Consider the following 41619-nt stretch of genomic DNA (forward strand, 5'->3'; position numbering starts at 1 on the left):
CAAGAGGGCGGCATGGTAGCCCGTCTGGTCGACGGCGTAACGCTTATGCCGGGCAATATGGCGCTTGGCGCGACTGGACAATCCGAAGCGGCGGAAGAGACGGCCCGTATTTGCGGCGAAGAGCTCAGACTGCTCGGTATTACGATGAACTATGCGCCATGCATCGACGTAAACAACAATCCGGACAATCCGGTTATTAACGTTAGATCGTACAGCGACCGTTCCGATGTGGTCTCCAGACTCGGCGTTGCAGCGGTGCAAGGCTATCAATCCGCAGGCGTAGCCGCTACGGTGAAGCACTTCCCTGGCCATGGCGATACGTCTGTCGACTCGCACCATGCACTTCCAGTGCTGCCGCATAGCCGCGAGCGTCTGGATGCTATTGAGCTGTTGCCATTCAAGGCTGCAATTGAAGCGGGTACGGACTGCATCATGACTGCACATGTATGCTTGCCGGCACTTGAGCCGAGCGGCGTACCTTCTACGCTATCGGAGAACGTACTGACAGGCTTGCTCCGCAAGGAATTGGGCTATGATGGCGTAGTCGTAACCGACTGCCTGGAGATGAGCGCGATCGATGAGTTCTACGGACCGGCTCAAGGTTCAGTGAAGGCGATTAAAGCTGGCGCTGACATGGTGCTTGTCTCCCATAGAATCGAGAAGCAAGTTGCTGCACTAGAAGCGGTAGCAGCAGCAGTCGAGAGCGGTGAGCTTTCCATCGAGCGCATCGACGAAGCGGTTGGCCGCGTGCTGAAGCTGAAAGAGAAGCGCCAACTGGAGCAGCCGATCGAGGCTTGGGATAATGTGAAAGATTCAATCGGCACAGCTTCGAACAAGGCAGTCGCTTCCAAGTGGAGTGAAGCTTCTGTAACGCTGATTAAGAACGAGGGCGGATCGCTTCCGCTGAAGCGCGATGTTCAGACGTTGGTGCTGTGGCCAGACATTGTACCGGTATCGGTAGCCGACGAGATGTTGTCTGGCGATGGTACGCTTGGCGACTTCCTGAATCACTATGGCGCGAGTGTTGTGGAGCGCAAGATGAACAGCGAGGACGCTCTGCAAGGTCTGGATGGATTCGAACAGATCGTTGTCGTCACCTATGACGCTTCCAAGCATCCACTTGAGAAGGAAGTTGCCCGTGAAGCGGTCAAATTGGCCGGCGACCGTGTCGTTGCGGTATCGGTGCGCAACCCGCTAGATTTGTTGCTTTATCCGGAAGTGAAGAGCTATCTTGCGGTATACGAGTGTAGACCTCTTGCGCTGTCCTCCGCAGCGAAAGTATTGCTCGGAGACTTGAAACCGGCTGGCACTTTGCCGCTGGAAATTTCACCAGCTTATCCGTTCGGATGGAGCGCTCAGCTATAATCCATACATTTTAATAAGAAAGGACGGTATCCGGGAGTTGACCCTGGTACCGTCCTCAGAGTGTCGATAAAGTCATATGGACTTTTCGACACTTTATTTTTATGTAATAGAACTCCGCTTGCAAAGGAAAATCGATTTAAACCGCTCTGGGAACGAAGTGCTGAGAATTAATCTTTAATAACGAAGCTCTGATAACGAAACGTATAACAAACTTTTATTTCTCTCATTTGATAAAAAAATAGCTACTCACCAGACTTAAGGCGTTGAAACCGACATAGAGTGTCCTCAGAGCGCGCATCAAGGAGATTAAGGCGTTGAAACCGACTTAGAGAGTCCTCAGAGCGTGTATCAAGGAGATTAAGGCGTTGAAACCGACTTAGAGTGTCCTCAGAGCGTGTATCAAGGAGATTAAGGCGTTGAAACCGACTTAGAGTGTCCTCAGAGAGCGCATCAAGGAGATTAAGGCGTTGAAACCGACTTAGAGTGTCCTCAGAGCGCGTATCAAGGAGATTAAGGCGTTGAAACCGACTTAGAGAGTCCTCAGAGCGCGTAACAAGGAGATTAAGGCGTTGAAACCGATTAAAAAAGACACAACCAACCTCATAAAGATAGCACCATCTCAATCGACGCCAGTGACAGTTGCCTTCGACTAATCCACTTCCAGGTTATGTAAGGCCGCTGCTGGTATTCTCATGTTATTGTGTGTTGTGACTTTCTCAATAGGCTGAGGACGGTATCTGGGAGTTAATCCCGGTACCGTCCTTTTTGCTTTTGGTCGATTGCCGCCCGAAATTATGGTTACTTTTGTAAGGAGTCGAGGTGGTAATCATTGGAATCCTATGTTGTTCGGTTGTTTGATCATCCATAGCCGAAGACAAACGGAGTAAGTAAATGTTCTGGAGAAAAAACGTTCTCCAGGTCAAGTGGAGAAGAGGTTGGAAGTGTTCTGTCCTTCCATAGCCGAAGACAAACGGAGTAAGTAAATGTTCTGGAGAAGCGATAGCGTTCGCCTTTGTTTCCGGATTCCAGCCTAAATACAATCGTTCAGGGAATCTGGAAACAACAGCGATCGGAAGAATATTTACTTGCGTAGTTTGCGTCTTTAGCCATGGTCTATTTACTGCTCCATATAGCGAGCAACAGCTACCTCACAAAGTGATCATAGGTCAAATCATGCAGCATATACGCCAGGAAAAAGATGACACATGGATTCTCGTAGTGATGCTGGATATGGATAAGCTGCTGATAATATTTGTCGCCATAATGGGGATTATTGCGCATTTCCAGATTACTTTTGATCAACGCGTCAATCTTGTCTGCGATATCCACCAGCTCACCCTCATAGGTGTCATCCTTCGCATCGACGAGAAAGTCTGTCAGCTCCCCATGAAGGAATGACGGGAGCTGCCCCACCATCTCCCTTGCAACTTCCCGTTCATATTGCTCGAAAGCTTGCCGAATGGCGGGTGAAGATTTCTTGATCGGGGAAGCGACATCGCCGCTGACGCCCTCTACGACATCATGAAGAAGAGATTTGCCGAGCAGCCGATAGAGATCGATATCCCTGCGACCGAATCGCTCCGCTTCCAGCAATCCGTTGAAGAGCGACATCGCCGCTACCCGGAACGAATGAGTGGCATCATTATCGGGCACCAGATTGAAGCTGCCGCCCCAACGCTCAATAAGGTCAAGATTCAGAATATGATGCAGAAATTGCCGGATGCCTTCATCCTGCTCGGATTGCTCCAGCAGCCAAGGAATGGAACGGCATGGGGAGCGAAGCAGCTTCTCTCTCAGCTCCTCGTACTTCTCTTTGAACAGTGTGCTGGAATCACGCTCATACTCCCGCTTGCAGAAGAGCATGGCATCGAACGAGTCAATGTCGCGTACGAGCTGCCCGATGTAAGTATGATCCTCGGCATCTACGATGTAGTCATAGAAGTGGGGCTGAAGCGACTTGGACAGCCGGGACACGATATCCTTGCTCACTTCCGCCTCCAGCGTTTGAATGTGCTTGGCGACATGTCTGTCCTTCTTAGTGACGTATTTGATGGAGCCGGTCACCGTCTCGTTCAGATCATGAAGCAGCGCTCTTGCCACCAGTTGGAGCTTATTTACGGGATTGCTGAATAGCTGCTCCTCAGCTATGCCGACTACTATGGCGATGGAAGCGCAGCGGAAGCTGTGGCTGGCTGCATTGTCTTTGTAGCGAGGTGAAAACTCTTTCCATCGTGATACATATTGCATGCCTATTATGGCGCTTACGAATCGACTATTGTTCATGGCGCACCCCTCGCTTATCTTCGTTTGAAGTGTATGAACCTACGCTGTCTATGCTATTATAAAGCTTAAACATATAGAGAGACTAGAGAGAAGAACGAGGGATGGACGTTGCGAGAGATGGGACTTGCGTTTAACCGTTATTTTGAAAAGTGGATGTTTCTTATTATTCCGGGTTCACTTGTGCTTGGATTTTTATTTGCCGATATGCTGAGTCCGATGGTTCGGGCTGTGCCTTATTTATTTGCATTCGTTACGCTGACAATGGCGCTTGGCTGCGGCCTGGGCGAGCTTGGCGGCGTGCTGAAAAAGCCAGGAATTATGGGACTGACACTAGTTCTTGCACATGTAGTCTCGCCCTTGGCAGCCTATCTGGGCGGATCGGCCCTGTTTGGCCCTGAGTCGCCTTATGTGGTCGGACTTGTATTGTTCACCATTATTCCGCTTGGCGTCTCGACCGTGTTATGGGTAAGTATGTCTGGCGGCAGCGTGCCGTTGGTGCTTGCACTTGTTGTACTGGATTCGCTGCTCAGTCCGCTTGTTGTGCCTGCTGCGATTCATTTCTTCTTCGGAACTTCGACGCAGATAGATGTTGGTCCCCTAATGCTGGACTTAGTCGTCTTGATCGTAGTGCCGACGATTATCGGCGTTGCTTTGAATGAGTGGTCCAAAGGAAGAATTCAGCAGCAAACGAAACCTTATACGGCGCCAATCTCAAAGCTATGCTTTGTAGGTGTCGTCTCATTGAATGCGGCAGCGATCTCGCCGTATGTCGATCAGTTGAAGCAGGATATGCTGGTGCTGGTGCCGACTGTTATCGCATTAGTTGGGTTATGCTATGCTGTTGGCTTCATAGGCACGGCGTTCCTTCGCAACAGCAAGCTGCAAATTACCGTCTCGTATGCGACGGGAATGCGCAATATTTCGCTTGGCATTGTGCTGGCACTTGGTTATTTCAGCCCGCTCGCTGCGGTTCCCGTCGTTTTGTCCATTCTTGTGCAACAGCCTCTTGCGACGGTCCACCATTATGTTTTACAAAAACTTAATAAAGATAAGACTGGCATAAGCGATCGTGCGCATGTAGGATAAACGATGGATAGAGCAATGTAAAGGAGCATAACGGGATGAACAGCTTTCGTACGAGATTAACGTTTATCATGATATCGATGATTGCTATATCCGTCTTCGCGGCGGGCATGCTCATGATGAAGACGTTTAAAGAGAATCATATTAATGCGCTTGAAGATAATATGGTTCGGCAAATGAAGGTCATCGCAGCGAAGATGGACTGGCATAAGGGCGATGATCTGGGAGCTATGACATCGTATTATACAAAAGAAGCGAAGGAACTGAAGACGTATACGGATGCAAGGGTCACATTCATCCGCAGTGACGGCGTTGTCGTCGGCGATTCGGATTATGATGCCACGAAGATGGACAACCATCTGGATCGCGAAGAGGTGCAGAACGCTTTTAAGAAGGGAATAGGCCGTGCAGTCCGTCCCAGCGAAACGATGCGTCAGAATATGATTTATGTCGCCATTCCTGTTGAAATCAATAAAGGCCAGGAACCCTACGTTCTGCGGCTGGCTATGAGCTTGCAGGAAGTCGATCAAAGCATTGGAAGATTGACGATGGTGCTTATCGGCGGTCTGCTTATCTTGTTCGTCGTCGCGGCATTGATCAGCTATCGGATCGCGCAGAGCCTTACAGGACCGCTGGAACAAATCACCAAAGTAGCGAAGCGGATTAAAAATATGGATTACCGAGCGCGGGTGAAGGTCAGGAAGCAGGATGAGATTGGCGAGCTTGGCACAGCCATTAACGCGATGGCAGACAGCTTGCAAGTGCAGATGACTCGTATCAAGCAGAATGAAAGCCAATTGGAGAGCGTCCTGGCGAATATGATTAACGGGGTCGTCATGATCGATTCGAAGGGTCAAATTCTGCTCATGAACCGCAGGGCAGAGGAAGTGCTCGGCTTCTCCGCCAGGGAGCTGGTGGGCAGACACTTTACAGAAGCGAAGCAACAGTACGAATTGGCACAGATTATCCAGGAGGCGCTGGATACGCGCAGACATCTGCGTGAGGAGATCACCTTTTACTTCCCGGAGGAGAGACTGCTGGAGCTCAATCTGGTTCCGATCAGCCAGAGCGGTCCAGGCGAATTCGGCGGCGTCCTGCTCGTCCTGCAGGACGTATCGGCGATTCGCAGGCTGGAGCGGATGAGAAGCGAGTTTGTCGCTAACGTGTCTCATGAGCTGAAGACGCCAATTGCGGCGGTGAAGGGCTTTGCGGAGACGCTGCTAGGCGGCGCGGTGAAGGATGAGGAGACGGCGAAGTCCTTCCTGCAAATCATATTCGACGAGAGCGAGCGGCTTAACCGATTGATCGGGGACATCCTAGAGCTGTCGAAGATTGAATCACGACGTGTTCCGCTTTATTTCTCTCCGGTTGAGATGGAGAGTTTCGTCAGCAATACGTTCACCCTGCTGGAGCCGGAAGCGCGGCGCAAGCAAATTCAACTGAGCCATAGTATTGAAACAGGTCTATATGTCGAAGCGGACGAGGATCGCCTTCGTCAAATCATGATGAACCTGCTCTCCAATGGCATCAACTACACACCGGAAGGCGGGCGAGTGAGCGTCTCCGTACATGCGTCGGACCAGGATCATATTCGTATTCAAATTACGGATACCGGAATCGGCATTCCGAAGAAGGATTTGCCGCGGATATTCGAGCGCTTCTACCGTGTCGACAAAGCGAGGTCGCGCAGCTCAGGCGGCACCGGTCTTGGCTTGTCCATCGTGAAGCATCTTGTCGAGCTGCACAAAGGAACATTATCCGTAACAAGCACAGTTGGCGTAGGGACTACGTTCACGATAGAATTGCCAGTGATTCAATAAAAAGGTTTACCTATTCTTCATGAAACCATGGTAAACTAAGGATGATTCATCTTGAAGCGAGGAAGACGGGCTCGGCGCCCGATTCCCAAGGTTGGAGGTCAATATGTCGCATAAAGTGCTAGTAATTGAAGACGAACCGACGCTCGCAAGGCTGTTGTCGTACAACTTGACGCAAGAGGGGTACGAGACGACCGTTATTGACCATGGCGGCGAGGGCTTGCAGACGGCGCTGCAGCGGAGCTTCGATCTTATTATTCTTGATATTATGCTGCCAGGCTTGAATGGATTCGAAGTGCTTAACCGACTTCGCCAGAATGGTGTACGCACGCCTGTTATTATTCTGACCGCTCGGAATGCGGAAGAAGAGGTCGTACAGGGGTTGAAGCATGGGGCAGATGACTATATTACGAAGCCGTTCGGTGTAGCGGAGCTGCTTGCGCGCGTATCGGCCGTATTGAGACGTACGCAGCAGGATGACGCACCGCTGGTAGCGACGAACGAGAAAGTGATTACGGTTGGCGAATTGTCGATCTATCCGGAGAAGTACGAGGTCGTCGTAGGCGGTGAGCCGATACCGCTAAGACCCAAGGAATTCGAAGTGCTGCTTTATCTGGTGCAGCGCCCGGGGATGGTCATTACCCGTGACGACTTGATGAATGTCGTCTGGGGCTTTGATTACATCGGCGGACAGCGCACGGTTGACGTTCATGTCAGCTCACTGCGCAAGAAGCTGGAGCTCGGACAACAGTCTGTGCAGATCGAATCGATACGTGGCGTAGGCTATAAGCTGGTTATGCCGAAAAAGCTCGCAACCCCTAAAGGATAGGGATGCGAGCTTTTTTTGTGCGGAGACGACAGGGGGTTTAAGGCCGCTGCCAGGCGAGCATCTTCCGCTGGAATTGCTTCGGCGAGCAATCGTTGTATTTCTTGAACATCTTATAGAAATGCGCCATGTTCGGCATGCCGATCTTCTCTCCGACTTCGGAGATGCTGAGATCCTTGGTCAGCAATATGCGCTCTGCCCATTTCACTTTGCGATAATTGACGTATTCGGTGAAGGAGAGGCCGATCGTTTTTTTGAAATATTTCACGAAATAGTAATAGCTCATGTTCGCGATTTTGCACACTTCCTCGACCTGTATCCGATCGTTAAGATGGTTCTCCACATAATCAAGCACAGGTTTCAACCGAATCTTCTCAAAATTATCTTGCTCGACCAACATTTTGCGTGTATCGCCTCTTAGCAGCAACAGAAGGATCTGCTTGATCAGGATGCTGACGGCAAGCTCATATCCCGTGTCCTTGCGAGACACTTCCTTTAGAATGCCTTCCACACAAGCGGCCGTCTGCGTCTTGATCTCTTCATTTTCCCGAAAAATATAATTGGCTTTGCTGAGCGGAGTATGTGTCTCCGAGAAATATCTCATGTATGGAATGGAGCTATGATCAAAAAACTGCTCCAGATCGAATTGGAGTACAATGTAATCCAGCACTTTGCTGCTGCGGTCGCGGTGAAGCTCGGAGTCGCCAATAATGATCACTTCTCCGGGACCCAGATGGTAGCTGTCCTCTTCTAAGTAGACGTCGAGATGGCCCTCCATAATGAGCAGTAGTTCGAGCTGCTTATGGTAATGCCAATTCGTAAAGCCCCCTTCATCTCTCAATGTACGGAAAGTGCGAATCGACAGCAGCGGATTCTCGTATACGACTTTTTCGTTGATTGCCTCCATCTAATCGGGTACCCCCTAACGTTCTGATCTGCGAATAATTTGATTAATCACTTCAGAGAATACAAGTCCGATCGCAATTGCGCCGGATATCATAAAGGCCTTCACCGCTAGCTGCACAGCCGTATCGTATTGATCCTCGACGACATTGCGCATGGCGTCATAAGCGAGTCCGCCGGGAACGAGCGGAATAATGCCGGATACGCTGAAGAGAATGATCGGCGTCTTATTCAGCTTCGAGAACCACTGGCTGAGTACGGTCACAAGAAAAGCGGCAATTAGCGTAGCGGGTATCGCATCCAGATTCAGCTCGATTCCGACGATATAGACGATCCACCCGGCCATGCCCACAGCCCCGCAATGCGGCAGTAATCGCCTTGGCACATTGAATACAAAACCGAATGCAGCCGAAGCGATAAAGCTTGTTATGATTTGGGCAACGATGTACATGAGCTCCTAGCTCCCTTGAGAAATTCTAGATTAATTAAAGGTTAAGACGGTAGCAATTCCGGCTCCAATCGCAAACGCCGTCAGGAACGCTTCTGCGCCTTCGATAAGCCGGATACGAGGTGGCCCGCCATCAGATCGCGGACGGCATTCGTAATATGCAAACCCGGAACGAGCGGCATAACCGAGCCAATGATGATCTTGTCCAAATCTGCTCCCAGTCCGAAATGGACGACGAGGGAAGCCGATGCGCCGATCATGATTGCAGTCAAGAACTCGGCGAAAAATTTAATCGGAACGAAATGATGAATGATCAGAAAAAATAAGTACCCTAGCCCCCCAATTAGCGCTACAGGCAGGAAGTCATACCAACTGCCTTGGAACATAATCAGGAAGCAGCCGCTCGCAATCGATGCAGCAATGACTTTGTATACGTTCCGATAGGCATGCGGTGTCCGGTCAAGATCCTCAAGCAGGCGGAAGGCCTCTTCGACAGGCAGGTTGCCGCCGCTGATGCGTCTGGAGATATCGTTCACCATCGATACTTTCAGCAGGTTGTTGTTCCGCTCCGAGATGCGATAGAGCCTTGTCACATTCGAAGCGCCGTCAACGGCGAAGATAAGTCCTGTAGGCGTCACAAAGCTATGCGAGCTTTCGACGCCGTAGGCTGCGGCGATCCGCACCATCGTATCTTCCACACGATATGTCTCTCCGCCGTTCTGCAGGATGATTTTTCCGGCAAGCAGGCAGGTTTGGGTGATGAGATTGATTTGGGACTGGGATAGTCCCGCGTTTAAGCTATCGTTCTCGATAGGAATCGGATGATCCGACATGATTATCAGTCCTCTAATTGGTGTTCATGTTCGCCGAAGCGATCACTTGGAGGTCCGTGCATGGAATTCCGCACGGATGCGAGCGAGCAGCTCAGGGTTGGCCGCTACGTCGTATGCGGTACCTGCAAGCATTTTCGCTCCGAAAATCATTCCGTCCAGCGCCCGTTCGGTCATCGCTGCATCACGGAACGCCTCGGTATGAAGCATGTATCGCTCATCCACTACTTTCACGTAGGGATGAATAGCCGGACAGCGGACCGAGACGTTGCCCAGATCCAAAGAACCGTTGTCCTTGCCGGATTCGATCTCTTCCGGCCTAATGCCAGCTTCCATCAAATTGGCGTTGAACTGGCTTGATAAGGTCTCATTCGTGAGCAGCTCGTCATAAGAGAACTCATAGTTGCTTACCTTAAGCGTAGCGCCTGTCGCCAGTGCTGCGCCTTCTGCAATTCGCAGAACCTTGGCCCTCAGTTCGTTCGTATACGAGCGGGTCGCGGAGCGTACATAGAACTTGGCAGAGGCGTAGTCTGGAATAATATTAGGCGCCTTGCCTCCATTGTCGATAATGCCGTGGATCCGTGCATCACTTCGGGTCTGCTGGCGAATTGCATTGACATTGTGGAACAGCGACAGGACCGCATCCAGCGCATTGACGCCTTCATGCGGGCTGGCTGCGGCATGTGCCGCAACGCCTGTATATTCGAATTGAATCGCATCCAGTGCCAGCGATTCGCCAGAACGCTCGTATGAATGGTACGGATGGGCCATCAAGGCGATATCGCAGTCGTCGAACAGTCCGGCTTCCGCCATAGGTACTTTGGCGCCTTTGGTCTCTTCTGCCGGCGTGCCGTATACGCGAATTTTCCCGCCTAGCTCCATAATGACGGACTTCAGGCCAACTGCTGCAATCATACTCATGGAACAAATGAGATGATGTCCGCAGGCATGCCCAATTTCCGGCAAGGCGTCGTATTCGCACAGGAAGGCAATGGTCGGTCCTTCTTTGCCAGAGTCGTATTCTCCGATAAAGGCGGTTGGAATGCCAAGCGTTCCACGCTCGACTTTAAAGCCTTGCCGCTCCAGCTCTTCGCTTAATAAGCCGGAAGCGAATACTTCCTCATGCCCAAGCTCTGGTCTATTACCAATCGCTCGGGATATAGCGCGGAACGTATCCGCGTGCTGCTCTATCGTTTCCATTACGGTTTGTTTGGTTGTCATTCTGTATTCCTCCAATTGTAGCGTCTTTCCTTGAAGCTTTTTCCTCGATACCTAGTTTATCATACTGCCTGCGGATTCGATATGTTGCAGTTATTTCGGAAAAGTTAGACATTTAACATTGCGTTAACATCTCGCTAAAACCGGGATGATGCTAAGGTCCTATAGTGTAGTCAGAGAAGATAGGATAAGGAGAGTGCATCCATGACCATCGAATTACTGGAGAAACGTGCCCAGCAGGCCGGCGTCAAAACGGACGAGCCCAAGAAACCATCTGCCCCTATCGATAAATCGGATGATCTAACGTTCAATCAAGGCGGATGCAACGCAGTAACACCTGTATCAGAGGTTGCCCAAACGGCAATGCCTGCCGTCCTGTTGGAGTCCTTCCTTCAGGATGCGCCGGTTGTGGACGAGGAGCATACATGCAGAGGGGTCATGTCCATCTTCAAGGAGCATGCAGCTTCGGAGTGTGTCGTGATATGTGACAAGGCTGGGAACGTCAAAGGACTGATGATGAGGAATCATTTCTTTCTGAAGCTGGGCAGTCGGTACAGTGCGGATTTGTTTTACGAAAAATCGATTGTTGTCCTGATGGATTCCGCTCCGCTTATGGTGGAGTTGAACAGTGCGCCGCAGCATATTATTGATCGGGCGTTAAGCCGGGATGAGCGGGTGTTGTATGATTGCGTCATCCTATCGAGAAACGGTCGTTTCGCCGGCATTGTAACGGTCAGTCGTTTATTGGCATTATCCAGAACATTGCAGGAGCAGTCGATACAAAGTCAGCTGCGGACAATCGAATCGGTTGATCAGCGGATGAAGGACATTCAGTCAGCAATCCAAAGTGTGAGGCAATCGACGACGCAGGGGGAATCGTTGTCAGCGGATATGGTGGACTTGACGTTAAGCGGCAAAACAGCACTGGATGGCGTAACCCATACATTCGGAAGCATGGTAGCTACATCGCGGTTGCAGGAGAAGAAGATGTCGGAGCTGCAGGCGGAGGCAGGCTCGATTAGCAAAGTTTCAGGATGGATAAAGGAATTGGCAGATCAGAGCAATCTCCTGGCGCTTAATGCATCGATTGAAGCGGCAAGAGCCGGCGAGCATGGCCGGGGATTTGCGGTTGTAGCTGGAGAAGTCATGAATCTGGCGAGTCAGACCAAAAAATCAGCACTTGAAATTACGAAGCTGACCAAAACGATCCTGGATGCGATCGGTCATACAGCAGACTTGGCCGAGGCGGGACGGAATGAGACGGTTGCAAGCGAGCTGCAAGTGAAAGAAGCGGAAGACGCATTCGGCTCCTTGTTCCAGGTTGCGGCGACGAATCGGGATAGCGCGAAGAAGATTGAATACTTGACCGATCAGGCCTACCAACAAGCGGCACAAGCCTCGGAAGAGCTTGATCAACTGCGCAAGTCTACATTTAACACTACGTTTACATAAAAGAAACATGCGATTTACATTGCGAAAGTATGATAGAAAGCGAACTAGAATCGCTTTATACGCTTAATGGCTGTTTATGATAAAGCTTGCTTGCACCTCAGAATGCAAGCTGCATTCGCAAATGCTCCCGGCATCGTGCGAATGGACCTGAAGGGGGATTAGGGCTTGAAAACATTAATCAACATCAATCGTCTCAACTTATACTATACCCAGTTCCATGCACTCAAAGACGTCTCGCTTACGATTCCCGAAAAGGCGATTACGGCCTTTATCGGACCGTCCGGCTGCGGAAAGTCGACACTGCTTCGTACGCTGAACCGGATGAACGATATGATTCCGGGCACGCGAATTGAAGGTGAGCTGCTCATCAATGGAGAGGACATCTATTCTTCCGAGGTGGAAGTGGAGACGTTGAGAAGAAAGATCGGCATGGTGTTTCAGCAGCCTAATCCGTTTCCGAAATCGATCTATGACAACGTCGCTTACGGCCCGCGACTTCACGGAACAACTAACAAAAGGGAACTTGATGAGATTGTAGAGTCAAGCTTGAAATCAGCCGTATTATGGAACGAGGTCAAGGACAACTTGAAGCGGTCCGCGCTCGGTCTATCGGGCGGACAACAACAGCGCTTATGTATTGCGCGTGCGATTGCGGTCAATCCGGATATACTTCTCATGGATGAAGCGACTTCTGCGCTGGACCCGATCTCGACACTGAAGATCGAGGAGCTGGCGCAAGAGCTCAAAGATAAATATACGATCGTGATGGTGACGCACAATATGCACCAGGCAGCAAGGGTATCGCATCAGACCGTGTTTTTCTTGAATGGCGAGGTCGTGGAATATGCGGAGACCGAGAAGCTGTTCTCCAACCCGACAGACCAACGTACGGAAGACTACATTACGGGACGGTTCGGCTAAGCGAAAGACCATCACTGGGAGATAGGGGAGGCATGCACGATTATGATGACGATGAGAAAAGAGTTTGATCAGGGACTGGAGAAGCTTCATCAACTAATTATTGAGATGGGAAGCTTCGTAGAGAGTGCTCTTGCCGATTCAATGAGTGCGCTGAAAACGATTGATGTGGCGCGCGCGAAGGAGATTATTGCGAACGATCCGACCCTGAATCAAATGGAAGAACAAATAACGGAAATCGGCTCCAAGCTTATCGCCACCCAGCAGCCGGTAGCCAAAGACCTGCGCCGGATTCTTGCCGCATTCAGAATTGCAAGCGATCTGGAGCGAATGGGCGATTTGGCCGTCGATGTTGCTAAAGTCGTGCTACGTCTGGAAGGACAAGAGCTGATCAAACCATTGATCGATTTGCCTCGTATGGCCGAGATCGTGCAGTTAATGACTTATGAATCCATTCAGTCTTTCATTCAAGAGAATGTGGACCTGGCCTACAAGATGTCTAAGGACGATGATCAGGTTGATGCCTTGTATGGACAAATTACTCGCGAACTGTACTCGCTCATGATGGAAAATCCGCGCAATATTACGCAGTCCTCGCTGCTCAGCTTTGTCGGTCGTTATCTGGAGCGATTCGGAGATCATGCGACGAACATTGGCGAAAGCGTCGTTTACCTGGTGACAGGATCACGCCCGGATTTGAACGTATAATAAAGACAAGAACTAAGGAGCCTTCCATCCCATTGTATACGTGGGATGGAAGGCTTATTTTTATCCCACGTATATTTCGATGGTTAGTAAATAGTAATGAAGATCTGAAATTATGATAAAGCTTCCTGAAGAGCATGTGGAATAAAAAAGTTGTCGTTACTGGAATGCTGCCGAGAAATGCGAGGCATACGTGTGCACACCTGCTTGGAATGTCACTTTGTACGTTCCGTGCGGCAGGTTATGCAGCACGGCATGGGTGCCGTACATTTGATGATACAAAATAGTTCCATTAGATTCCTGAATGGTCAGCGCCCAGGATGCAGGTACAGCGGCTTCCGGGAAAGGATAACTTGCGGTTCCTTCCGCGCTGACGACAAGCGTGCCGGAACCAGTCACGAGTTCATAAAAGCCATAAGCCGGAGGCGGCAATGGAATACGAGCAGCAGAAGCGCTGAGAGCAGGGAGCAGCGCCATTAATATCGCGGACAAGACCATAACCGATATCGCTTTTTTTCTTAACATAGCAGCACATCCTTTCCTTGAATAGAAAGTTTGGGATTCATGGAAACCGCTTACAAAGACTCGGAGAACTTATTGATAGCTAAGGTGAAAAGAGAACTATCCTAAAAACATAAATGAAGACGATTCGATGTTATTGGAACACTGCCGAGAAATAGGAGCAGTACGTATGAACGTTGCCTGCCTGGAAGCTGATTTTGTATGTTCCGTATGGAAGGTTGTTCAGAACGGCGTAAGAGCCTTGACTTTGGCTATAAAGCACATCTCCGTTAGGGGCTTGAATGATTAACGTCCACCAAGCCGGTACACCGCCAACCTCCGGATTCGGATGGCTTGCCTCTCCTGCCACGCCGACTACGAGCGTGCCGGAACCGGTAACCAGTTCATAGAAACCATAGGCAGGAGGCGTCAGCGGGTAACGCGTGCCCGCATTGACTTGCAGCACAGGGAGCAGCGCCATCAATATAGTAGTAAAGATCATGACGGTGATTGCTTTTTTCCTCAACAACATAATACAACTCCTTTGCTTAATAGATGTAAATTTGCGACATGCAAGCCTCTCTATGCACAACCTCCCCCTTTTCAGAGAATAAATCGCTCACATAGGACCATTTTAAGTAAATTAGAACAAATTGTAAATATAGTATATGTAATCAATAAATGTTTCTAATTTCTATCGAAGATAGATTGCGTAAGTGTCATGCAAAATGATCTCGATTATGATGCTGGTTGAGGTGACAGCAAACGCATGATGGCAACGATCAGTTCCTGATCCCAGTAGTGCCTGGACCAGCTCGCAATCAATTTCCATGCTGGGACATCGCCCCATAACGGTAATACGGCGAAACGGCCGTCGCGGGGGATAAGACATTCGGGCAACAGAGTGAGCGTATCGGCATCGGCAAGATGATTGAGGACAAGCTCGACGGAGCCATAGGAAACACCGGTATGGAAATAGTGGTTTTCGCTTTGACTCCATTTTGCAATGCATTGCTGTACCGAGACGTCTCCCAGTTCGACCGTTTCTGCCGCATCGCTCAGCATGTCCGAAGACAAGGCACCGCCTTCTGCCGACGCCAGTAAAGGATGAACGCTCGCACCAACGAGCTTCAAGGCTCCACTGTTTATCACTTGGTGGTGATAATTTCCGCTTTCGCCGTGGATACGGTCTTCCCCGCATAAAACAAGATCCACAGTTCCTTGCTCCAGCTTATCGAACAGCTCCTCGCGCTCATGGACGACTACGGAAATGTTGGCGAGTCCGCGCAGCGACTGAAGCTGTCGCAAAGCCGAGGAATAAGTCATATACGCAGCGGCGCTATTGCTGCAGCCAATGACAAAGCGTTTGCGCTTGCTATCATGCATGTCGGACAGGCGCGTCATGGCTTCATCGTACAAAGCTGTAATTTGAAGTGCGTAATTCAGCAGCATCTTGCCGCTTGGAGTCAACAGCACTTTGCCAGTACGCGATTCGAATAGCTTGACGCCCCATTCCTCCTCCATTTTCTTCATATGAAAGCTGATGGTGGGCTGCTTGAGCTCCAGCGCATTCGCCACAGCAGTGATCTGTTTGTAGCGATCTATGTAGACAATTAACTTCATTTTTAACAAACTCATAAGCCGCCTCCAAAATCATAGGTATTATCAATATTATAAGCGAAATTATAGATTCATTCTATAATATTTAATTGTTAATTTTACAAACAGAAAACATTAGGATAATGCCATCGCTCTACAATAAGTCTTGTAAACAAAACCAAACAGGTAGTGAGAGGGGAAACTAGGAAATGAAGAAGACGGTCACGTTGATTATGGCAATTGTATTAACGTTCACACTGGCAGCATGCGGAAAAAACACTAACAATGGAGGGAATGCAAGCACGCCTCCAGCGACAAATAGCGCATCTACAGAGCCAACTACAGAGCCTACTCCTGAACCAAAGAAATTGGAAGGTTCGATTCTAGCTACAGGTTCTTCGGCACTTCAGCCTTTGGTTGACCAAGCATCGAAAGCATTCATGGATGCAAACAGCGGCGTAACGATTCAAGTACAAGGCGGCGGCAGCGGTACTGGCCTGACGCAAGTTTCCGAAGGACAATCGGACATCGGCAACTCCGACGTTTACGCTGAAGAGAAGCTTGACGCTGACAAAGCTGGCGAGCTGGTTGACCATCAAGTAGCTGTTGTAGCTATGGCGGCTGTTGTAAACCCTAAAGTGAACGTGGATACACTGACAAAACAACAATTGATTGATATCTTCACTGGCAAAGTGACGAACTGGAAAGATCTTGGCGGCGACGATCAAAAAATCGTCATCATTAACCGTCCATCCAGCTCCGGTACTCGCGCTACTTTTGAAAAATATGCACTTGGCACGAAAACAGACGATCTGCAAGGTTCCATCCAAGAGGATTCCTCCGGTACAGTTCGTAAAATTATCGGCGAAACACCAGGCGCTATCGGATATCTTGCCCTGTCTTACCTTGATGATTCCGTTAAGACGCTTGCTTACGACGGCGTAGCGGCTAACGAAGAGAACGTAGCAAACGGCACGTATCCGGTATGGGCTTACGAGCACATGTACACGAAAGGCGAGCCTAACGAAGTGGCTAAAGCTTTCCTGGACTACATGATGACTGACGAAGTTCAAGACGGCGCAGTGGTAGAGCTTGGCTACATTCCTGCGAAAAAAATGCAAATTACTCGCGATATTGAAGGCAATATCACAAAAAAATAAGATAGCTTCCCATTCCTAAGCACGAAAGAGGCGGACAACCGATCTGCCTCTTTCAAGCTCTGTAGAGGAGATTCATATGGCCCAAACTACCGATAAAAAAATATCAGCCAACAATCATTTTGCAGAAGAATGGGTCGGCCGCATCTATTCGACTCTATGCGTATTGGTGCTCGTAACGACGATTGTCGCGATGGTTTATTTTGTAGCATCCAGAGGTCTCAGCACCTTTTTTAAAAATGATGTAAACGTGCTCGACCTGCTTACTGGGCTAAAGTGGAGTCCGGAGGGTCAACCGCCTCTCTTTGGCGCCTTGCCGTTCATATTCGGCTCATTCAGTACATCGATGCTTGCCGCGCTGATCGCAGCGCCGCTCAGCTTCTGTGCAGCCGTATTCATGATTGAAATTACACCTAGATTCGGGCGCAAATATTTGCAGCCCGTCATTGAATTGCTTGCGGGCATTCCTTCCGTCGTATATGGATTTATCGGACTTAGCGTAATCGTACCTTTCTTCAGGGACGTCTTCCCGGGCCAGGGTGTCGGCATTGCCGCAGGTGCTCTTGTCTTATCGATTATGATCTTACCAACGATGACTACAGTTGCTACGGATGCCCTTGCGTCACTGCCTTCCGGACTCAAGGAAGGATCATATGCGCTTGGCGCTACCCGTTGGCAAACGATATATCGGGTTGTACTGCCGACGACGCTGCCTTCACTGATGACCGGTGTTGTGCTTGGTCTCGCCAGAGCGTTCGGAGAGGCGCTGGCTGTCCAGATGGTTATCGGCAACGCACCGTTCGTTCCGCGCGGCTTGTTCGAATCCGCTTCGACACTGACAAGCGCCATTACGCTCAGCATGGGTAATACCGTCAGCGGTTCGGCCCATAACAATGCTCTTTGGTCCTTGGCGCTCATCTTGATGGTCATGACCTTTATCTTCGTCTTTATCGTACGCTGGCTGGAAAAGAGGTCGAAATTATGATGAAACCCAAAACAGTAGACAAGATCGCGACAGCTGTCATTATCGGTGTAGCGGGTTTAATCGTGCTTGTACTGGCCGGCTTGCTGGGCTTTATTCTAGTGCGCGGCCTTGGGCACTTGAGTTTTGACTTTCTTACTTCGCCGCCAGAGTCGATCCGTGCGGGCGGAGGCATCGGTCCCCAGTTGTTCAACTCGCTGTTCCTTCTCGTTCTGACGATGATTATTACGGTTCCGCTTGGCATTGGCGCAGGCATCTACATGAGTGAATACGCCAAGGCGAACAAGATTACAGACTTCATTAGACTTGTGGTGGAAGTATTGTCTTCCTTCCCTTCGATCGTCGTTGGTTTGTTCGGACTATTATTGCTCGTCAATTATTTTGGACTTGGCTTCTCGCTATTCGCTGGCGCCCTGGCGCTTACGATCTTCAATCTTCCTCTCATGGTACGTATTACCGAGCAAGGACTGAAGAGCGTACCGCGTGAGCAGAAGGAGGCGGCCCTGGCGCTTGGCTTGACCAAGTGGAAAACCATTACGTCCATTATGCTGCCAATCGCACTGCCGATTATCGTATCGGGAACGATCCTTGCAGCTGGACGCGTATTCGGCGAAGCGGCTGCGCTGCTTTTCACGGCAGGTATGAGCTCTCCGAGACTCAACTTCTCGGACTGGAACCCGCTTAGCCCGGTTTCTCCGCTCAACCCGTTCCGTCCTGCTGAGACGCTCGCCGTTCATATTTGGAAGATTAATTCCGAAGGACTTGCTCCCGATGCAGCGGAGATTGCTGCAGGGGCATCCGCCGTGCTTGTTATTACCGTGCTTCTGTTCAACCTTCTGGCAAGGTGGCTTGGCAGATTCATGCACCGCAAGTTTACCGCTATGAAATAGGAGGCATCTAGCATATGGCTGAAAAAGGGATATCCGTCAAGGATTTGAGCGTTTATTACGGCGACAACAAAGCCGTCAAAAATGTCACGATAGACTTTAACAATAAAGACGTCACGGCTCTGATCGGACCGTCCGGCTGCGGGAAGTCGACCTTCCTGCGCACGCTGAACCGGATGAACGATCTCATCCCGAATGCGCGGATGACGGGGGAGATATGGATTGGCAATGAGGACATCAATCATCCGAAGACGGATGTCGTCCTGCTTCGCCGCCGGATCGGTATGGTATGGCAGCGTCCCAATCCGTTCCACAAATCGATCTACGAGAATATCGCTTTCGGTCCGCGTTATCACGGATTGAAAAAGAAGCGAGAGCTGGATGAACTCGTGGAGCAGTCGCTTCGCAAGGCGGCTCTGTGGGAAGAGACGAAGGACAGATTGCATACCTCTGCGCTCAAGCTGTCGGGCGGACAGCAGCAGCGTCTGTGCATCGCGCGCTCCATCGCAGTCAAACCGGACATTATTCTGATGGATGAGCCGGCATCGGCGCTCGATCCAGTATCGACCTCTAAGGTTGAGGAACTAATCTCCGAGCTCAAACAGGATTTTTGCATCGTCATCGTCACGCATAACATGCATCAAGCGGCACGCGTATCCTCCAAGACTGCCTTCTTCCTCTCAGGCGAGCTGGTGGAGTACGACAATACGGAGACGATGTTCACTAATCCTTTGAAAAAGGAAACGAGCGATTACATCTCAGGAAGATTCGGATAAGCAAGAACGGTATTGGGCCATTCCTTCAGACAATTTCCAGTCGGCGACGCGCCATCTGGGGATTGTTTTTTTATTCGGTGATCGTGCTGCCTATTAAAGAGGGATTAGGAAAAAAGTCTCGGTTTTTTTGTCATTTTACGCGCCACTAACAATTACATAGATCAATGTTCACATTATTCCATTATGTTATTAGGTAAAGGGTCATTAGGATTCAACAAACTGGCATCGAGGGGATTCGCATGGGCGAGATCGGCTTGGGATTGCTGCATCAAGGATTGATACAGTCCATTCGTAATCAATGGACCACCGGCTTCGGCGTTGCTGTCCTTTATATGGAGGTTAGGCCTGATTTCGAGGCTGCACATCCTACTGTAGAAATCTGGGAAAAGGAGGAGAAGGCAATCTTCTGGAAGCAGCGGCTGGACCATGAGTATTACTTCATGTTGCAGATTCGTAACGACAAGGAGGGATACCGGGAAAGCGCTGAGCAATCGATGGCACGGCTTCGTGAGCAATTAATAGTGGTGGAAACGGCTGCGACTGAGGAGGCTGGCTCTGGGCTACAACGAGGCTGCAGTTTCCGGCTTGGCGTCTCTCTTGCGAGACCAGATTCCAATACGAGTACAGAGACGGTTGTCTACCGAGCTATTCAAACGGCGATAGAGCGTTCTGCATCGGCCGTCAGTCCTATAGAGAGAATACCGGTTGCGACAGCAGAAATCTCCTACGCAAGGGAACCAATAGATAAGGTTTACCCCAGTACGAACGGAGCACAATTGATCGGATCGCTTGCTTCCTCTATCGCCGCCATACCTTCCTACGCTCCTGTATCCGACGCTTCTTATGTGTTCGATACCGATGCGCATGTGCCAGGCATTGTGGTCGTGAGAGAGGGGGAGCCAGTTGGGCTTCTCATGCGAGAGAAGCTGCATCAGATGCTGGCAGGTCAATATGGTCTGCCCCTTTACTGGAACAGGTCTGTCGAGAGGATCATGGACAATAAGCCGCTCATCGTGGATGAGAGCATGCCGGTGGAGCGAGTGTCTCAACTGGCTATGGAAAGAAGTGACTTTCGGCTTTATGACGTGGTTATCATTACGAAGGAAGGCCAGCTGTCTGGTGCCGCTTCTGTGAGGGCTATTCTGGAATGTATGACGATGCTCCGGACAGAGGAAGCGAGGTCAGCTAATCCGTTGACGGGCTTGCCGGGCAACAGCGGCATTCAGACCGAGCTCGGAAACAGAATTAAGCTGGAAAAGCCTTTTGCGATGGTATATGCAGATATGGATTTCTTCAAATGGTTTAATGATTGCTTCGGCTTTGGTCTTGGGGACGAGCTTATTCGTTACTTGGCCCACTTGCTTCGGGTTGTTTTCCGTAAGAATGGAGAGTCAGATGTGTTCGTTGGGCATATCGGCGGAGACGACTTTATTGCGATGATGGATCCGGAAGATGTGGAAGAGGCTTGCAGGGAGCTGATCCATCAATTCGATGTTGGCGTTCGTGACTTCTATGGCGGTGAAGAAGTGACGTCGGTGGTAGATAGAAGCGGCAATACCATACAGCAAGAAGGAGTGTCGCTATCGCTGTCCGTACTGGTATGGGATGGACGATTGTCTGCTAATCCCGGGCATTTCTCACGTCAAGCCGCAAAGCTCAAGAAGAGGGCAAAAGCAGTTAAAGGCAGTATGTATATGGTGGAGCGCCTAATGGAATAGCAGCATAGAGAGGATACGAATGGACTGTGAACATACATAATGTGGCAGGAGCTAAAAGCAGTCAAGCCTATCGAGGTAATCATGAGTACGCAGGCGTAGTCTATCTATCGTGGGAACGTCTTGGTGAGGGAACAGATCGCGGTTCGGATCTGAGCGTACGGGAACAGTGGAGGAAGTTGGCGGAGCAAGAGCTGCCTGCTGCCTTTCGCGACATGGCGCAGAAGCTGGAGTGGTGCTGGAGAAATGATGATTTATTTCTGAGAGTGAAGCTTCATGGCATGGAGCGGGTGTGGTGGGAGAGCCTGCTTGAGCAGACCGCTTTCTCCACCGTACGAAAAATGGAACTGGCGATGGGAATTCAGCAGGACAAAGGACATCTGTATGTCGGAACAGCCGTACTTGAATGTCAAACCTATAACGATACGGATACGTTATGGTACGAGGCAACTAAAAAAGCGGTCCTGCATGGACAATTCGATGGCGATATGAAACGAAATGCCAGCCGCAAGGCACTTCAGCACATATTGGCAGAGCGATTAATATACCCCGTGTATCAGCCTATTGTAGCTCTGGGAGAGGAGCCGGTCGTATTCGGCTACGAGGCGCTGACGCGACTGCGTGACAGCAGCGAGTTCCATGGACCGGTGGAGCTGTTCCGATTCGCTGGCGAGGCGGGAAGAATGTATTCACTGGATCGGATGGCGCGGGAGGAAGCTATTGGGGGATGCGTGAAACTTGAACCGAATCAGAAGTTGTTCATTAATGTGATGGCTCAAATTATGGAGGATCCTTCCTTCTCTCCCGGTCAGACGCTGAGCTTCCTGGAGGCCCATCATCTGAAGCCGAACCAGATCGTGTTCGAAATTACGGAACGAAGCTCTATCGAAGACTATCCGGCTGTAAAAAAGGCGTTGCAGCATTATCGCAAGCAAGGTTATCAAATCGCCATTGACGATGTCGGAGCGGGATATTCTTCCCTTCAATCCATTGTGGAGCTGCGTCCCGATTACTTGAAAATCGATCGATCCATTATCCATCGCATTCATCGGGATGACGTGAAGGCACATATTCTACATACGCTGCAAGAGGTAGGCGCCAAGCTTGGCGTGCCGCTCATCGCAGAAGGAATTGAACGGCAGGAAGAGCTGGATGTTTTGACTCGAATGGGCGTTCAATACGCCCAAGGCTATTACCTTGGCAGACCGGGTCCGTTCCCGGCCTAAAATAAGGGCTTTTCCCTGCTTGTCGGTGCGACGATGCTTGGGAAGAGCTTGTTTTGTGGTATGATAGGAACTAGGATATTTTAGCTTTGTTGAAACGGGGTGCTTCTTCTTTTTATGGATAAATGGATGTTAATTGATGGTAATAGTATTGCGTACCGGGCGTTTTTTGCGATGCCGCCGCTGACGAATTCGGCAGGGCAGCACACGAATGCAATTTTCGGCTTCACAACGATGCTGCTAAAGCTGCTGGAGGAGCATAAGCCGACGCATGTGCTGGTTGCATTCGATGCGGGCAAGGTGACATTCCGCCACGAAGGCTACAGTGAATACAAGGGCGGACGGCAGAAGACGCCTCCTGAGTTGTCAGAACAATTCCCGGTGTTGAAGGATTTGATCACTTCATTCGGGATTGCTCAATTCGAGCTGAACGGCTATGAGGCCGATGATATTATCGGCACGCTGACGAAGCAAGCTGATGAGCGGGGCGTAAAAACAGTTGTCGTAACAGGCGACAAAGATATGCTGCAGCTGTCTTCGGATGGCGTAACCGTCGCAGTGACGCGCAAAGGCGTGAGCGAGGTTGAGCTGTATACGCCGGAGTCGATTCAGGAAAAGTATGGCCTGGTGCCGCTTCAAATTATTGATCTGAAAGGGCTTATGGGCGATACGTCCGACAATATTCCCGGTGTACCGGGCGTAGGTGAGAAGACGGCGCTTAAGCTCCTTCATGAATATGCATCTGTGGAGAATGTACTGGGTAATCTCGACAAGCTGAAGGGCAAGCTGAAGGAGAATCTGGAGAACCACCAGGACGACGCTATCATGAGCAAGAAGCTGGCGACGATCTATCGCGAGGTGCCGCTGGAGCGGGATGCGGAAGAGCTGCGCTGGAGCGGCTACGACAATGCGAAGCTGGGGGAAACGTTCCGCAAGCTGGAGTTCAAGTCCCTGCTGGAGAAGCTGCAGCTTAGCTCCGACAGCGGCGCAACGGAGTCCGAAGCGAAAGCGGCCTTGGCAGAGCTGAACATTACGGTCGTAGCAGACGGAGATTCCGCCGAGCTGGAACGGTTGACGAAAGCGCTTCTGGCGACGGACAAGCATGGTCTCTACATCGAAGCGATCGGTGAGAACCCGCATCATGCGGAGCTGCTTGGCCTGTCTGTAGCGACAGAGGACGAAGTGTTCGTCCTGTCGATAGAGACGCTGAAGAGCTCGGACGCGGAGGGCTTCCGTGAATGGCTGTCTGACGAAGGCAAACCGAAGTATGGATTCGATACGCATAAGGCGGAGCTGGCGCTGCGCTGGAGCGGCCTTGCGCTTGGCGGCGCGGCATTCGATGTCCAACTCGCTGCTTACTTGCTTGATCCGACAGAAGGCTCATTGTCTCTAAGCGCGATCCATGATCGTCAGGGACTTAGCGGCGTGCCGTCCGACGAATCTGTGTACGGCAAAGGCGCCAAATTCAAGGTGCCGGATGTGGAGACGCTTCATCGCCATCTAGCGTTGAAGGCGGATGCGGTCAGAAGGCTACTGCCGATTATGACCGAAGAGCTGAAGAACAGAAGCATGAGCAACCTCTACTTTGACTTGGAGCATCCACTCTCCCGGGTGCTTGCAGGTATGGAGCATCAAGGCATCAAAGTGGAGAAGAATGTGCTGGAGGATCTGGGCAAGGATCTGGAGTCGCAGCTGTCCCGAATTATGAGCGAAATCTATACGCTGGCGGGCACGGAATTCAATATTAATTCGCCGAAGCAACTGGGCGAGGTATTGTTCGACAAGCTTGGGCTGCCTGCCAAGAAGAAGACGAAGACGGGTTATTCCACCGATGCGGAAGTGCTGGAGGAGCTGGCTCCTTACCATGACATTATTCCGCTCATCCTTCACTTCCGTCAGCTGTCGAAGCTGCAATCCACTTATGTGGAAGGACTGCTGAAGGAGGTACGCGAGGGAACGGGCAAAGTGCACACGTACTATCGCCAGACGATCGCAGCGACCGGACGGTTGAGCAGCCAATTCCCTAACCTGCAGAACATCCCTATCAGGCTGGAGGAAGGCCGTCAAATCCGCAAAGCGTTTGTGCCGTCCGAGCCGGGCTGGACGATTCTCGCAGCCGACTACTCGCAGATCGAGCTGCGAGTGCTGGCGCATATATCCGGCGACGAGAACTTGAAGGAAGCGTTCATCCATGACATGGACATTCATACGAAAACCGCGATGGATGTATTCGGCGTAACTGCTGAGCAAGTGGACAGCAATATGCGACGCTCTGCCAAGGCCGTCAACTTCGGCATCGTCTATGGCATCAGTGATTTCGGCTTGTCTCAGAACCTTGGTATTACGCGCAAGGATGCAGCCCAGTTTATTGAGCAGTATTTCAACGTATTCAAGGGTGTGCGCGGCTATATGGACAATATCGTAGCTCAGGCGAAGCGCGACGGCTATGTGACGACGTTGCTGGACCGTCGCCGGTACTTGCCGGAGATTAAGGCATCCAACTTCAATCTTCGCTCCTTTGCGGAGCGTACGGCGATGAATACGCCAATTCAAGGTACTGCGGCTGATATAATCAAGCTGGCGATGGTGCAGATGGATGAAGCGCTGCGCGAGCGCGGCCTCAAGAGCCGAATGCTGCTGCAAGTACATGATGAATTGGTATTCGAGGTCCCGCCGGATGAGCTGGAGTTGATGAAGACATTGCTGCCTGAAGTGATGTCGGGCGCGCTGAAGCTGGACGTGCCGTTGAAAGCGGACGTTAGCTTCGGAGATAATTGGTACGAAGCAAAGTAGGCCTGATATAAGGCATATAAGACATGAATGAAGTATAATGGTTGTTGAGGTGAGGAGACATGCCTGAACTGCCAGAGGTAGAGACGGTTAGACGAACATTAATGGAGCTTGTAGCGGGTAAACGGATTCATTCCGTCACTGTAAAGCTGCCACGCATTATACAACGGCCGGCGGAACCGCAGCAATTCGCGGATGCTCTAGTCGGTCATACGATTCAAACAGTGGAACGAAGAGGAAAGTTTCTTCGCATTGTACTTGACGGGCTAGTTCTCGTCTCGCATCTGAGGATGGAAGGGCGGTATGGCGTCTATCCCTCGGATGAACCGGTTGAGCTTCATACCCATGTGATATTCCACTTTGACGATGGCACCGATCTTCGTTATAAGGATGTCCGGCAATTCGGGACGATGCACATCTTCAACACGGGTGAGGAGCTTGAGCTGCCGCCGCTGAACAAGCTGGGGATCGAGCCGCTGAACGATGAGTTTACGGTAAATGTGCTGCGCATGAAGCTGGAGAAGCGAACGACCAAGATCAAGCCATTGCTGCTCAATCAGGAATTGATTGTCGGGCTCGGCAACATCTATGTAGATGAATCGCTGTTCCTGGCGCGCATCCATCCGGAGCGTTCGCCGGGCAGCTTAAGTCAAGCGGAATGGAAGAGACTTCATGAGGCTATTCGCTCGACTCTGACTCGAGCGGTAGAAGCCGGAGGCTCCTCCATTAAGTCTTATGTGAATGGACAAGGCGAGATGGGAATGTTCCAGCATCAATTCCTCGTCTATGGGAGAAAGAATGAGCCTTGTACAAGCTGCGGAAAGCCGCTTCATAAGTTTGTAGTAGGCGGAAGAGGCACACATATTTGTACGAAGTGCCAGCCGATGAAAGATACGAATAAAATCAAGCTATAATTCAATTTAACGCCTCCTCTGCACCGAGGCAAATCCCCCGCATATGATGATGTTACGAACGATAGGCGAATGCCCTGTCGACTGACTGGCTTCAAGAAACCAGTAGAAGTAACAGGCATCCGCTCTTGCGGGGAGGAGCTTTTACGTTGATTGCACATTTGATATCGCTGGTCGTGCTTGCTTTTGCCGTTAGCTTGGATGGATTTGGCGTCGGCGTGACCTATGGCCTCAGGAAGATCCGTATTCCGTTCCTGTCGGTGTTCATTATTGCATGTTGTTCCGGGCTTATCATTTGGCTGTCGATGCAAGCCGGAGGATGGATTAGCAAGTATATTTCGGAGTACGCAGCTTCGCTTATCGGCGCATCTATCCTAATCGCCATTGGCTGCTGGGCCTTGATTCAATTAGTGCGGAGCAAGACTCATCATGATCCTGATCCTTCTGAAGAGGGCGCCATGCTTCATAAAGAGCCAGCGAGCATTGCGACTGCGATGGAAACGGCCCAATTGCTCAAGCTGGAGCTGAAGCGTCTAGGTTTGGTTATTCAGATTTTACGTACGCCTCAAGCGGCTGACGTAGACCGATCCGGCACCATCTCATCGTCGGAAGCGGTCATGCTCGGCGTTGCCTTATCGCTGGATGCTTTCGGAGCGGGACTTGGCGCTGCGCTGCTAGGACTGCCGCATCTATTGACTCCGCTAGTCATTGCTGCAGCGGGAGCAATCTTCCTGGTAGCGGGCACACGCCTGGGGCTTCGATTTGCCGCTAAGAGAGGCATGCATGTGCTTTCGTATGTGCCGGGCATATTATTGATTATGATTGGAATTATGAAGCTGTTATAAATGGAGGTGGTCGCAATGATCATTGGTTTGACCGGCGGAATCGCCAGCGGCAAAAGCACGGTCGGGCGTATGCTCGTCGAGCTTGGCGCGCGTCTCGTAGACGCTGATGCCGTTGCGCGCGAGATCGTGCGGCCCGGAGAGCCGGCGCTGGAGGCGATCGCCTCTCTCTTCGGACAAGCAGTCTTGCAGCGGGATGGTATGCTGGACCGCGCCGCTCTGGGCAATATCGTATTCAAGGACCCGGACTCGCTCGCCAAGTTGGAAGCGATCACTCATCCAGCTGTGCGAAAGCGAATGTGGGAACAAATACATACGTATGCGGAAGCGGAACCTGAGGGACTGATCATTGGAGATGTGCCGCTTTTGTACGAGACGAAGCAAGTCGATCTGTATGAAGGCATATTAGTCGTCTATGTTCCTCCCGAACTGCAGGTTGAGCGGTTGATGAAGCGCAATGGCATGAATGAGGAAGAGGCGAGGCGGAGGGTCTCCTTGCAGCTGGATATCGAGGAGAAGCGAAGTCGAGCGGACTGGATCATTGACAACAGCGGGACGACCGAAGAGACGCAGGAGCAGGTGCTTTCGTTATGGAATCGTCTGGTCAGGACGTCAAGATGAAGAGAGTGCGGATGAAGAAACGGTATGCTCTAGTGTTGATACTAGCTCTGCTCGCCATTCTTTTTCTGAAGTCAGATTGGTTGGCCTCATGGATGTATCCGGTTTATTATAAGGAAGATATACGGGCAAGCGCATCGAGTTACGACCTGGAGCCTCATCTGATCGCAGCCATCATACGGGCGGAATCGAATTACGTCACGGGACGCGAATCGAAGAAGGGTGCTTTGGGATTAATGCAGATTATGCCGGACACAGCGCATTGGGTCGTGGAGAAGGCGGGATTCGCCAAGGTGGATGATGACATCTTGCGTCATCGGGCGGATGTGAGCATCGAGGTTGGAGCATGGTATTTGAATTCCTTGCATGTGCAATTTGATCAAAACGCTGTAGCCGCTGTAGCCGCATACAATGCCGGACCTGGCAATGTGCGCAAATGGCTGGAGGCCGGAAGATGGGACGGGAAGATGGATAGCGTAAGCGATATCCCGTTCGGCGAGACGCGGCACTATGTACAACGGGTCTTTTACTATTATAATAAGTACAAAGATTTGTATCCCCGTTTCTAGGACATATATGACCATTGAACGTTAAGGAAGCCTTGGAGAGCCTGTCACTTCTGGACAAGCTGCTCCAAGACTTTCGTTATTCATACAGATGAATCATTAGTTTGTGCCGGCTAGGGATTGTTCAGCAATTTGAACCAGGCGGCGGGTAATGGAACCCCCGATGGAGCCTGCGTCTCTCGTTGCCATGTTACCGTAGTAGCCGTCTTGTGGGATCGCGATGCCCAGCTCTTGTGCAACTTCATATTTCAGTTGGTCCAGAGCTGCAGTCGCTTGCGGTACTACCAATTGGTTACTGCTGCGGGATTGACTCATTGATGTTCACCTCCTTGCGGTTGGTAAATGTATTATGTGCGATATTCCGAAGATCATTACAGGAAACGTATGGGATTTCATGGATTGAGTTAGTTTGTAAGGATGTAATCTGAAGAAACAGTAAGTTGAAGGGAGGATTTCATTATGAAATGTCCGTATTGTGACTTTGCGGGAACCAAGGTATTGGACTCTCGTCCAGCCAATGAAAACAAGTCCATCCGTCGCCGTCGTGAGTGCGAGAAGTGCAACCGTCGCTTCACGACGTTCGAAATGATTGAAGAAACACCGCTGATCGTGATCAAAAAAGACGGCAGCCGCGAGGAGTTCAGCCGCGACAAAATCCTTCGCGGACTTATCCGCGCATGTGAGAAGCGTCCAGTGCCCGTGGAGCGACTGGAAGTCATCGTATCCGAGGTGGAGAAGGAGCTTCGCACCACAGCTCTGGCCGAGGTCGACAGCAGCGAGATCGGCGGCATCGTCATGAGCCAGCTCTACCCGGTTGACGAAGTGGCTTACGTCCGCTTCGCATCCGTCTACCGCCAATTCAAAGACATCGACATGTTCATGAAGGAGCTTAACAGCTTGCTGAACAAGCACCCGCTTAATGGCGGGGAGAAGGGTTAGGCAGCGGGATTTCTGCTTGGAATAGAGTGGAATGGATAAGGAAAGACAGTGAGTCAGGGGAGCCTTTGGCTCCTCTGTTTTTCTTTGTTGGGCTTGATGCGGAGACGGCCAGATAGCCGGTTAAAGTACGATTGACATCGCTTTCCTCACATGGTATGATCTATCTTGTCGCTAATTACGGGGCCTTAGCTCAGCTGGGAGAGCGCATCGCTGGCAGCGATGAGGTCAGGGGTTCGATCCCCCTAGGCTCCATACCGAAAAAGGCCGCTAAACACAAGAAATTCAGGGTGTTTGGCGGTTTTTTCTATGCCCGAAACGGGACTGGTTTTAGGTTGTGGTCACACGTTTGGTCACAGTGTAGATTTTTTTGGAGAAATATTGGGGTTTTCGAATTGCTGTGAAAAATTCAAAGCGCTGCATTATTCGATAAAAATTAAATCTACTTGTCCTACTCTAAAAGGGTATGGCGATTATTTTGTCTTAGTTCAACACTCGGATGAAAGACGGTCAGTGTAAGAAAGTAAATTGGACTTGGCGATTCACTTTCTGATTCCGAGAATCTCTGGCTTCAGTGAATATTTCAATCCAGTCAAGCCATCATGTTACTGAGTGAGAGCCTCTTCGTTAATAAATAGTGCTGCGATGTTAATATACAATTGTAATCAAAAAACGAGTCATCATTTATTGATAGAACTCCTGATTGACAAGCGGCTCTATCGCACCGAAATATTCTATATAAAAAAGGCGAAAAGAAGAGCAAATATGCTAGCGGAGTAGGGAATATTAATGAAAAAGAAACTTGTAGAGAGACAGTGGTATCAAAACTTTGCTATTCATTTTAGTGTATTCGCAGGGGTTATAACATTATTCGGACTTATCATTGCTGTTTTTTCCTATTATCAAACTGTAAAGCCGGTTATTGATGAGCTAAAACTCAAACAACAGGTTGTCTCACTTAGTGATGAGAATGATAATCTGCTATACACGAACGATATCATCAAAGAAGAGATGGCGACTCTAGAAAAAGAACTCTCTGTTCTAAACAGCAGAAGGGAAAACCTCGAAATAGAGCTGCAAAAAAAAGAAGAACTCTTAAGCCAGATGCAAGACGAAATAATAATGGCAAATGCAGATGCCTATATGTCCCCGATTATCACCGAACTTTTGTATAATTCGGTTATTTCTAAAGAAAATGAGCAGAACATTAAGGAGATAACTTTGGAGAAACTATATAAGATAGAAAAAGTGAGTTCCATTTCAGAGTCTCAAAGTAAGGCGTTAGATTTATTGCTTGAATTTGTGAATACGAATATTAATAATTATTCAGAATATAACGACCTTCTTGGCTACAGAGTGTATATATTTGAACAAAAACTAAAAGATATGGGGTTTGAATTTGAATAACAGGTTCTAGTAAGCGTCCTTTGTGGAGTACGATATTTTATTCCTCAAGGATAACGATAACTTTACTGATTCATGTGAAGGACTTGAGAAAAATCAAGTTAATTAAGCCAACGAGTGGGTTTACGGTGTAGGACATCTATAATAAAAAGCAGGCACCAAATGAGGTTGTTGAACGAACTAAGAATGAGCAAGAGAAGAAATGGAGTAGCCCATCCTCGAGACGATAGTTCAATAAAGTAACCTGTAACCATGGTTACGAAGGTCAAAAGTATTAAGCAAAACATTTTATACATTTATGCATTTTAGGGGCAAAATGCTCTATAGCATCTTCGGGGCATAAGGTAAGGAAGTATGGCCCGTTTCTACATCTATTGGTTATGACCTTTTGAATGATGAAATACCGTTCCTTCACCTCGTGATATGAAGTGTAATATAAACACGATTCTCCTTTTAGGTTCTTGTCTGTAATAGCAACAAATCCAATTCTGTTTGACGTAATATCCCGAAAATGTTCCACTGTAAGTATTTGTTCCACCATAAACACCTCCGAATTTTCACAAAAATAACTGAGTTGTAATTTTATTATAATTCTTTTTAAGAGTAATTTTATACATTGTTGTGCCCACTAGAAATCCAAAAATACTATATTCCGCATCCAATAAAAACTTATCAAGCGTTTGAGTTGAATAAACTAACATCGAACGATTATTCGCGTTACTTGAACCTTGAACATTCACGATTAGTATCGACCTGATGCCATCCGCATATAAAGTTGTTGTGTGGTAGGCATCATGACCCTTTGTAACAGGAGATATTTCGGTTACTGTTCTGGCAATGCTAATAATCTCTCCGTAGCGCTCACTAGTAATCCTTGTTAGTTTATCAAATTGCTCTGCATACGTGCATTCGGAGAATTCATACACATTATCTGTAAGCAATTGCACAGCGTACTTAATATTTTTAGTGGACGAGACATCATTATCAGTGGCATTCCACTCTAAAGAAGATTTTTCTTTTCTTCTTTCTCGGGTTGTTCTGTCTGTATTGATTCTGGAGCATTAGCGGATTGAACAGAATTAGTTTGCTCTTCTTCTTGAGCAACGGAGTTTAGTTGTTTTGCAATATCTACACCTTCTTCTCGAATGCTGTTGCCCATATTCTCTCCGGCATCTGACATTTGTTGGCTCATTGATTCCGACCATTGAACCATGCCTTCACCACAGCCGGAGAGCAGCACCATAATCAAGACCATCGTATTAAATAAACAATATTTTCTCATGATCATTCCCCTTATTATTTGGCTTTCATATTCTTGATTGGACATAGGAAACCTGGGCTGAGAAAATTGAGGTTTCTCATGCATATATTGGATAGATTAAAAGAGGAGAGAGGTCGCTCACTTTAAATACACTTGTTCGACTTGCCAACCAACTGCGCGTTACAGTGGACGATCTGCATCAAGAATCCATTGAGAAAAGTAACGAGCATTACGTCAATAAAATCAAACGGATGGTTTTGAATCGTCCCGAAACGGAGCAACAAATGGCTCCAGACATGTTGACTGTAATATTCTCACATCTTGATAAGCGTTCCTCAGATTGAAGTCGGATCGCAAGTCACACTTTTTCTATTTCCATCAAACCTTTTTCTCTTATACTGACAAAGCTATGTCCTGTATGGTGATGTGATCGAGTACTTCTATGCCAATAAGCTGTCCAACGCTGACAAGCCGTTTGGTGATTTGTATATCCTCGGGACTAGGTTCAGGATTGCCGCTAGGATGATTATGGCAGCAGATAATAGAGGCACTGTTTCGCTTAATGGCAGTTCTGAATACTTCTCTTGGATGAACTAACGTCTAAATAATATATAATTGAAACTGAAAGCATCTTCGCTATGCCTAAGGCTGTGTTTAGCTTAGTTGGTCTAATGGAACGTTTTCGATATTTTAATCATAAACGCATTCCCATGTGGGTAACTACGCATATGTGAGAATGCGTTTTTTCAATTTAATTAATCCTAATTTCCGTACATACCAAAACTAAAAATGAGATTATGGGCCTGTACCTAATGAGCTGACCAAGTTGATAGCTATATAATTGATTCTATGGTCACTCAATAAGGTCTGATAGGTCACAGGCTAGGGGTTTAAAGTACTAGAATTAGAACATTCGTTTGGAAGGATTTGGTCAAAAAAGATCGAATTCTGTATAGATGTAGATAATGTGGATTAATAAATTGTCTGTATCAATTGTACGTGTGAGCTTTGGTTGTTCAGAAATTCCAGCACTATCAGTGCTTTTTCTTCTAGCATAAACTTCCTTCAAGTTGCCATTCAACTAACTAAATACTAACTGAATTGGAGCTGATTCTATGAAGATCATCAAAATTAAAGTTAACAACTACAGGCTACTAAGGAAATTTGAACTTGATCTTGAGAATGATCTGTCTGTTATAATTGGCAAAAACAATAGCGGAAAAACTTCCATGCTTTCAGTCTTAGACAAGTTTATTGGAAAACGTTCGAATACAAACGTATTTTCTTATGATGACTTTAATATTGACTTTCAAAAACAAATAGAAAGATTAGTTGTTTCTAGTGCAGTCGATGATACCATTGATAATATCGGTATTACACTAACAATTATTATTTCATACGATGAAACAGATAACTTATCTAATATTAGCAAGTTAATGATGGACTTAGATCCAAGTAATAATTACGTAGTCATTAAATTTGAATATATCTTAACAAATGAAGAATTAGTAAATATTCGAACTGACTACGCCAATCATAAAAAAGAGTGTGCAAAATCAAGCAAAGAAGCAAAGAGTATTAATGAGTATTTGAAAGATAATCATAAAAGATACTTTAAAATGAGTAAACGAGCTTTGGGATATGACCCTATTAATTCAAGAGAGATAGATGAAGAATACGTAGATTTAGGAAAAGAGAACAACCTTCTGGATAAAGTAATAAACTTTAAAGTTATTAGCGCAAAAAGAAACGTAACAAATAATGATTCAGATCGAGCTTTATCCACACTCTCTTCAAAGTACTACGAAAAGAAAGAGGACAAACAGAACCAGTCCAATGAAGTACAAGATTTCAAAGATGCCCTTAGATCAACTGACTCACATCTAAATCAAATTTATAACGGACTTTTTTCAAATGTCATAGATAAAGTCAAAAAGTTTGGTGGCCTTAATAAAGGCGATTCGATAATTAAAATCGCTTCTTCATTACAACACAGAGAACTCCTGAAAGGTAACACAACTGTTATGTATGATCATGATACAGAGCATTCTTTACCTGAAAATTATAACGGACTAGGTTATTTGAATTTAATCACAATGATTTTTGAAATTGAGATTCTACTTAGTGAATTTAGAAGGGAGTCGAACATTCATGAATCTCCAGCAGATATAAATCTGCTGTTTATTGAAGAGCCAGAGGCGCACACGCATCCTCAAATGCAATATATTTTCATAAAAAACATAAAGGATATTCTGACGCAAGCTAGCCAGGGTGTAGACGGTAAAGAATTTAATTTACAAACAATAATAACTACACATTCGTCTCATATTACTTCGGAATGTGACTTTAATGACATCAAGTATTTTTTCAAAACAAATACAAACGAAGTTTACTCGAAAAACCTTAAGGATTTGGAAAAAGAATATGAGACAGAAGTCCAATCATTTAAATTTTTAAAACAATATCTCACTCTTAATCGTGCTGAATTATTTTTTGTAGATAAAGCGATCTTTATTGAAGGGGATACTGAAAGAATACTTTTCCCGGCCTTTATGAAGAAAATGGATCAAGAATTTCCCGAAAATCCTTTGCTTTCTCAAAATATTTCGATAGTTGAAGTCGGAGCATATTCACAGATTTTCGAAAAATTCATCGACTTCATTGGTATTAAAGCATTAATTATTACGGATATAGATTCTGCAAAAAAAGTTCCTCGAAAAAACAATAAGGGAACTTTGGTACTTGAAATAAAAAAGTGCAAAGTAACTGAAAAACACGCCAGATTTTCAACGAACTCGTCTTTGAAGTTCTTTTACTCTACATCGTTTGAATTATTCAAAGAATCAAACTCGAGTGTCGCAGTAACAGTGGAAGTAGATTTACATAATGTTGATAACGAAGGTGAACTAGGATTCTTAAAGTCTCTAGATTTGCGAGGAAAATTGCTTCGCAAACATTCGGAGACAAAGCAGTGGATGCAAAAAGATGATGGGAATGTCTTAGTTATCTTTCAAATACCAGAGAAAAACTCATACAAGAAGACATATCATGCAAGAAGTTTTGAGGATGCATTTCTCCACTTAAATCAAGATTTTATTATAGATAATCTTGATCGGTTTCAAAGCCTTAAAAATAAAGAAAATCTAAAGACGTCTAAAGACCCGTACTTATTAGCAGAGAAGTGCATTAATAAGAAACCCAGTTTTGCAATGGAAATTCTTCTCAATAGTAAAAGTGAAAATGGGCTCGATTTCTGTAATTGGCAGATTCCAGCTTACATAAAGGAAGGTTTATTATGGTTGAAAAATTAGAATTAGAAGTTCAGGAAATACTAAAATGTATAGCACGAAAACAGAACTTTTTGCTAAGTGGTGGAGCAGGATCAGGTAAGACTTATTCTTTGGTTCAACTCATCAAAGAGATTATTCATACTAATCCTTTAACTAAAATCGCCTGTATAACTTATACAAATGCAGCAGTAAAGGAAATTGAAGAAAGGGTCAGTCATCAAAATTTGAAAGTCTCAACCATCCATGATTTCTTGTGGGATAGCATTAGAAACTATCAAAAGGACCTGAAGAATGGATTAATTGATCTTATAAATACTGAAGAGTCAAAGATAACTAGTCCAGACGGAACTGTAGAAGCATCTTACTTTAACAACGTAAATGAAGGTATTCAGTATAAAGAGTATACTCGTATACAAGAAGGGATAATTTCTCACGATGAGGTGCTTGAGTTAGCGAATTATTTGTATAAAAAGCACTCTGTGTTATGTGACATTTTGCAAGATACGTTTCAATTTATTTTCATCGATGAGTATCAAGATACTAGTCCACTCGTGATCAAGATATTTTTAGAACACGTAAAAAAAAGTAAACGTAGGAGTATCATTGGTTTATTTGGAGATGCAATGCAATCAATTTATGACAGCGGTATTGGAAATATAAACGAGTACATCGAATCTAACGAAGTCTTTGAAGTTCAGAAGAAGCAAAATAGAAGGAATCCTAGATTAGTCATAGAACTTGCTAATAAGTTAAGATATGATATTTTAGTTCAGGAGCCTTCAGAAGATCCTACTGCTCCTAATATGTTGAATGGAGTGATCAAGGAAGGTAATATCAAATTCCTGTATTCTAGTAATGACAGCATTGAAGAAATAAAGAAAACTTTATATTTTGAGGAATGGGATTTCACAGACTCAAAACAGACAAAAGAGTTATATCTGACGCATAATCTTATAGCAGCCAAGGCAGGCTTCCCTAGTCTCATGGAAATATACGATAAAGATCCAATAATTAAATTTAAAAATGAAATGAGACGTAAGATTAAAGAGGACAACGTATCTATTAATGAGAATGAAACCTTTGATCAGATAGCCGATTTACTGGCAATAAGGGGCAAACAAAAAAAACTAAAGAAAGAAATTTTATTAGAAGACCCAGAGACACGTATTCTATATAACCTTTTGAAAGACAAAACATATTATGAAGTCAAAGGTATCTACTTAGATAAAGAGTCACTTATTGATGATAAAAAGCAAGATGAAACAGATGAAAATAGAAAAGGTTCAAAGAGAGATGCTTTAGTGAAACATTTGTTCAAAATCCAGCATATAGTCGATCTATACAACAAAAAAAATTACAATGAGTTTATTCGACGAACAGAGCTTCCGATTACGTCGATAAAAAGAAAAAAAGAAATTCATGATATTATTAAGAGTTTTAGCGATTTCTCTAACAAAAAAATAGGCGAGATTATTGAATTAGCCGACATTAATGGTATTTGCAAAAAGGACGATAAGTACAATAAGTTCGTCCAAGATAATTTCTATGTTTTTGACAGAGTGAGGGAAGTTAAATATTCTGAATTTCAAAATCTATTTTTTTATTTAGAGGGTTTCACCCCATTTTCCACGCAGCACAAGATAAAAGGTGCGGAGTTTGAAAATGTACTTGTGATACTGGATAATGGAAAGTGGTCTAGTTTTAATTTCGATTATTTATTTAGCGAGCAATCAGAAAAAGCCTCTGTGTACTACAGAACCAAAAAACTATTCTACGTGTGCTGTACAAGAGCTAGAGACAACTTAGTTGTCTTCTTTCATAACCCAAGTGATTTAATTATACGTCAAGCTAAAGATTGGTTTGGAGACGATAATGTGAAGATGATATGAGCAATATACTCCCTGGATTTTACTTATAAGCAGAAAGGTTCGGCCCAGACTCCTTTTCCGCACTAACCTAGGTAAAGCGAAAACGAAGAGTCGGTAACAGAAATCACAAGAGAGGTAATAACATGACATCACTTGTTCCTTTTGTACTTTCATACTTATTTAGTTGTAAAAGTAAGACTGCTTTGGAACTGGAATCAATGAATCATTACGGCGGATTTAAACCTTTGAGCAACTTGATTGATAAAATATCAGGTCTTGAAGCTTTTGAGCCAATCTATGAATTTGAGCTAACAGAATTATTCTTGACGTCGTACGTACTTGAACCAGCAATAAAAAACCAACAAACATATTCAAATGCAGACGCCATTATTCTTCTTAATCAACTAGATTCACATTTAAGGGCAAATATAAATGACTACTGGATATTTGCACCGTTGAATCGAGCTTATTTAACTTCTACAGTTAAGTTTGGAGACTTCATATTCATATCTGGTTCAGAGGAAGAGAAATTAACAACAATCAGTCGATTAGGAGGAACTTCAAAAAAGGAAACTCGATTACGTCTTAATCATCTCCTAAGGTCGCGTTCAAATGGTTTCCTTGATCACCCAATCGTGGGAATTAAGGTGCGTCATCAATATGGCTATGTTACGTTTCATGCTCAAAAAATTTTATACTTAGTTAACAGCATTCTTCAGTCGATATTTTGGGCACGAATCTATCCAAGCTATACATACCCTGTAAGGGCGAATCGTTACTATGAGACTAAATCAGAACATTTGATGGTTTATTCAGAACGAAATTTTTGCAATATTGCGATTGGATTTAATCAGGATTGTAAGCTAAATCTTGATTGGTTATTTATCAATAGTAGTAAGAAACAATTTAATGATCTCTTTCAGACATTTGTACTCACAAAGTATGATGAGTTAACCTATAGATTTTATAAAGGAGTAAAGTTCTTAAAAAAAGCCATTGAGTCAGAAGAACAGCGCGATATCTTTTCTGGCTATGGATTATCTTTGCTGCAATTAACAGTAGCAGGAGAAGCAATACTTCTTTCTCATATCGATCAAAAAAGGGCAGGTCTTGCTTTCTTGATTCCTAGATTAGTGAAAATCAACAACATATCACCAAACCAGTGTTCGCTATTAGTTGATGAAATATATACATGGCGTTCTGAATATGTTCACGGAGGAATAGAAACCTATCCCAATTTCAATCAGGATTTTTCTCCAGGTGATACAGTCCAAAAATATATTGACTTCAAAAGAGCGGTTGCTGGTTTAATTTGTTGTGCTCCTCGTTTAATACGTTTAATGAAAAGCCGTACGAACTCTCGTTCAGGTCCTATTCTTGAAAAGTGGTTTATGTATTTAAAAAACCATTGGGTGATTGGTAGGAAATATAATCCGACTCTTGCTAATTCTTTAAAACGCGCTAGATCTAGATAAAATAATTATGCCCTTTGTACTATTTCACTCTTTGAGTGTAGAGCCTAGAACGAATGAGCAGTACTGCTCAACTTTTCAATTGGTGGCGGAGATGCACTTTCGGCAGCTACGGTAATGTCGGCATCCAAAAAGCTCTATTATAGTTAGTCAATGCATTATGACAATTATTAACCGAGAACTGTTGAATCCATTTAAATCGAGCATCGAATTCAAGAGTCCGGCTTGCCGTTTGAATATACATAACCAAGATTAGAAGCTTTAAATCAACATCATAATTACATACTTGGATAGAAATGCCTAGGATAAGACGTTCTGATAAAGAAAATGTAATGGAGGAAAGCAATTGTTACCTGATTACAAGCGACCTTTTGAGCAGAAGGATTATAGAGGACATTTTATATGGACAAAACAATTATGCAAAAAACTTGGCGTAAACTCATTTTATCATGCATGCCACCAGGAAGAGCTGGAAGAGATTTTAAATACTGGAGAACTCAATTTACGAAGCAAATGGGGAATAGAACTTCCCATTGGTAGTTGGCAAGCACCGGGTGTTTGGGTCGGATTAAATGACTACTATAATAATCATTATGGCCCTTTTCGGATTAAGTTTCGCTTGGAGGAATTAATAGGAAAGAGCTTTATTGCTTTCCGCCGTTCAGGTGATAAAAGTAGGTATTTTTTTGTTCAGTATGAAGCGCAAATCCCAATATTTATAAAGAACGGTTCCCAACAGATGCTAAATAAAATTACACCAAAATCTTATTTTGAAGAATTAGATGGTGTTTATTGTCTAAAAACTGATGCAGTTTACGATATTATTCTAACAAATCCAATCAGCATTCATAGAGCAGTTATAGAGCCAGTTACTCACCAAAATAAATGCATTCCTCAAAAATGCCTTGGTCAAACCACAAAAGTACAAGCAAGAAGGACTTTAATTGAAATTGCTAAAAATGAGCTTAATGACCGGATTAGAGAAAGTGTATTTATAGAACGATTCATTAAACAATTTCCGGATATGGAAGGTAGAAAGGCTGAAATTGAACTTCCTGAATTAGACTAATCTACGCCTGTTGATTTACCAATATATAGTTATGGAAGGGTGAGATGGTGCGCCAAATAGACCACCCATTCAGGTGGTAAAGCAGCAAAGCTGATGAGTCGGTCAAACTCTGCAAAAGATAACCGTGCATGGGGGTGAACCTGTTTCATTCCCTGCATGTACACGTAGTGAAGCAACACGTACACGATTAATGCGGTATACAATTGTCCGTACACCGCATTCGGTGTCTTTCCAAAAAGGGTGGGCACATTCAGATGTTGTTTTATCCACCGAAAAAACACTTCGATTTGCCAGCGTTGTCGGTAGATTTCAGCGATTCGCTCTGCTGAAGGACGATGTAAGTTCGTCACCAGCGTAATCGGGTTGCCTTGGGGATCTTTTAGCGTCACGACTCGAAATTTGTGTTGGGTTATGAATTTTTGTTTTCCGAGTTGGCAGACCATATCTTGCTCAATCGTATGGGCATAGGGACGTTTTCGTTGCCGATAGACAGGCTCCCGCAACACCGTGTTGTTTTTTACTCGGATAACAAAATACTGCACTTGTTCTTGCTCCATGTAGGCATCGAACTGCTTGTGATTCCCGTAGGTTTATCCGCAATCAGGATGAATTTGGGGTCTGTCACCGCCGTGCACAGGGTCGAATCGTGTTGTTTTCCCGTCGATTCCGTTACACGATGAAGCCTGCCGGTCTCTGTCAACAAAGCGACGTGCAGCTTATTGCCGCTCTTCTCTCCTTTAGCTGATGGGGCCCAAGGTAACCGATTGGGACCAGCGGAAATGGTCGTGGAATCGACCGCAAGCAACTCTTTCGGAATGCGGAGGCGTCTGCGGGTAGGGTGATTGCATTTTTGAATCAGCACATGAAGCAGTTGCTTAAAAATGCCAAATGGCACCTCTTTCGCTTTTTTGGAGATGGTGGAGTGATCCGCTTGGGTCAGCCCACAGGCGACCATTCGCTTTTCTCCGTCCCGGTAGCCGTCCCATTGCCTAATCGCTGCTTCAGCCAGAAAAGTAAAGAGGGCGTAGACGGTAAATGTAATCAATGTTGAACAATTAAACGGAAAGTATAAAACAAATACTTGGAAAGCCACTCATTACTAGAGTGGCTTTCTCCACCGGTTGGTTGGCTCAAAATGTCGGAGATGTGGCTCTTACTGACTAGAACGATTGCTCAATATGTTCCGAAGTATTCAGTTTAGGTATCCAAGAAGGTTCTTGAATTTGGGGACGAATTGGGGACGAACTTCGCCCTCATCCGTCCTACACCGTCAGAATAGATCGGAAAGCGATCGCTTAAAACCCAGTCAGGACAAGGCTTCCGCAGTATTAATCGGACGGCATCAGACAGCCATTCCATCGCTGGCAGCGATGAGGTCAGGGGTTCGATCCCCCTAGGCTCCACAACAATAAACATTTTAACCACATCCATTGGATGTGGTTAAAATGTTTATTATGGCGGTAGCCCATAGGGGGCGAACCCCGGGGTTCAGTCCGCGCGCAGGGAGTGGAGGCGATTCTTCGAAGCAATACTTCTAACGGACGAGCACGGCGTCTCAATCTACCGCTAAAAGTCCTCGTCGATTCGGCTTCGTTAGAATATAATCAGTATTCGGACATCCCCTTGACTCCATAAAAGAAAGTCGATCTTTAAATCGACTTATTCCGAATCCTAGGAATCAGTTTCATTTATATTTTGATTGTGGGATCTAATCATTCGGACACCAGTGACCGTTAGCGATGATTATTCGAAATTCTGGCTTTATTAAGGACATAAATGCAGTTAGAATAAAAAGTGGACGCCTCCTAACGTTAATTAGATAATAAACCTAATACAAGGTGAGGTGTTCACAATGAGGAATACGAGACAACACTACAACGATGAATTCAAGCGGCAGACGGTGA

At 46.6% G+C, this 41619-nt stretch carries 35 protein-coding genes, 1 tRNA gene and 2 pseudogenes (1 of these 38 cut by a window edge); 25 read left to right on the plus strand and 13 right to left on the minus strand.

What is annotated here, in order from left to right:
- Nucleotides 1–1365 carry the 3' portion of a glycoside hydrolase family 3 protein gene (locus tag DX130_RS24885; RefSeq protein WP_116049981.1) on the plus strand. It extends 246 nt beyond the left edge of the window, so only the last 1365 of its 1611 coding nucleotides appear in the window; the start codon falls outside the window, past its left edge; its stop codon occupies nucleotides 1363–1365.
- Nucleotides 1366–2508: 1143 nt separating this feature from the next.
- On the opposite strand, the gene DX130_RS24890 is transcribed toward DX130_RS24885, so the two are convergent.
- Nucleotides 2509–3648, minus strand: a complete 1140-nt coding sequence (locus DX130_RS24890) for a YfbR-like 5'-deoxynucleotidase (protein ID WP_116049982.1) — start codon at nucleotides 3646–3648, stop codon at nucleotides 2509–2511.
- A gap of 117 nt (nucleotides 3649–3765) precedes the next feature.
- On the opposite strand from DX130_RS24890, the gene DX130_RS24895 reads away from it, so the two are divergent.
- The 3 genes from DX130_RS24895 to DX130_RS24905 all read left to right on the plus strand — a co-directional run bounded on the left by DX130_RS24895 (nucleotide 3766) and on the right by DX130_RS24905 (nucleotide 7377).
- The gene (locus DX130_RS24895) at nucleotides 3766–4734 is read left to right on the plus strand and encodes a bile acid:sodium symporter family protein (RefSeq protein ID WP_338068661.1); all 969 of its coding nucleotides are present in this window, start codon (nucleotides 3766–3768) and stop codon (nucleotides 4732–4734) included.
- Between the two features lie 35 nt (nucleotides 4735–4769).
- The gene (pnpS, locus tag DX130_RS24900) at nucleotides 4770–6551 is read left to right on the plus strand and encodes a two-component system histidine kinase PnpS (protein ID WP_116049985.1); all 1782 of its coding nucleotides are present in this window, start codon (nucleotides 4770–4772) and stop codon (nucleotides 6549–6551) included.
- Nucleotides 6552–6654: 103 nt separating this feature from the next.
- Nucleotides 6655–7377: a response regulator transcription factor gene (locus tag DX130_RS24905; protein ID WP_116049987.1), complete on the plus strand. Its 723-nt coding sequence runs from the start codon at nucleotides 6655–6657 to the stop codon at nucleotides 7375–7377.
- Nucleotides 7378–7414: 37 nt separating this feature from the next.
- Here DX130_RS24905 and DX130_RS24910 read toward each other — a convergent pair whose 3' ends face one another.
- From DX130_RS24910 to DX130_RS24925, 4 genes and pseudogenes are all read right to left on the minus strand, one after another.
- Entirely contained in the window at nucleotides 7415–8281 is an 867-nt protein-coding gene (locus DX130_RS24910) for a helix-turn-helix domain-containing protein (RefSeq protein ID WP_116049988.1), read from the minus strand.
- 15 nt (nucleotides 8282–8296) lie between these two features.
- Complete coding sequence (locus DX130_RS24915) at nucleotides 8297–8728, minus strand: threonine/serine exporter family protein (RefSeq protein WP_116049990.1); 432 nt, start codon at nucleotides 8726–8728, stop codon at nucleotides 8297–8299.
- Nucleotides 8729–8758: 30 nt separating this feature from the next.
- Nucleotides 8759–9558: pseudogene (locus tag DX130_RS24920) on the minus strand (threonine/serine exporter family protein).
- Nucleotides 9559–9600: 42 nt separating this feature from the next.
- Complete coding sequence (locus DX130_RS24925; RefSeq protein WP_116049992.1) at nucleotides 9601–10776, minus strand: M20 family metallopeptidase; 1176 nt, start codon at nucleotides 10774–10776, stop codon at nucleotides 9601–9603.
- Nucleotides 10777–10977: 201 nt separating this feature from the next.
- On the opposite strand from DX130_RS24925, the gene DX130_RS24930 reads away from it, so the two are divergent.
- The 3 genes from DX130_RS24930 (at nucleotide 10978) to phoU (ending at nucleotide 13851) form a co-directional block, all read left to right on the plus strand.
- The gene (locus tag DX130_RS24930; RefSeq protein WP_116049993.1) at nucleotides 10978–12225 is read left to right on the plus strand and encodes a methyl-accepting chemotaxis protein; all 1248 of its coding nucleotides are present in this window, start codon (nucleotides 10978–10980) and stop codon (nucleotides 12223–12225) included.
- A 165-nt stretch (nucleotides 12226–12390) separates the two neighbouring features.
- Nucleotides 12391–13146, plus strand: a complete 756-nt coding sequence (gene pstB, locus DX130_RS24935; RefSeq protein ID WP_116049995.1) for a phosphate ABC transporter ATP-binding protein PstB — start codon at nucleotides 12391–12393, stop codon at nucleotides 13144–13146.
- Between the two features lie 45 nt (nucleotides 13147–13191).
- Nucleotides 13192–13851, plus strand: coding sequence for a phosphate signaling complex protein PhoU (gene phoU, locus DX130_RS24940; protein WP_116050046.1), 660 nt, complete (start codon nucleotides 13192–13194; stop codon nucleotides 13849–13851).
- Nucleotides 13852–14007: 156 nt separating this feature from the next.
- Here phoU and DX130_RS24945 read toward each other — a convergent pair whose 3' ends face one another.
- The 3 genes from DX130_RS24945 to DX130_RS24955 form a co-directional block, all read right to left on the minus strand.
- Nucleotides 14008–14373 (minus strand): hypothetical protein, encoded by a 366-nt coding sequence (locus DX130_RS24945; protein ID WP_116049997.1) that lies wholly within the window; start codon nucleotides 14371–14373, stop codon nucleotides 14008–14010.
- 130 nt (nucleotides 14374–14503) lie between these two features.
- Nucleotides 14504–14881 carry a hypothetical protein gene (locus DX130_RS24950; protein ID WP_116049998.1) on the minus strand — a complete coding sequence of 126 codons (378 nt, stop codon included), beginning with the start codon at nucleotides 14879–14881 and terminating at the stop codon, nucleotides 14504–14506.
- 206 nt (nucleotides 14882–15087) lie between these two features.
- Nucleotides 15088–15987, minus strand: coding sequence for a LysR family transcriptional regulator (locus DX130_RS24955; protein WP_116050000.1), 900 nt, complete (start codon nucleotides 15985–15987; stop codon nucleotides 15088–15090).
- A gap of 170 nt (nucleotides 15988–16157) precedes the next feature.
- On the opposite strand from DX130_RS24955, the gene DX130_RS24960 reads away from it, so the two are divergent.
- The 11 genes from DX130_RS24960 (at nucleotide 16158) to DX130_RS25010 (ending at nucleotide 28418) form a co-directional block, all read left to right on the plus strand.
- Complete coding sequence (locus tag DX130_RS24960) at nucleotides 16158–17108, plus strand: phosphate ABC transporter substrate-binding protein (RefSeq protein WP_116050001.1); 951 nt, start codon at nucleotides 16158–16160, stop codon at nucleotides 17106–17108.
- A 76-nt stretch (nucleotides 17109–17184) separates the two neighbouring features.
- Nucleotides 17185–18090, plus strand: coding sequence for a phosphate ABC transporter permease subunit PstC (pstC, locus tag DX130_RS24965; RefSeq protein ID WP_116050003.1), 906 nt, complete (start codon nucleotides 17185–17187; stop codon nucleotides 18088–18090).
- Complete coding sequence (gene pstA / locus DX130_RS24970) at nucleotides 18090–18977, plus strand: phosphate ABC transporter permease PstA (protein WP_116050047.1); 888 nt, start codon at nucleotides 18090–18092, stop codon at nucleotides 18975–18977. Before pstC ends, pstA begins: the two co-directional genes overlap by 1 nt.
- A gap of 14 nt (nucleotides 18978–18991) precedes the next feature.
- Complete coding sequence (pstB, locus tag DX130_RS24975; protein WP_116050005.1) at nucleotides 18992–19750, plus strand: phosphate ABC transporter ATP-binding protein PstB; 759 nt, start codon at nucleotides 18992–18994, stop codon at nucleotides 19748–19750.
- Nucleotides 19751–19989: 239 nt separating this feature from the next.
- Complete coding sequence (locus DX130_RS24980; protein WP_116050007.1) at nucleotides 19990–21468, plus strand: GGDEF domain-containing protein; 1479 nt, start codon at nucleotides 19990–19992, stop codon at nucleotides 21466–21468.
- A 26-nt stretch (nucleotides 21469–21494) separates the two neighbouring features.
- Nucleotides 21495–22691, plus strand: a complete 1197-nt coding sequence (locus DX130_RS24985) for an EAL domain-containing protein (protein ID WP_116050009.1) — start codon at nucleotides 21495–21497, stop codon at nucleotides 22689–22691.
- 114 nt (nucleotides 22692–22805) lie between these two features.
- A complete protein-coding gene (gene polA, locus DX130_RS24990) occupies nucleotides 22806–25481 on the plus strand; it encodes a DNA polymerase I (RefSeq protein ID WP_116050010.1) in 2676 nt (891 codons plus the stop codon).
- A 59-nt stretch (nucleotides 25482–25540) separates the two neighbouring features.
- Nucleotides 25541–26392 (plus strand): DNA-formamidopyrimidine glycosylase, encoded by an 852-nt coding sequence (gene mutM / locus DX130_RS24995; protein WP_116050012.1) that lies wholly within the window; start codon nucleotides 25541–25543, stop codon nucleotides 26390–26392.
- Nucleotides 26393–26538: 146 nt separating this feature from the next.
- Nucleotides 26539–27234: a sporulation membrane protein YtaF gene (ytaF, locus tag DX130_RS25000; protein WP_206098886.1), complete on the plus strand. Its 696-nt coding sequence runs from the start codon at nucleotides 26539–26541 to the stop codon at nucleotides 27232–27234.
- 15 nt (nucleotides 27235–27249) lie between these two features.
- Nucleotides 27250–27852: a dephospho-CoA kinase gene (gene coaE, locus DX130_RS25005; protein WP_116050014.1), complete on the plus strand. Its 603-nt coding sequence runs from the start codon at nucleotides 27250–27252 to the stop codon at nucleotides 27850–27852.
- A gap of 11 nt (nucleotides 27853–27863) precedes the next feature.
- A complete protein-coding gene (locus DX130_RS25010; RefSeq protein ID WP_420818555.1) occupies nucleotides 27864–28418 on the plus strand; it encodes a lytic transglycosylase domain-containing protein in 555 nt (184 codons plus the stop codon).
- Between the two features lie 96 nt (nucleotides 28419–28514).
- Here the strand turns inward: DX130_RS25010 and DX130_RS25015 are convergent, their stop codons facing one another.
- Nucleotides 28515–28730: an alpha/beta-type small acid-soluble spore protein gene (locus DX130_RS25015; RefSeq protein ID WP_116050015.1), complete on the minus strand. Its 216-nt coding sequence runs from the start codon at nucleotides 28728–28730 to the stop codon at nucleotides 28515–28517.
- A gap of 144 nt (nucleotides 28731–28874) precedes the next feature.
- Between DX130_RS25015 and nrdR the strand changes: the two genes are divergently transcribed.
- From nrdR to DX130_RS25030, 3 genes are all read left to right on the plus strand, one after another.
- Nucleotides 28875–29354, plus strand: coding sequence for a transcriptional regulator NrdR (gene nrdR, locus DX130_RS25020; protein ID WP_116050017.1), 480 nt, complete (start codon nucleotides 28875–28877; stop codon nucleotides 29352–29354).
- Nucleotides 29355–29533: 179 nt separating this feature from the next.
- A tRNA-Ala gene (locus DX130_RS25025) sits at nucleotides 29534–29606 on the plus strand.
- Nucleotides 29607–30140: 534 nt separating this feature from the next.
- On the plus strand, nucleotides 30141–30758 hold the full coding sequence (locus DX130_RS25030) for a hypothetical protein (protein WP_116050018.1): 618 nt from the start codon (nucleotides 30141–30143) through the stop codon (nucleotides 30756–30758).
- Nucleotides 30759–31755: 997 nt separating this feature from the next.
- Here the strand turns inward: DX130_RS25030 and DX130_RS25040 are convergent.
- Both DX130_RS25040 and DX130_RS25050 read right to left on the minus strand, forming a co-directional pair.
- Entirely contained in the window at nucleotides 31756–32037 is a 282-nt protein-coding gene (locus DX130_RS25040) for a hypothetical protein (protein WP_116050021.1), read from the minus strand.
- Nucleotides 32038–32374: 337 nt separating this feature from the next.
- Nucleotides 32375–32616: pseudogene (locus tag DX130_RS25050) on the minus strand (JAB domain-containing protein); the annotation flags it as partial.
- 515 nt (nucleotides 32617–33131) lie between these two features.
- On the opposite strand from DX130_RS25050, the gene DX130_RS25055 reads away from it, so the two are divergent.
- The 4 genes from DX130_RS25055 (at nucleotide 33132) to DX130_RS25070 (ending at nucleotide 39715) form a co-directional block, all read left to right on the plus strand.
- Nucleotides 33132–35327 (plus strand): ATP-dependent nuclease, encoded by a 2196-nt coding sequence (locus tag DX130_RS25055; RefSeq protein WP_116050023.1) that lies wholly within the window; start codon nucleotides 33132–33134, stop codon nucleotides 35325–35327.
- Nucleotides 35312–37195 (plus strand): UvrD-helicase domain-containing protein, encoded by a 1884-nt coding sequence (locus DX130_RS25060; RefSeq protein ID WP_116050024.1) that lies wholly within the window; start codon nucleotides 35312–35314, stop codon nucleotides 37193–37195. Before DX130_RS25055 ends, DX130_RS25060 begins: the two co-directional genes overlap by 16 nt.
- A 122-nt stretch (nucleotides 37196–37317) precedes the next feature.
- A complete protein-coding gene (locus DX130_RS25065; RefSeq protein WP_116050026.1) occupies nucleotides 37318–38649 on the plus strand; it encodes a HEPN domain-containing protein in 1332 nt (443 codons plus the stop codon).
- A gap of 343 nt (nucleotides 38650–38992) precedes the next feature.
- Nucleotides 38993–39715 carry a hypothetical protein gene (locus DX130_RS25070; protein ID WP_116050027.1) on the plus strand — a complete coding sequence of 241 codons (723 nt, stop codon included), beginning with the start codon at nucleotides 38993–38995 and terminating at the stop codon, nucleotides 39713–39715.
- Nucleotides 39716–39744: 29 nt separating this feature from the next.
- Here DX130_RS25070 and DX130_RS27315 read toward each other — a convergent pair whose 3' ends face one another.
- Complete coding sequence (locus tag DX130_RS27315; protein ID WP_116050029.1) at nucleotides 39745–40272, minus strand: transposase; 528 nt, start codon at nucleotides 40270–40272, stop codon at nucleotides 39745–39747.
- Entirely contained in the window at nucleotides 40233–40670 is a 438-nt protein-coding gene (locus tag DX130_RS27320) for a transposase (RefSeq protein ID WP_116050030.1), read from the minus strand. The genes DX130_RS27315 and DX130_RS27320 overlap by 40 nt, the downstream gene beginning before the upstream one ends.
- Between the last annotated feature and the right edge of the window lie 949 nt (nucleotides 40671–41619).

This window comes from Paenibacillus paeoniae, from assembly GCF_003388735.1.
GTDB lineage: Bacteria > Bacillota > Bacilli > Paenibacillales > Paenibacillaceae > Pristimantibacillus > Pristimantibacillus paeoniae.

Bases quoted from the DNA above. Each gene is read 5' to 3' on its own strand.
- phoU (WP_116050046.1), top strand. From the start codon at position 13,192: ATGACGATGAGAAAAGAGTTTGATCAGGGACTGGAGAAGCTTCATCAA.
- pnpS (WP_116049985.1), top strand. From the start codon at position 4,770: ATGAACAGCTTTCGTACGAGATTAACGTTTATCATGATATCGATGATT.
- DX130_RS25040 (WP_116050021.1), bottom strand. From the start codon at position 32,037: ATGAGAAAATATTGTTTATTTAATACGATGGTCTTGATTATGGTGCTG.
- DX130_RS24945 (WP_116049997.1), bottom strand. From the start codon at position 14,373: ATGTTAAGAAAAAAAGCGATATCGGTTATGGTCTTGTCCGCGATATTA.
- pstB (WP_116050005.1), top strand. From the start codon at position 18,992: ATGGCTGAAAAAGGGATATCCGTCAAGGATTTGAGCGTTTATTACGGC.
- coaE (WP_116050014.1), top strand. From the start codon at position 27,250: ATGATCATTGGTTTGACCGGCGGAATCGCCAGCGGCAAAAGCACGGTC.
- mutM (WP_116050012.1), top strand. From the start codon at position 25,541: ATGCCTGAACTGCCAGAGGTAGAGACGGTTAGACGAACATTAATGGAG.
- DX130_RS25010 (WP_420818555.1), top strand. From the start codon at position 27,864: ATGAAGAAACGGTATGCTCTAGTGTTGATACTAGCTCTGCTCGCCATT.
- DX130_RS24950 (WP_116049998.1), bottom strand. From the start codon at position 14,881: ATGTTGTTGAGGAAAAAAGCAATCACCGTCATGATCTTTACTACTATA.
- DX130_RS24980 (WP_116050007.1), top strand. From the start codon at position 19,990: ATGGGCGAGATCGGCTTGGGATTGCTGCATCAAGGATTGATACAGTCC.
- DX130_RS24890 (WP_116049982.1), bottom strand. From the start codon at position 3,648: ATGAACAATAGTCGATTCGTAAGCGCCATAATAGGCATGCAATATGTA.
- DX130_RS24905 (WP_116049987.1), top strand. From the start codon at position 6,655: ATGTCGCATAAAGTGCTAGTAATTGAAGACGAACCGACGCTCGCAAGG.
- DX130_RS24925 (WP_116049992.1), bottom strand. From the start codon at position 10,776: ATGACAACCAAACAAACCGTAATGGAAACGATAGAGCAGCACGCGGAT.
- DX130_RS24960 (WP_116050001.1), top strand. From the start codon at position 16,158: ATGAAGAAGACGGTCACGTTGATTATGGCAATTGTATTAACGTTCACA.
- pstA (WP_116050047.1), top strand. From the start codon at position 18,090: ATGAAACCCAAAACAGTAGACAAGATCGCGACAGCTGTCATTATCGGT.
- DX130_RS24910 (WP_116049988.1), bottom strand. From the start codon at position 8,281: ATGGAGGCAATCAACGAAAAAGTCGTATACGAGAATCCGCTGCTGTCG.
- DX130_RS24930 (WP_116049993.1), top strand. From the start codon at position 10,978: ATGACCATCGAATTACTGGAGAAACGTGCCCAGCAGGCCGGCGTCAAA.
- nrdR (WP_116050017.1), top strand. From the start codon at position 28,875: ATGAAATGTCCGTATTGTGACTTTGCGGGAACCAAGGTATTGGACTCT.
- DX130_RS25065 (WP_116050026.1), top strand. From the start codon at position 37,318: ATGACATCACTTGTTCCTTTTGTACTTTCATACTTATTTAGTTGTAAA.
- DX130_RS24915 (WP_116049990.1), bottom strand. From the start codon at position 8,728: ATGTACATCGTTGCCCAAATCATAACAAGCTTTATCGCTTCGGCTGCA.
- DX130_RS25015 (WP_116050015.1), bottom strand. From the start codon at position 28,730: ATGAGTCAATCCCGCAGCAGTAACCAATTGGTAGTACCGCAAGCGACT.
- DX130_RS24895 (WP_338068661.1), top strand. From the start codon at position 3,766: ATGGGACTTGCGTTTAACCGTTATTTTGAAAAGTGGATGTTTCTTATT.
- DX130_RS25060 (WP_116050024.1), top strand. From the start codon at position 35,312: ATGGTTGAAAAATTAGAATTAGAAGTTCAGGAAATACTAAAATGTATA.
- DX130_RS27320 (WP_116050030.1), bottom strand. From the start codon at position 40,670: ATGGTCGCCTGTGGGCTGACCCAAGCGGATCACTCCACCATCTCCAAA.
- DX130_RS27315 (WP_116050029.1), bottom strand. From the start codon at position 40,272: ATGGAGCAAGAACAAGTGCAGTATTTTGTTATCCGAGTAAAAAACAAC.
- pstC (WP_116050003.1), top strand. From the start codon at position 17,185: ATGGCCCAAACTACCGATAAAAAAATATCAGCCAACAATCATTTTGCA.
- DX130_RS25055 (WP_116050023.1), top strand. From the start codon at position 33,132: ATGAAGATCATCAAAATTAAAGTTAACAACTACAGGCTACTAAGGAAA.
- polA (WP_116050010.1), top strand. From the start codon at position 22,806: ATGGATAAATGGATGTTAATTGATGGTAATAGTATTGCGTACCGGGCG.
- DX130_RS24955 (WP_116050000.1), bottom strand. From the start codon at position 15,987: ATGAGTTTGTTAAAAATGAAGTTAATTGTCTACATAGATCGCTACAAA.
- DX130_RS25030 (WP_116050018.1), top strand. From the start codon at position 30,141: ATGAAAAAGAAACTTGTAGAGAGACAGTGGTATCAAAACTTTGCTATT.